Origin of the sequence: Sorangium sp. So ce327 (assembly GCF_051530205.1) — a bacterium.
GTDB lineage: Bacteria > Myxococcota_A > Polyangia > Polyangiales > Polyangiaceae > Sorangium > Sorangium cellulosum_B.
Genome location: NZ_CP150330.1, coordinates 11,872,465 through 11,930,135, shown reverse-complemented (window position 1 = coordinate 11,930,135; position 57,671 = coordinate 11,872,465). Strand labels below are relative to the sequence as shown.

General features: G+C 68.7%; 37 protein-coding genes, 1 tRNA gene and 1 pseudogene (2 of these 39 only partly in view). 19 read left to right on the top strand and 20 right to left on the bottom strand.

From position 1 onward, the window contains the following. From WME95_RS44825 to WME95_RS44805, 5 genes and pseudogenes are all read right to left on the bottom strand, one after another. Nucleotides 1-370, bottom strand: partial view of an ExeA family protein gene (locus WME95_RS44825; RefSeq protein ID WP_437542216.1) — the beginning only. It extends 467 nt beyond the left edge of the window; only the first 370 of its 837 coding nucleotides appear in the window; the start codon lies at nucleotides 368-370; its stop codon lies off the left edge, out of view. A gap of 2 nt (nucleotides 371-372) precedes the next feature. Beyond that, nucleotides 373-1,812, bottom strand: a pseudogene (locus WME95_RS44820) (IS481 family transposase). Nucleotides 1,813-1,985: 173 nt separating this feature from the next. Further along, nucleotides 1,986-2,567 (bottom strand): hypothetical protein, encoded by a 582-nt coding sequence (locus WME95_RS44815; protein WP_437905324.1) that lies wholly within the window; start codon nucleotides 2,565-2,567, stop codon nucleotides 1,986-1,988. 438 nt (nucleotides 2,568-3,005) lie between these two features. Beyond that, nucleotides 3,006-3,102, bottom strand: a tRNA-Ser gene (locus WME95_RS44810). 628 nt (nucleotides 3,103-3,730) lie between these two features. Beyond that, the gene (locus tag WME95_RS44805) at nucleotides 3,731-4,633 is read right to left on the bottom strand and encodes a GIY-YIG nuclease family protein (RefSeq protein ID WP_437905322.1); all 903 of its coding nucleotides are present in this window, start codon (nucleotides 4,631-4,633) and stop codon (nucleotides 3,731-3,733) included. Between the two features lie 491 nt (nucleotides 4,634-5,124). Between WME95_RS44805 and WME95_RS44800 the strand changes: the two genes are divergently transcribed. Both WME95_RS44800 and WME95_RS44795 read left to right on the top strand, forming a co-directional pair. Beyond that, on the top strand, nucleotides 5,125-7,725 hold the full coding sequence (locus WME95_RS44800; protein ID WP_437905321.1) for a helicase-related protein: 2,601 nt from the start codon (nucleotides 5,125-5,127) through the stop codon (nucleotides 7,723-7,725). Then, complete coding sequence (locus WME95_RS44795; protein WP_437905320.1) at nucleotides 7,688-8,308, top strand: phospholipase D-like domain-containing protein; 621 nt, start codon at nucleotides 7,688-7,690, stop codon at nucleotides 8,306-8,308. Before WME95_RS44800 ends, WME95_RS44795 begins: the two co-directional genes overlap by 38 nt. 15 nt (nucleotides 8,309-8,323) lie before the next feature. On the opposite strand, the gene WME95_RS44790 is transcribed toward WME95_RS44795, so the two are convergent. From WME95_RS44790 to WME95_RS44735, 12 genes are all read right to left on the bottom strand, one after another. Then, the gene (locus WME95_RS44790) at nucleotides 8,324-8,536 is read right to left on the bottom strand and encodes a hypothetical protein (protein ID WP_437905318.1); all 213 of its coding nucleotides are present in this window, start codon (nucleotides 8,534-8,536) and stop codon (nucleotides 8,324-8,326) included. A 674-nt stretch (nucleotides 8,537-9,210) separates the two neighbouring features. Next, complete coding sequence (locus tag WME95_RS44785; RefSeq protein ID WP_437905316.1) at nucleotides 9,211-10,923, bottom strand: hypothetical protein; 1,713 nt, start codon at nucleotides 10,921-10,923, stop codon at nucleotides 9,211-9,213. Further along, complete coding sequence (locus WME95_RS44780) at nucleotides 10,920-12,383, bottom strand: ATP-binding cassette domain-containing protein (protein WP_437905314.1); 1,464 nt, start codon at nucleotides 12,381-12,383, stop codon at nucleotides 10,920-10,922. Before WME95_RS44780 ends, WME95_RS44785 begins: the two co-directional genes overlap by 4 nt. Nucleotides 12,384-12,598: 215 nt before the next feature. Beyond that, a complete protein-coding gene (locus tag WME95_RS44775) occupies nucleotides 12,599-15,346 on the bottom strand; it encodes a helicase-related protein (protein ID WP_437905312.1) in 2,748 nt (915 codons plus the stop codon). Beyond that, nucleotides 15,343-17,784 carry a dynamin family protein gene (locus tag WME95_RS44770; protein ID WP_437905311.1) on the bottom strand — a complete coding sequence of 814 codons (2,442 nt, stop codon included), beginning with the start codon at nucleotides 17,782-17,784 and terminating at the stop codon, nucleotides 15,343-15,345. The genes WME95_RS44775 and WME95_RS44770 overlap by 4 nt, the downstream gene beginning before the upstream one ends. Nucleotides 17,785-18,140: 356 nt before the next feature. After that, the gene (locus WME95_RS44765) at nucleotides 18,141-20,273 is read right to left on the bottom strand and encodes a DEAD/DEAH box helicase (RefSeq protein WP_437905309.1); all 2,133 of its coding nucleotides are present in this window, start codon (nucleotides 20,271-20,273) and stop codon (nucleotides 18,141-18,143) included. Continuing rightward, entirely contained in the window at nucleotides 20,266-21,627 is a 1,362-nt protein-coding gene (gene brxD / locus WME95_RS44760) for a BREX system ATP-binding protein BrxD (RefSeq protein ID WP_437905307.1), read from the bottom strand. The genes WME95_RS44765 and brxD overlap by 8 nt, the downstream gene beginning before the upstream one ends. Further along, nucleotides 21,620-24,619, bottom strand: coding sequence for a BREX-2 system phosphatase PglZ (pglZ, locus tag WME95_RS44755; RefSeq protein WP_437905306.1), 3,000 nt, complete (start codon nucleotides 24,617-24,619; stop codon nucleotides 21,620-21,622). The genes brxD and pglZ overlap by 8 nt, the downstream gene beginning before the upstream one ends. Continuing rightward, nucleotides 24,616-28,422: a DUF6079 family protein gene (locus WME95_RS44750; protein ID WP_437905304.1), complete on the bottom strand. Its 3,807-nt coding sequence runs from the start codon at nucleotides 28,420-28,422 to the stop codon at nucleotides 24,616-24,618. The genes pglZ and WME95_RS44750 overlap by 4 nt, the downstream gene beginning before the upstream one ends. A gap of 218 nt (nucleotides 28,423-28,640) precedes the next feature. After that, the gene (gene pglX / locus WME95_RS44745; protein WP_437905303.1) at nucleotides 28,641-32,555 is read right to left on the bottom strand and encodes a BREX-2 system adenine-specific DNA-methyltransferase PglX; all 3,915 of its coding nucleotides are present in this window, start codon (nucleotides 32,553-32,555) and stop codon (nucleotides 28,641-28,643) included. Beyond that, nucleotides 32,552-37,420 (bottom strand): protein kinase domain-containing protein, encoded by a 4,869-nt coding sequence (locus WME95_RS44740; protein WP_437905302.1) that lies wholly within the window; start codon nucleotides 37,418-37,420, stop codon nucleotides 32,552-32,554. Before WME95_RS44740 ends, pglX begins: the two co-directional genes overlap by 4 nt. 11 nt (nucleotides 37,421-37,431) lie before the next feature. Further along, complete coding sequence (locus WME95_RS44735; protein WP_437905300.1) at nucleotides 37,432-38,187, bottom strand: hypothetical protein; 756 nt, start codon at nucleotides 38,185-38,187, stop codon at nucleotides 37,432-37,434. A gap of 580 nt (nucleotides 38,188-38,767) precedes the next feature. Between WME95_RS44735 and WME95_RS44730 the strand changes: the two genes are divergently transcribed. From WME95_RS44730 to recA, 14 genes are all read left to right on the top strand, one after another. After that, nucleotides 38,768-38,914 carry a hypothetical protein gene (locus tag WME95_RS44730; RefSeq protein ID WP_437905299.1) on the top strand — a complete coding sequence of 49 codons (147 nt, stop codon included), beginning with the start codon at nucleotides 38,768-38,770 and terminating at the stop codon, nucleotides 38,912-38,914. Continuing rightward, entirely contained in the window at nucleotides 38,911-39,261 is a 351-nt protein-coding gene (locus tag WME95_RS44725) for a hypothetical protein (protein ID WP_437905298.1), read from the top strand. The genes WME95_RS44730 and WME95_RS44725 overlap by 4 nt, the downstream gene beginning before the upstream one ends. 155 nt (nucleotides 39,262-39,416) lie before the next feature. Then, nucleotides 39,417-39,890, top strand: a complete 474-nt coding sequence (locus WME95_RS44720) for a JAB domain-containing protein (protein WP_437905297.1) — start codon at nucleotides 39,417-39,419, stop codon at nucleotides 39,888-39,890. Nucleotides 39,891-40,052: 162 nt separating this feature from the next. Continuing rightward, on the top strand, nucleotides 40,053-40,340 hold the full coding sequence (locus WME95_RS44715; protein WP_437905296.1) for a hypothetical protein: 288 nt from the start codon (nucleotides 40,053-40,055) through the stop codon (nucleotides 40,338-40,340). Next, nucleotides 40,324-41,067, top strand: a complete 744-nt coding sequence (locus tag WME95_RS44710; RefSeq protein WP_437905295.1) for a hypothetical protein — start codon at nucleotides 40,324-40,326, stop codon at nucleotides 41,065-41,067. The genes WME95_RS44715 and WME95_RS44710 overlap by 17 nt, the downstream gene beginning before the upstream one ends. A gap of 124 nt (nucleotides 41,068-41,191) precedes the next feature. Further along, a complete protein-coding gene (locus tag WME95_RS44705) occupies nucleotides 41,192-42,130 on the top strand; it encodes a hypothetical protein (RefSeq protein ID WP_437905294.1) in 939 nt (312 codons plus the stop codon). A gap of 128 nt (nucleotides 42,131-42,258) precedes the next feature. Beyond that, nucleotides 42,259-43,377, top strand: coding sequence for an AAA family ATPase (locus WME95_RS44700; protein ID WP_437905293.1), 1,119 nt, complete (start codon nucleotides 42,259-42,261; stop codon nucleotides 43,375-43,377). A 9-nt stretch (nucleotides 43,378-43,386) separates the two neighbouring features. After that, nucleotides 43,387-44,556, top strand: a complete 1,170-nt coding sequence (locus tag WME95_RS44695) for a vWA domain-containing protein (protein WP_437905292.1) — start codon at nucleotides 43,387-43,389, stop codon at nucleotides 44,554-44,556. 21 nt (nucleotides 44,557-44,577) lie between these two features. After that, entirely contained in the window at nucleotides 44,578-44,967 is a 390-nt protein-coding gene (locus WME95_RS44690) for a DUF6573 family protein (RefSeq protein ID WP_437905291.1), read from the top strand. A 584-nt stretch (nucleotides 44,968-45,551) separates the two neighbouring features. Next, nucleotides 45,552-46,052: an RNA polymerase sigma factor gene (locus WME95_RS44685; protein WP_437905290.1), complete on the top strand. Its 501-nt coding sequence runs from the start codon at nucleotides 45,552-45,554 to the stop codon at nucleotides 46,050-46,052. Nucleotides 46,053-46,075: 23 nt separating this feature from the next. After that, complete coding sequence (locus WME95_RS44680) at nucleotides 46,076-46,228, top strand: hypothetical protein (RefSeq protein WP_437905289.1); 153 nt, start codon at nucleotides 46,076-46,078, stop codon at nucleotides 46,226-46,228. A 42-nt stretch (nucleotides 46,229-46,270) separates the two neighbouring features. Continuing rightward, nucleotides 46,271-46,402 (top strand): hypothetical protein, encoded by a 132-nt coding sequence (locus tag WME95_RS44675; RefSeq protein ID WP_437905287.1) that lies wholly within the window; start codon nucleotides 46,271-46,273, stop codon nucleotides 46,400-46,402. A gap of 188 nt (nucleotides 46,403-46,590) precedes the next feature. Further along, nucleotides 46,591-46,872, top strand: coding sequence for a hypothetical protein (locus tag WME95_RS44670; RefSeq protein WP_437905285.1), 282 nt, complete (start codon nucleotides 46,591-46,593; stop codon nucleotides 46,870-46,872). Nucleotides 46,873-46,962: 90 nt separating this feature from the next. Further along, entirely contained in the window at nucleotides 46,963-47,994 is a 1,032-nt protein-coding gene (recA, locus tag WME95_RS44665) for a recombinase RecA (RefSeq protein WP_437905283.1), read from the top strand. Nucleotides 47,995-48,491: 497 nt separating this feature from the next. Here the strand turns inward: recA and WME95_RS44660 are convergent, their stop codons facing one another. Beyond that, nucleotides 48,492-49,043 carry a hypothetical protein gene (locus WME95_RS44660; RefSeq protein ID WP_437905282.1) on the bottom strand — a complete coding sequence of 184 codons (552 nt, stop codon included), beginning with the start codon at nucleotides 49,041-49,043 and terminating at the stop codon, nucleotides 48,492-48,494. Between the two features lie 296 nt (nucleotides 49,044-49,339). Here WME95_RS44660 and WME95_RS44655 point away from each other — a divergent pair, with 296 nt between their 5' ends. Together WME95_RS44655 and WME95_RS44650 are read left to right on the top strand one after the other, a co-directional pair. Continuing rightward, nucleotides 49,340-50,473 carry a helix-turn-helix transcriptional regulator gene (locus WME95_RS44655; protein WP_437905281.1) on the top strand — a complete coding sequence of 378 codons (1,134 nt, stop codon included), beginning with the start codon at nucleotides 49,340-49,342 and terminating at the stop codon, nucleotides 50,471-50,473. A gap of 218 nt (nucleotides 50,474-50,691) precedes the next feature. Then, nucleotides 50,692-51,462, top strand: coding sequence for a ceramidase domain-containing protein (locus tag WME95_RS44650; RefSeq protein ID WP_437905280.1), 771 nt, complete (start codon nucleotides 50,692-50,694; stop codon nucleotides 51,460-51,462). 384 nt (nucleotides 51,463-51,846) lie between these two features. On the opposite strand, the gene WME95_RS44645 is transcribed toward WME95_RS44650, so the two are convergent. Continuing rightward, nucleotides 51,847-53,436, bottom strand: coding sequence for an IS1182 family transposase (locus WME95_RS44645; protein ID WP_437905279.1), 1,590 nt, complete (start codon nucleotides 53,434-53,436; stop codon nucleotides 51,847-51,849). A 152-nt stretch (nucleotides 53,437-53,588) separates the two neighbouring features. Continuing rightward, a complete protein-coding gene (locus WME95_RS44640; protein ID WP_437905278.1) occupies nucleotides 53,589-54,455 on the bottom strand; it encodes a hypothetical protein in 867 nt (288 codons plus the stop codon). A 1,189-nt stretch (nucleotides 54,456-55,644) separates the two neighbouring features. On the opposite strand from WME95_RS44640, the gene tssI reads away from it, so the two are divergent. After that, on the top strand, nucleotides 55,645-57,671 hold the 5' portion of the coding sequence (gene tssI, locus WME95_RS44635) for a type VI secretion system tip protein TssI/VgrG (RefSeq protein WP_437905276.1). The gene runs 631 nt beyond the window's last position; 2,027 of the gene's 2,658 nt are visible here — the first part of the coding sequence; the start codon lies at nucleotides 55,645-55,647; its stop codon lies off the right edge, out of view.

The following is a 57,671-nucleotide window of genomic DNA, read 5'->3' as shown; positions in this document are numbered from 1 at the left end:
TGGCGAAGTGCTCGGCCCAGCGCGTGCGAAGCGCCTTGAAACCTGCCCAGCGGTTGCTGGTCGAGAGCGGGACCCCGAAGAGATCACCGAGCTCGCGGTAGAAGTCACCGGCCCTGCTCTGGGGATGCTCGATGGTGCCGACCACCACGTCGGTCAGGGCGCCGAGCCGCGCAGCGAGCAGGCGCAAGGCGATGCTCTTGCCCGTGCCGGGATCGCCGGTGAGCATGGCGAAGCCGCCGTGGGCCAAACCGAGCTCGACGCGACGAAGGAAGGCGTCGACGGGCGGCGAGACGTAGAGGGCCTCGGCGGGCACGTCGGCGCGAAAGGGAATGTACTTCAAACTGTAGAGAGACAGGAGTCGACTCATCATGGTCAATCGTCCTCCGTGTTCTTGGGCAGGTAGGCGGGCGGCAGGCCCGTGGCCGCGTACTCGGCCATCAGCTGGCGCAGCAGCGGCGCGATACCGGGAGGCTTCCTCGACGGAGCCAGCGGCGCGGTGATCTCGGTGAGCGCGCGACGCGCCCGGTCCGCGTTCCGCTCCTTGTCGAGCGGAAAGAGCGTGGCGAGGTGCTCGCCCGAGCGCGGGTCGACGAGCTCTGCGCTGGAGAGATCCCAGCGCGCGACACGAATCCGGGGACGTTCGAGCACGCGGTACGCCGAGGGGACCTCGAAGCGCACGCCCTCGATCGTGACCGTCCCGTCGCTCCGGCGCTGGTGGCGCGAGATCTCCATGCGGAAAGCCCGGCGCAGCGCCTCGGAGTCGGGGCTCGGGCGGCTCACGTCGGGGCCTTCGAGGTAGCGATCGAGCGGAGTCTTTTTGAGCTCGCTGTGGACGGTGCGGTGATACTCCTGCTCGACCCACGCCTGGGTCGCGGTGTTGAGCAAGTCGAGCGTGAGGTTCGGTTCGCCTTCGAGCATCGGCATGAGCCGCCCTTCGACGAGCGTCCAGAAGTGCTCTTGCTTGCCGTTCTGATGAGGGCTGTTCGGCAGCGTGAGATATTGCGCGATGCCGAGCCGCTCGAGCCCCTCCCGCATCTCGGCGGCCTTCACGGCACCTCCACGATCGCTGTAGGCGCCGCGCGGCAGCCCCCGCTTCTGGATCCCCTGGCTGAAGCCGTGCACGAGGTTCTCGGTGTTCTCGCAGTCGACGTACCACTGCGCGTGGCAGCACACGCGCGAGCAGTCGTCGAGCAGGCCGAAGAGATAGGGTGTCTTCAGCTCCCCGCTGGCCGTCACGACCTTTCGCTTACCCTCGTGGAAGTCGTAGTGCCAGAGCGCGTTGACATAGGCCAGCTCGTACGAGCGCGTCTAGCGCGGCACGATCTCCGATTCGACCGCCCTGCCTTGGCGCCTTCTCTGGATGCGATACATGCCGTGGGCCTTCATGAAGCGGCGCACTGTCGTGTAGCTCGGCACCGGGTCGAGCGCGGGGGTTGTCTTTGCGAGCGCGACGAGGTTGTCGTGGTGGAGCTGCCAGGTCCAGCGCGGGTGATCGCGATACTGACTCTCGATCGCGGACGCGACCGCTGTCGTGATTCTCGGCTGCGAGCCGGCGTGCTTCGGGACCTTGCGCGCGAGCACGCTGATCGGGTCATCCGCGCTGCGCGCCGCGTAGTACATGCGCTCGATCGTCTTGGGCGAGAGCCGGATCACCGAGCCCTTGGTCGGGTGTCGCCAGGACTTCGCGGCGAGCTCGGCGATCCGACTCGCGAGCTCGCCGGGCTCCGGCGGAGAGGCGAGCAGGTGGCTGATGATGGAGAAGCGCATCCGCGCCCAGCGCAGGCGCATGGGCGCCTGGTCGTCGTGGCTCATCGATTCCTCCTCCGGATCGAAAGACGCAGACGGGCCCTTGGCGGGCGCGCGCGCGTCCGGTGCTCGTGGCTCATGAGGTCTCCTGCGCGGTCGGCGAACGGACCTACCGGGCGGAGAAACCCTATCTCACCGCGGAATCCACGCCGAATGACATCTTCTGCGTGGCGCCGTGGTCATGCGATGTCCCTCAAAAAACATGATCCATCGAGGACCGAGCCCGTCGTGAGTGGCGCGAGCAGGTGGAGCATCGTGCGCATCTGCTCGTCAGCCGTACCGGGGAGCCGCTCGATGATTGACCTTGGGATCCTGCCGACATCGACGCCGACGAGCCGGGCGCGGATCGCGAGAAGGACCTCCGTCGCGAGGAAGGGGCCACGCCACCAGGTGAGCCATCGGCGCGTCGTCCTCCGCGGGACGCCGGTCGGCTGCGCGCTGGCGGCGTCGATCGCCTGCGCGGCAAGGCTCGCCACGATCACGACGACGGCGAGGTACACGCGCCGGCCGAGGAATCGCAGCGACGGAGGCGTCGCGCGCCGCCGGCACCCCTCGCGGCCGCAGCAGAAGCTGAAGCGGACGACGAACGCTTCGCCCTCCGGCGCGATGAGCGCGCCCCGCGGCTTGCGGGGGTAGTTGCCTGCGTGCAGCGGGCCCCCATACGCCGAGCACCGGCTCGCCGCCACCCGCCGCGCGATCGCCCGGTCCAGGGCCTCCAACGTCGCGAAGAACTCGCCCTTGAGCGTGAAATGGTCGAACATGGGCTCCTCCGTTTCTGGCAACTCGGAGGCGAGCCCCCTCGGAGGACTTCGACAAGTTTTCTGAGGGGGCTTCGTTTGTCGCCCCTCAAAGAACGCGCTCAGGATGGCGCCCGGGGGCCGCCATCTTCTTGGCGCTGCTCAGCCTGGAAGGAGCGGCTCCGAGAGCACCCGGCGGAGTACGCGAGGTGGCAGGACATGTACCAGCGCTACTACGCGGACTTCGCCAGGCGAGGTGCGCCCCCGCGGTGAACAGCAGCTCGCCGGCCACCTGCACATCTTCGCCACCCAGCGCTACGCGCACACCAACGACAACCTGAAGGAAGAACGCAGTGCAGGCCTTCACGCGGCGGTCGGCGTAGCCGTGTGAATAGCGTGTGAATGATCTCCGCTAGCCCGCTCGAGGACGCCCTCGCCCCTCGATGAAATTCTCAATGGTTCAGCGGAGGAGAAGGGATTCGAACCCCTGGTTGAGTTGCCCCAACGGCGGTTTTCAAAACCCGAAGGGGGCCTCGACGCCGTCGCGGGAGGCCTCCGCCCGAACCCTGCGGGATCAGGCAAAAAACCTAGCCTGATCGCGTGCTTGGGATAGCCCTGCGGGGTTCGGGTGGGGGGCTGGAACGCGACGGGACGCGACCCGGGGCGACCCCTCGCGACGGTGGGCGTGTGAATGGCGTGTGAATGGCTTGTGAATGGCGGTGGCCCTTCGGGCGGCTGTCTGCCGGGCGGATGCGACGGGTCTGAAGGCCAAGGGAAGCCCAGCGGAACTGGGGCTGCTGCGGGGCCTGGCGGGTCGCGTTCCCCTACGGGCTGCCGGATGGTCCTGACGACTCCGGGCCATCTGCGCCCGGTGGGCGGCGCTGCCTCTTCCACGGCCCGCCAAGCGCATGCTGGTCGCCGATCTCACTGACCAGCCTGCGTTCAACGGGAAGAAGCGAGTGACGAAGGCGTCGAAGTTCTCCCCCCGGAGCGCGTCAGGTCGCCCGGCCGCCACATGCCATGCGCCCGGATCCGCGGCGTCACACTCAGGACGGCGCGTAAGCGCCTCAGTCATGCCCCTGCGACACCGCCGGGCTCGGGCCGCCCCGCCCGGTACGTAAGACCCGAGAATCGATGAGCGGGGGACGTTCGCGCCCGATGTCTCCTGCGCGCGTCGCGGCGGCGCGTCAGTTCCGGTTGTAGCCAACGGTGCGTGTGCAGAGCCGCTCCTTCCAGCGCACTTCCAGCCGGTCGAGAAGTACCTTGGCGGACGCGCCCCTCGGCACGACGTCGAGGATCGACAGCACGGCGCTCTCCGGACGCAGCTCGTCCGCCTCGAACGCTAGGTCGACTGCGACATTCCCCGTGCGCTGATCGGCGTACGCCCTCCAACGGCCCCAAAAGCCCGTCTCGCCGCCGGCCTGCCCGACGTAGAGCCGGCCGCGAGCTCGGTCGGTCAGCAGATAGATGCCCCCGACGGCCGAGAGTTTGTCGCGCCACGACGGATTCGCGTCCTCGTGGCGGGTCAGGAACGCGAGCTTCGCGAGCGACAGGTCGATCTCGCGGTAGTCGGGGCAGGGCCCGAGGCTGTTCGGATCCCTGAGCTCCACGACGGGCTTGTCGAGGGCCCACTGGTGCCACGACAACGCGCCGGGGCCCCAGTCGACGACAACGCGCATCTCCAGCGCGGCGAGGCGAAGATCCCGGATGAAGTCGTAGTAGTAGCGCACCGCGTCGGGCTCATCACGGCGCGCGGCCTCGTACATCCCACGCAGGGCGACCGGCACGGTCGATGGATCGAGCACGGTCGCCCTTCTCGATCCTCGCACCTGGTACGCGCCAACGAAGAGCGCGCGACGGCCGGGCAGCCCGAGGAAAGAGAAGACGCCGTCGCAGGCGCCGAAGATGTCCTTGCCCTGCTCCGCCTGGTAGAACTCCAGCGCCTCGCGGTCGAGGTGGAAGAGCTCGACGAGATCGGGGACGCTGGGGCGGTTGTCGAGGTGGCGGACGGCCTTCCACTTGTGGATGCCCTCGAACGTGGGGCACACGCGTGCGATGAGATCGGCGAAGGTGAAGAGGGGCTCGGACATACGCTTCGGAACGCAGCAGCGCGCTGTGCGCTGCACGATGGTACTGCATCCCTGTCGGCCACGTAGTGTCATCCGGTCGGCTCCCGCTCCGTCAAGATCGACTTCTGCTGCGTCAGCGATGCGCCTGTGACGATGGCTGCCGGAGATAGAACGGCGTCACCTTGCGCCGACGTGCGTCCTCCCGCCTAGCCTGCGCTTGGGACGCGATCTTGTTCTTCAAGAACAACTGGGCGAAGTCGCCGCACGACTCCGTGGGGTGCGGCACGCCAACAAGGAGCCGCTCGGTGAGCAAGGGCCAGAGCGCGTCGACTGGCTCGCCCTGCCGCAGGCACAGGCCATGGCCTGAAGCACACGCCTCGTCGGTTGCCCAAGGTGCACGGCCTCCGTCGCTGACCCAGCCGAGCCGAATGTGATTTAAGTTACACTTCTCCGGTTCCCAGGCGCCGTATGGCTGTCGACGACTGCAGGCCACTAGACGTAAGCTGAGGCTCATGGCCACGGTCAAAGGGCGGGGGGCGCGAAGCTCAAAACCGGCGCTTCGAGCGCCGATTGTAGAGGTCACCAGGGCAATCAAGGAGCGCTTCGGTACCTTGATCGCCGATACGGCGGTTTGCCTGCGCACCCCGGTCCCCGAGACGGTACCCATCGTCGACATGAAGCTGCCGGCGGCGCTACGCGAGTTCGTCGTTCGATACGAACCCAAGGCGGAGCAGGTCGGCCTGTACTCGCATCAGGCGCGTATCCTTCAGGGGCTCGCGAAGGGGGCGCTACCGAATGTCGTGCTGACAACGGCGACAGGCTCCGGCAAAAGCCTCGCGTTCTGGGCGTGGGTGCTCGAAGCCCTACGCCGCGATTCCCGCGCAACGGCCATCGCATGTTTCCCCACACAGGCGCTCCTCTGGGGTCAAGCAGACCGGATGACCAGGCTCTCGCAGCCGGAATCTATCGTTCGGCGCGGAGAGCAAGCGTACTCCGGAACCATCGCGCTCGGCAAGGTCACCATGCCATGGACTGTCTGGCATGGGACAACGGAATCCACCGAGATGCGCGAGCACGAGGCGAGCGAGAGCTTCTACGAGTCGCGCTTGCGGATCACCACCCTTGATAAGGTCCACTGGAGTCTGTTTCACGGCAAGCACGCTGAATTCCTCCAGGGGCTGCGCGCCGTCGTGCTCGACGAGGCACACGTTTGGCATGGTCTCGCTGGGGCAAACGTCCGCGCGATGCTGGACCGGCTTCGCCTCTCGCTCGACATGCTGGACGCAATGCACCCCGCGTTTTTCCTCGCATCGGCCACGCTGAGCGCGCCCGCGGAGTTCGCCGCCAACCTCACGGGTTGCGAAGAAAGCTCGTTCCTCGCCGCGGACGATCATGGGAGTACCAAGCTGAGCCTGGTGCGCGCGGCGGATCTCCCCGACGTCCTCGCCGCCGACTGCGCGAAGCCCGACGGTTCGCCGAAGCGCTACGTACTTCTGCTCCAGCCGAACGAGGCCCCACTATCGGCGAGCGATCTGCTCGGCGACGAGACCCTTGTCGGCACGGAGGCGAACGCGCTCTGCTTCGTACAGAGCAAGTTCGCGGGGCACCGACTGCGCGACTGGCTGGAGAAGCAGGCGCCCGCCCGCGAAGCCATCGCGTACGACGGCGACATGACCGCGGAGGAGCGGCGTCGCACGGAAAGGCAGCTTTTCGGCGGCGGGCAGCGTGGAAAGACGATCGTCGCAACAAACGCGCTCGAGGTCGGGGTCGACCTTCCCGAGCTCGACCTCGTCGTGATGGACGAGTTACCCACCCGTCGCGCGGATCTGTTGCAGCGCCTTGGCCGCGTCGGCAGGACCGCTGGACGGCCAGGCCTCGCCGTCCTTTGCCTGGGGTATTCCCCGCTCGATGCGCGGCTGCTGGAGGCGCCTGACAAGGCTTTGTCGACGGACGGCGCGAAACCGCTGCCGCTGCCGCTCCATCTCGACGGCCTCCGCCTTCGGGCAATGCGCGCGGCCTTCCATGAATGGATGCCACGACTTCGGAAGAAAGAAGCCACCTGGGACGACTTCAACGCAGCGCTGGAGCGCTACTGGGGAGAACGCGTCACATACAGAGAGCTCGATACCATGGTACAAGAGCAGCTCTCCGACCTCGTCGACCTCGACGACGGCTCTTGGTATTACCGCGGATTCCGCGCAAGCGCCTCGCAGGGGAAACGCAAACTCGTGCTCCGAGGGAGCGATCGAGCCGTAGCTCAGGTCGAGGACATTGCGGTCTTTCGCGATGCGCACCCGGAGGGTGTTTATCTCGGACACCGTGGGCAGCGGTTCCGGGTCGTGGGCTACCGCGGTCGCTTCAAGGTCGGCCAATGGACGGATCCACGCAGCGATGTCGTCCTCGGGAAGTTCATGCATGCGCTCGACGCGATCGAGGTCGTAGAAGAGCGGCGTCGAACCGCCACGCGCGGACGCTGGAAGGACAACTTCGATCTGTACCTCGAAAAGGATCTACCGGCCGACTGCGAGACGCCCGAGGCCGGGGCGATCGAGTACGGCATCTGGAACTTCCTCCGCCGCTTCGACGGGTATACCGAGATCGATCTGTCGGGGAGTCGCAAACCGAAGAACGTGATGCTCGGCGAGGTGTCCGAAAGGTTCAAGGCGGCGCTCGCGGCGGGTGAAGAATTCCCCTTCCTCCACGGCTTCAGTTACCGGACGCTCGGGTGGCGCTGGAAGATCGCGCGGGTCATACGGAATGCCGAGCAGCGGAAGCTGATCGCGCCGGCCCTCGAAGGTCTCCTCCATGCTTACCTGTGCGATGCGGTGGAGTGCGCGCGCGGCGACTTGACAGCGAAGTTCGAACCAGCGGCCGGCGAGCTACGCGTACTCGACGGCACGCCGGGAGGCAACGGGCTGAGCGCAGCGCTGCTCCAGCAGGGGCGTGCCGCCGGCGCGCTCATCTCCGCGGCTGGAGCGGCACGGTCGTTCGCGCGACGCCCGGCAGCCGCCTTCGAGCGCTTCCTCGCCGAGGATTGTCATGTGGAGGCGCAAGTCTCCGCAAAGGAGGTCGCCGATGCCGTCGACGCGATGGCGCGCGCTTGGGCCGGGTAGTATTCTGGGTACGCTCCGCGCCGATATGAGGAAAGCGACCCGCGAGGTCATGGTCGTGGGGCCCTTCATCGACGATTACTTCGCGGAGGCGACCGTAGCGTCATGTCCGAGTGGGGCGCTACTCCGTGTGCTGACGCGATCGCCGGCCTCGGTGGCGCCCACATTCGAAGAGCACATGGAGGCGGCGCTCGCGCGGTTTCGACATCGTCCGGTGACGGAGGTGCGCACGCTGGATCGCCTGCATGCGAAGCTCATGCTCGTCGATGAGACCATCGTGTTCTGCGGCAGCGCGAACTGGTACCGGTATAGCCTCGAAGAAAGCCTGGAGGTAGTCCTACGCGGCCCGGTAAGCGACGCGCCGACACTCCTGGACGAGGTTGCCTCTTTATGGGATCAGGCAGAGGTCTGGAAAGGAGAGCGTTCGTCTTCACGAGCCCACGTCCCGACGCCAGCCGCTCGCTCGCCCATCAGCGATGGTTTCCGAGCGGAGGTGCTCGACCCGATTGCAGCAGCGAAGCTCGCCAGTGTACGTGGCGCCTTCGTGCTGGGGACCAAGACAACGAGCAGAAAGGCGCGCCGATGAATGCAGCGACGTTCCTTACGGCCCCGGCTCCAAGAAGAAGGTCAGCTGACCTACGTCCGCGAGCAAACTTGTGAACCCGCCGAACTTGAACCCGGAGCACAGGCCGGTCCGGTGCAGCGAGGTCCCGTAGCTCGCGCGCGCTCTGGAGGCCACGACGACGTGGCGGCTACGGATCTCGATGTCGATGCCCGCCGAGGTCAGATCACGGGTCGTGACAGAGACGCCCATGGTCGCATGATCGCTGTGAGCGCAGGCGTCTGCGAGAGGAACACAGGTCCACGTCCCGGTGCTCGCCGGACGGAGACAGACGTCGGCGCTGCGGAGGGCCGAACTGCAGCCTGACCGGAAGCGCGCTCCGTCCCGCTCCCAGATGGCGGAGACATGCAGGGTCCACCGCTCGTCGTCGGCGAGACGTGATTCGCAGGAGCCAGGGATACAGGTAAACCCGGAGGGGCATCGCTTGCTGCCCGCCGATGAGCACGCGGCTCCCCCACAGCACGGTGCCTCACAGGTCACCCCGTCGAGCAGACTCGTCCATGAGGGAGATTCTACCGGCGGCTGGGCGCTCGCGGTCGCCGCGGGTATAGTTATGGAGGCGGGGGCCCTCGGGGGAGATTCCTCCGGATCGCGGGACGGCAGGAGCGACATGACCGCGCCGAGGGTCCCCGCGCCCGCGACGAACCCGAGTGCGAACATCCCTGCCAGGGGGCCAGCCTTGGGCCTCGCTGCCGGCTGCGGCGGGGGCGAGGCGGCCGGAGGTGCCGAGTGCGACGAGGGCTCTGCACCTCGGGGCTCGCCGGTCGCACCGGACGTCGCACCGAAACCCGCCACTTGCGATGCCGGTGGTGCGTCACTCGCCGGCTCCCGCAGCCGAAGGGGCTCGAGTCGCCGCCGCCCGTCGCTCATGGCGCCTCGATGCTCGCTTGCACCCTGAGCTGGACCTGCACGGGGGAACCAGACGTCTCGACGCGCAGCTGGGATATCTGGAGAGCCATCCCCTGGAAACTCAGACGCGGCAGCTTGGCGAGCACATCACCGCCTGGGAGTGCGAGGTGGATGGGCTTCATGGCAGATTCGCGCGCCAGGGGAAGGATGTCGCTCAGGCATGGCGTGAGGAGGGCGCCACGGGGAGCAGGCTCGATGCAGTTCACCCGGAGATCGGCGATCTCTGCCGACAGCTGGATTGCATCGTCCTGCTGGAGCATCCGGAGCCCGAGCGTCCCGTGAGCGAGCACGCGTCGGCGGCCGATCGTGCCCGCCTCGACGTTGGCGAGCGTGAACGACAGCTTATCAGCGGTCGAGATCGAAGGCGCGATTATCGGCGGCAGCTGGGCATCCAGGCCGGTGAAGTCGAAAGCGGCCATCCGGACCTCTTCTGCCAGGTTACCGAGGACCGCGCTCGAGCGCCCGAGATCACGGAGCTTGCCCGCCTGCCAGACGTAGTGGATCACCTGCTCAAGCGCGTCCGCGTTCATGGTGAGCCCGATTGTCGACGAGCCCTCGTGATCCGCATCGAGCTCGGGAAACGGGGCATCCCACCGGACCGGGCCCGGGATGGCTGGATCCACCTTGGGTGAGCCGATGACCGCGCTGGCACAGAGTTGGAGCGCGATCCCCTGGGAGGAGATGTGGGGAGCGCCACCGAGCCGTAGTCGGATGCTATCGTGAGGCCGCGTGGGGTCCGGCGACCAGGGCTGGCGGAGCCGTTCCATGCCGAGGGCAAGGTGGTCCAGCGCTTCGTCGATCTTCTCAGTGACGATGTGGCTGGCCTGGACGGGAATCTCTTTCTCAGCCGTCCGGGTGCCTTCTGCCTCGCCGATGTCGGAGCCAGCCAAGGCTCCGAGGACGCACCCGGCTGGCCCGAGGAGGCACCCTCCCAAACCAATGAGCCCGCCGTGCGTAGCACCCATCTCGCTGGCCTGCCGCACGATCTCGTCGCGACTCGGTCCCGTGAACTGCACCTTCGGCTCAAACTCCCGGATTCGCTCCACGGCCGGCGTGCCGTTGCGCGATACGAGTCGGACCGGAAAGCGGGCGGATAGGACAGTTGCGTCGACCAAGTAGACCGCAACATAAACCCACGCACGGCCGCCTTCGAACGTGATCGTAAAATCACTGGATGAAAGCCGGGGAAGCGTGACGCGAATCCCCTCCTTGAGCTCCTGCGAGTAGGGAAACAGCTCCGCCAGCCGGCGTTCTACCGCGTCCTTCAAGCCGCGGCCGGCGGCAGTCGTATCGAACAGTCCGGCGCCGAGCTGAAGCCTGTACCCGCAGACATCCGACCCCTCCTCCGCAAACGGTCCGGCCAGTGACGGCCATGTGACCTCCCGATGCCAGGCGTCCCCGTAGTCCGCGCGCCATGTGATCAGCTCCAGGCCGGGCGAGGCGACCCCGACCGGAGGATCGACGCGGATTCGCTCCCGATCCGGTCCCACATCGACCTCAGCCGGCGGCACGGCGCCCCGTAGAGACGAGCGGCCTGGGTTGAGCTCGTATGCCGAAGGCACGCGAGCAACAAGATCGGGCCGGCTGGCCGTTGCGCCGAGCAGGATGGGGAAGGCGGCCATGCCAACAGCCACCAGGACGAGCCCCAGGACGGTTCTGGGCGAACTCATCGAGGTGCCTCCCACAGGCGCACGGCCATCACCGTCACGAGCTCCATCACCACCACGAAAAGCGTCGCCCGCATGACCGAGGAAGTCATCGCGTTGGTTACGTCCTCGGAGCGGGACTTCCCTTCGCCCCCTTTCGCCACGACGATCGATGCAATCGCTACGGTGTAGGCGGCGACAAGCCAGAGAGCGCGGACGAGGTAGGGAACCCGGCTCGGGGGAGGGTCGACGAAGTCGGCAGTGAGGAGCGCGAGCGGGCTGCGGACGTCATTCAACGCGTAGAGCACCCAGCCGCCCGCAACCATCGACAGCGTGAACAGCGCGAACGTGCTCGCGTACGCGACCGCGAGGGCGAACCAGCTCGGTGACCAGAGGTAACGCGCCGGCGGTACACCGAGGCCCTCGAGGGCGGTGACCTGCCCGTGAAGCCGAAGCCCGCCGAGCCAGGCGCTCATGGCGCTGCCGCTCGTCGCCGCGAAGACGATCGCGGAGAGGGGCGGTGCGAGGGCCAGGATGTACGTGCCCTTGATCAACTCGAAGACGGCGGCAGGACGCAGGTCCGCGCTGATGTTCGCGATAACGTAAGGGACGGTGAAGCCCAGGAGCGCCCCGACAATGCCGTAGAACAGGAACGGCCTGGCGAAGCCCTGCACCATGCCCCGGCGGAAGACGACCCCGGCCTCGCGGAACAGGTGGGGATCCAGCGCGCAGAGGATCGCATCGCCGGCCATGCGAACAGGGGCAATCGGGTCCAGGGTGGCGGCTCTCGCGCGCCCGCCGCCGGACAGACGGGGTCGCTCGCGCAGGAGCTGGTCCTCCGTGGCAGCCTCCACCTCGGCAAGCTTGCGTTGCCGGATCTCGATCCCATCGAGCTCCGCCGGGCCGGTCCAACTTGTCACGAGCGGGACGATCTGCCGCTGCGCGGGGTCGAGGAAGAGCAGCCGGTCGGAGGCGCCCGCAGCCAGCGCGAGGTCGTGGGTGATGACGAGGATGGCCGCGCGATGCTTCCGCGCCTGCGTGACCAGGAGGCGTGCGAGCATCCGCACGCCGAGGGGATCGAGCCCCACCGAGGGCTCGTCCATGACGATGATCCGCCTGCCCGCCGCAAGCACGCGGGCGACCGCAACTCGCTGCGCCTGGCCGCCGCTTAGGGCCGAGCTGCTCGTCCCCGGCGCCATGAGCGATTCGTCCAGCTCGACCGCCTTGAGCCAGGAGGCCGCGTCGGCGGGGAGCCCACTGCCAGCCTGGGCCAGCGTAACGTTGCCGGCCACGTCCAGGTGATCGAGCAACGCTCCCCGCTGCGGGACGAAGCCGGGGGACGCTCTTAAATCCCGCTCCGACCAGGTGATCCGGTAGCCAGTGCTGCGGAGCTCCTCCGGCGTGAGGATCGCGCGGATCAGCGTCGTTTTCCCTGCACCCGAGGGGCCTAGGATTGAGACGACCGAGCCTTCGCGCACGAGCATGTGAGCTGCCTCGACGATCGCCGACCCGTCAGGGAGCACCACGGTGAGGTCATGGACCCGGACAAGAGTCTCCAAAGGAACTCCGGTTGTCTCAAGCGGTCTGTCGCCAGCTCTCAGCCCGGCGAAGAGCCGGCGGGCGGAGATGCGCCGGGCGCGCGCGTGCACCGTTGTTCATGGTCCGCATGCCCTCCTCACCTCGCCCGGCTCCTGCTCCCTCACGAAACCACCGCCGCAAGGAGCGGCGTCACCGCGTGCATCACCCGCGCCTCCCGGTCCGCGTCTGTCGGCCGGCGCAGCTCGTTCCACAGGTCCGCCTCGGCCTTGTGCATTGCCGCCAGGAGCGCGGGCGCGTCCACTGCCTCGCGCCGTACTGTCGCTCGCACCAGCGCGCGCACGAGCGCCCCTCTTGCGGACCCGTCCGCATGCGCCGCTTGCCCGTCGGCGAGCACCGTGCAGGTATGCAGCGTCGTTGCGTGCTCTGCATACGATCCTTGCTCCCAGCGAACGGACTGCCGCGCGAGGACCAGTACCCCAAACAGGCCTTCGTGCGGCCGCTGCGCTCCTTCCGGCCAGCGCACGTGCGCCGCGCCCGCCAGCGCGGCTGGTAGGCCCTGCGCCCGCAGCGCGCGGGCAAAGAGCGGTAAGTTTGTGCCCAGCTGCTCGGCCTTCACGCCGTCGTCGCGCACGACCGGCATGCCGCCGTAATCACCGGCAACCCAGGGCAAGCCATCGATCGTCAGCACGCGCGCGGCATTCGACGCCTCCATGACCTCGCCGTTCTGCTCCAGAAACCGCAGCGCCGAGAAGCCTTCAGCCGGCTTTGCGCCGAGGTGGTCCTCGGCGAACGCCGCCAGATCGGCCCACGTCGCCTGCCCAGGGTCAAGGGCGCGGATCTGCTTCTGCTGCTTGGCGTAGCGATCGTGGAAGCCCTTCCACTGGTCGAAGCCGCGCGTCACCAGATCGGAGATCTTCTCACGATCTTCTGGGCTCAGCGGCCCCACCGGACCCTTGCCGAGGATGTCTGAAAGCTCCTCGGGCGGCACCAGCGACATCACCCGACCGAAGAGCGACTCGAAGCGCTCCTCCGGGACGAGGGTGCTCGCGATCGTCGCCAGCTTCTCTCGGGCATAGGCGTAGGTGTCCACCTCGCGGCTGTCCTTGACAACTATCGTGTCCACCAGGATCGTCTGCTTCGAGAGAAAGCGGTGTACGCGGCCGATGCGCTGCTCCAGCTCCATCGGGTTCCACGGGACGTCGAGGTGCACCAGCCGGCGGGCGATCTGGAGGTTGATGCCCTCGCCGCCGGCTCGCGACGACACCAGAAAGCGCGGGCCGCGCGGGTCCCAGAAGCGCTGGATCTGTTCGGCCCGCTCTTCCTCGGACTGTCCGCCGAGAATCAGCGCAGGCCGCTGCCCCGTCTTCCGCGCGAGCCACCCGGCCACCGCCGTGACCGTCTCAATCGGCTGCGCGAAGAGCACCACCTTCTCGTCGCCCGCGGGTCGAAGTACGCGCTCGAAGACGAAGTCCCACTTGGCATCACCCGAAGCGCGGTGGATAGCCACGCCGTCGCGCAGGAGCTGCGAGAGCAACGCTCGGTCCGGGCGCCAGCGGCCGTCGTCGTCATCCATCTCCTCGATGTCTTCGACATCGGCCTGATCGATCTGCTGATTCACCTCGTCGGCAATGCGCGCGAAGAGTCTGTCGATCGCCTCGTCGGGTGCACCGCGCCGGTAAGGGCGCATCGCAGCGAGCGCGTCGCGCAGCCCTGGCAACGAGTCCAGCTTGCAGCCCGCGCGGATTGCCTGCCGCACCAGGTATCCGAGGCCTGCCTGCACGCTCGACGTGGCCCATTGAAGCGCCTGCCCGGCTCTCCAGCCCGCGGCGCGGCGCTGTGCGGATCGATCCGCTGCGGCGCGGCTGCCCGGCTCGAACAGCTCGTGGATGTCGGCGAGCCACTTGCGGTGCTCGGGGCCGAGATCGAGCACCAGCGGCGGGTTCACGCGGCGGCCCGGGAAAAGCGGCTGGTCGTCCCAGTCACGCACGTCCTCCTTGGTACGGTAGATGACGCGGCCTGCGAGCTGCGACTCGGGCTCGCCCTTCGCCTGCAGAAGCCGCAGGAGGTTGCGGAAGCGGTCCGGGTTCCCCTGATGTGGCGTGCCGCTCATAAGCAGAAGGCGGCCGTCCTCGCTGAGCCGCTCCGCGAGCTTCTGCACCAGCTTGTACTGCGCCACGGGGCTACCGCCACCGGGGGCCCAGTCCGACAGGTGGTGACACTCGTCGACCACGATCATGTCCCAGGGCGGCGCTGCCAGAACTTCGTCTATCCGGCCCTTGTGGCAGGCCCGGTGGATGCTCGCGACCACGCGCGCATCGTCGAGCGTGGCATCACGATCACCGGTCGATACCCAGGAGCGGAACTGCAGATCCAGCTTCGCCAATTCGCTGCGGACGTTACGCACGAGGCGGGCAGGGGCGAGGTAGAGCACCCGCGCGCCCGGCCGCTGCGTGACCAGCACCTTGATCAGGAGCGCGGCCTCCACCGTCTTGCCCAGGCCGACCTCATCGGCGAGCAGCACGCGGCGGAGCGAGGGCTGCTCGCGGATGTGTTGCACCACGCTCGCCTGATGCGCGAGCGTGACGATCGGCTGCGCCTCCAGCCGCCGCTGCGGATCCTCGACAACGAGAAACCAGGCCGCCAGGCGGGCGAGGCTCCGGCGCGTCAGCGCCGACCAGCTCTCGCCGGGGGGTGTGGCGAGCAGCTCGGCGGGCGACGGACAGGACTGCACGCGGCGGGCGTCGACGTTCATCTCGACGCCGGAGGGCGCCATCTCGCTCGGCGCCCAGAAGCGGCGCGGGGGACGGAGCAGATCCAGCTCCTCGATCCCGAAGTTGTCGTAGCGCCGGAGTAGTGCGTAGGTCTGGGACTCGTCCGGCTTGCGGAAGAGCATGCGCGCGGCGCTCACGCCTGCACCTTGCTTGTCGCGCCCCTCGGCATCGCGTCGAGGATGGCGTCAACCTCCTCGAGGACGCGCTTGCGGCGCTGGGCGTCGCTGCGGCGCACGCTGTCCTCGTGGGAGCGCACGATGGCGTCGCGCGCGCTCTCCAGCGGGTTGCGGTACGCGTTGAAGCGGTCGGATATCTCCCGTTCCACCTCGCGGTAGTTGCCGAGGAGGATGCCTGTAGCGATCGGCTGGGCGACCTTGACGACCTCGTCCGCGAGCTCGCCGTAGAGCTCGAGGATGCGCCGCTTCACGCCGAACCCACGGTTACCGCCGTCTGCCACGAACTTCTCGCACCGCCGGCGAACCTTCTTCACGAGCTCCTCGTACAGCTGCGTCCGGACCTTGCCCTTGAGCTCCTCGACGGCCTCCTTGCCGACCGACGAGAGATCCTTCGTCTGCGCCGCGAGGTTGTCACGCATCGCCTCGACAACGCGCGGCTGCACGCGGGCGTGCTGGCCGCGTGCCCACTCAACCACCTCCCCTACCATGGCCACATAGTCCTGGCCGAGCGCCGAGGTGCGCCTGCGCAGCGCCGCGAGGATCTGCTTCGACCAGATCACGGCGACGGGCTCCTCGAAGCGGAGCGCCAGCTCGTTGGGCAGGTCGATCCGGGTGCCTTTCGAGCTGACATGTGCGCCTCCCTTGCGCACGGTCGCGGCCAGCGTACCCCAGTTGAGCTCGCCGAGCCGGCGGAGGTAGCGGTTGATCTCTTCTCGCGCGACGTGCGACGCCGACTGCACCTGGCTGTCGATCAGGGTCGGGATGCTCTCGCGAAGAAACTCCCGAAAGGCCCCCTGGCGAGAGTCGAGCTCGCGCTGCCGGGGAGCGAGAAAGGTCTCGAGCTCCGCGCGCAACGCCTGCGCTTCGCGCTCGGCACGCTCGTCGGCCTCCCACTGCGCCCGCACCAGCGTGAGGGCAGCGTGGATGCGGCTCCGGAAGTCGCTGGCGGCCCCCTCCGCGCGATCGATGAGCCGCCCGCGGTGCGCCACGGCGAGATCGTGAAGCGCCGCGCGGAGCGCGGGGATCCCCGACTCTTCCGCACTGCCGACGCGCGGTGGAGCTTCCTTCTTCTGGGCCTGGAATGCCCGGAACTGGGGCGCCGAGACGGCGTGCGCCTGCATCGTCTCAAGGACCCGGGTGAGCACGGCGGCGCGGTCCGAGCGAAGCGTCTCGTGGCCGGCGGCCGCGAGCTTGTCGAGCTCTTGCCGCATCTGCGCGCGCATGAGCTCGAGAGCGCGGGTTCGGATCTCGCGGAAGTGGTCGCTCCACGGCCGCGCCCCCATCTCGTCGAAGTCGGCCTCGTCCTGCCAGGCGCTGTCCGCGGACTGGTCGACCTTGACCATGATCGCCGAGAGCGACACGGGGGCAGCGTTCAGATCGTCCCCGTCAAGGAGCAGCCGGTTGAGGAAGCCAGTCGATCGGAGCAGCTCCGCGCTCGCCTCCGTGATGCCGGCACGATCCACGACGAGCGCGATGGCCCGCGCTCGAACGCGGACCCATTCGGCGGTGACGCGGCGGTACTCGTCGTTGGCGACACCGACGCCGGGCAGGTCGACGAGCACAAGCCCGTCCTGGAGGATATCGGCGTTCCATCCGACCTCGAGCCGCTGGATGAGCGGGGCCAGAAAGCCGGAGGCGTGATCGCGAAGATCCACGAGGAGCTCGCGCATCTCGCCCTCGGCGCGGCGCTCGCGGTGAGTGCCCTCGCTCCGCGCGAGCTGGACGCACTCGCGGATGCGCTCGATGCGGCGGGCATCCTCGATAGATGGCGTCCGCCCCCAGCGCGCGGGCAAGCCGAGCACGGCGCGGAGTGCGTCCATCAGGTACGGCAGATCGACCTCGCCCTCCTGGCGTCCCTGGACCATCAGGCGCACCTGGTGCTGGTACGCATCGATCTTGTCGCGGGGCCCCTCCACGTGACCGCTCTCGTCCGCGACCGGCACGGCCGCCTCGGCCTCGCGCCGATCCTCTTCGTCGAGCTGCCTCGCGACATCCTCGGCACCCCCGGGGGCGATCTTCGACGCGCGCTCGTGGGCGCGCTCCAGCGCGAAGAGCACTTTGTTCAGGACCTTGGCCGGGAAATAGCTTGCCCGGAAGTACGGAGACTCGGCGTACCGGACGACGGTCGCCTGCGCCGTGAGCGGCCCAACGCCACCATGCGGCAGGATGTTGTAGCGGTCGGAAACCAGCGCGTTGAGGAGCGTGCTCTTGCCGACACCGGCGTTGCCGAGGAAGCAGACGGCGACTTCCTCGTCGGCCGTCTTCAGCAGCTGCTCGACGCGGCCCGCCTGCTGATCGATGGCCGGGAGATCCTGGGCGGCGTGCTGCTCCAGAAACGGGCGCGCGCGCTGCGCGTACCAGTCGAGGAGCTTCGATCCATGAGCGCGGGAAACCGACATGCGGTGGTCCTCCTGGGCGTGTGCACGCGGGACGCGTACGCGTGATCCCCGACGTTACCGAGGTGGTAAGCCTAGGTATAGATGCCTGACGACGCGCCGGCGCACCTGGGGCGGAGATGTAGGCAAGTCGCGCCCACGTAATCACAGAGTAACCAGTGTGGCCGGCGCGTGTCCCTGCGCCATTCTCCAGGCGTGGACCCACCCAGTGCCGCCACGATCGCCGCCCCCGGTGTCCCGTCCCCTATGATCCGCTGGGCACGCTGGTTGGCAGCTCAGCGAGCTTATGCGGCAGTTCGATCTTACCGGAAGGCGCGCCGCGAGGTGACCGCCAGAGATACAACGGCGAAGTGCTCCCCTCAGGGCACCTCCACGACCCTCCGCGCCAGGAACCGGAGCTCTAGCTCCTCCGGCAGGCATGGCTGGAACTTCGATAACATCCCTCTCGCGCACCCAGCCGCGTGCCGCCGCGCGTCCGCCTCCGTGATCGCCCCCGCAGCCGACAGCGCGCGCGTCGCCTCGCGCACCGCCACCACCGACTGCGCCGCCCCGCCACGAAGCTTGATCGCGCGATTCCCGGGAATCACCTGCTCGCCTAGTCGCTCCTCGAGCAGCCGCGCCAGCAGATTGTTCGCTCTCCCACCGAGGAACGTGTGCCACACGATCTCGCTCGGCCCCTCCACGATCGGCATCGGCGCGTCCTCGAGGAACCCATGGCTCGCACGCTCGGCGCGCATTACCTCGCGGGCACGCTTCGTCCACCATGGGTCCTCGGCTGCATCGAGCAGCGTCCGGCGGAGCTCTTCGCAGAGACGCCGCGCGAGGAGCCTCGGCTTCCCCAGCCAGTTCAGATGCTTGCCGTCCGGAGCAGGGACGACGTCGCAGATCCCTTTCTTCCAGTCGACGTGCGAGAGCTGCCACGGGCGTCCCCCCAGCACGAAGCAGCTCGCGGGCGGCAACGCCTGAAGGAACACGGCATCCACAGAGCCGACGTCACGAGGACCCCACCTCACCTGCAACAAGGGCGGCGCCTCGAAGACGGCGTAGAGCGCTTGGAAGTTTTTCCGGCCGTAGAGCGCCTCGCCCCTGGACCCCAGGATGAGCCGGCCATCCGCTGCGACGACGATCCCAGCCGAGAGCATCTGCCCGAGGAGCATCTCACGCTCGCGCGCGGTCACCTCCGCGAAGCACGCCGCGCCCGCAACCCAGGCCCAGACGTCCGCCAGCGGGACGCCCCCTTCCTGGAGGCACAGGGCGAGGACCTGCTGCGCGAGCACGTGGAAGGCCGCGCGTTCCGGCTGCACGGGTTCGACGTACCCGCTCGCCCAGAGCCGAAGCAGCGCTGCCGTCAGCACGAGCTCGCTCTCCTTAGTGCACAGGAGCGTGGCGCGCGGCCTGGTCCCTGGTCGCCGACCGGTGCGGCCCATCCGTTGGAGGAAGCTCGCCACGGAGGGCGGCGCGTCGACCTGATACACCGCGTCGAGATCGCCGACGTCGATGCCGAGCTCCATCGTCGATGTCGCGACGATCACGCAGTTCTGGCCCGACTCGAACGCGCGCTCCGACGCCCGGCGCTCATCGGCCGACAGGGACGAGTGCATGAGAAAGGTGGTCACGCCTGCGGCCTGGAGCGCCTCGCCGAGCTGCTCCACGCGGCGCCGGCTGTCCACGAAGGCGAGCCGCTTTTTCCCCGGATCGAGCTGGGCGATCACCTTGGCGGCGTTGGGGAGGCTGGCTACCCAGTCAAGGTGCACCTCGGGCGACGTCGAGGGCTTCGGGGGATCGACGAGCCGCGCCGGGCGGCGGCTCGTGCCCCCCAGCCAGGCGAGGATCTCCGCAGGGTTGCCCACCGTGGCCGAGAGGCCGATACGCTGGATATCCCGCCCGGCGTGGCGCTGGAGCCGTTCGAGCAGCGCGACGAGGTGGGAGCCGCGATCATCGGCGGCAAAGGCGTGCACCTCGTCGATCACGACCGCTTCGAGGCTGCGAAAGAGCCTGCGGCTCGGGACGCGGCGGCTCACCAGCATCACCTCGAGCGACTCGGGCGTCGTCATGAGGATGTCCGCGGGGTCCTCGATGAACCGCGCGCGCACGCTCGGGCTGACGTCGCCGTGCCACTTGAACACGCGCCGCGACACCATGCCCGCAATCTGCGTGAGCCGTGCCTCCTGGTTGTTGAGCAGCGCCTTGATCGGGCAGAGATACAGGACGCTCGGTGCGCTCCAGTCCTCGGCATGCATCCGCGAGAGCAGCGGCAAGAACGAAGCCTCGGTCTTGCCGCCGGCCGTCGGCGCCAGCACGACGCAGTTATCGCCGTCGAGGATGGCGTGCGCCGTGAGCTCCTGCACCGGCCGTAGCCCCGAGAAGCCGAGCGTGTGGACGATGTGGTAGCGGACGGCTGGGGAGAGGCGGTCGAAGGCACTCCGGTTCGGCGGCTGGGCAGCGTCCAGCGCTGCCGGACCCTGCCCCGCCCCCGGGACCTCCTCAGCCATCGTCGTCCCCGTCTGCGCGCGCGCCGCCCATCTCTAGGACGATGTCGTCCGGGCTCCTCGCGATCCCGGCGGCGGCCGCCTCTTCCGCCGTCATCTCTGCCGCCGATATCTTCAGATCGAGGTGCTCCGTGGGCTCGAAGTCCTCGAACTGGTCCACGCGATCGAGCACGCGATCCACGAGCTTCTTCAGGAACAGGCGCGGGGCAATGCCCGTCTTCTGGCCGAGCTTGCCGGTGACCTGGCGAGCGACCGCGCGCAGGACCTCATCGGTCACCTTCGCCTGGATGCGCTCGGGATGGTCGGCCGGGTATAGGCTCCGGACCCGCTTCGCCACCTCGACGAGGCGCTCCTCGTCGAACGGGAGCAGGCGCACCTGCACCGCCTTCGGGTTGTCGAAGTGCGTGTCTTCGTCGAAGTCGGTATGAAGCCGTTCAGCGAGCGCCGGGGCGCGCCGCACGCCCTGGGGGCCGTCGAAGAACGCCGGCGTGCCGGTGATGAGCAGGTAGAGCCCTGGGTACTCGCGATGCCCGATCGCGTCGATGAGCTGGCGCAGCGCGTTCAGGCTCTTCTCGCGGCTGTCCCCGCGCACCCGCTGGATCGTCTCGACCTCGTCGAGCACGAACATGAGCCCGGGGCGCCCGGTCTGCTTAAGCAGGAGAAGCAGCCCGCGAAGGAATGCGAGGGCACCGGTGTGATCCAGATCGGCCTTGAGGTTGGCCTTGCGCTTGATTGAGGCCGCGACGTGCGGCTGCCCCATCAGCCAGGCGATGAGCCCCTCGAACGTCGCCTCGTCCTCCGCGAGGCGCGCCCGGTGCGCGGCCCGCAGCGCCGACGAGAAAGCCGGCTGATCCGCGGCGACCTCGACCAGCCGCTCCTCGAGGCGCTCGGCCACACGCTCGTGGAAGCGCGCCGGATCCGACGAGAGCTCGGCCTCGGCCGCGAGGACCTCCTCCTCGAGATCGAAGAACCACTTCTCGATGAGCTGCCGGAAAGCCCCCCGATCGCGCTCCTTGGTCCGCAGGTGCTCGAGCGCACGCCGGTAGACCGTCTCCAGCCGGTAGAGCGGCGTGTCGACCTCGCTCACCTGCACCTCGGTGACGGCCATATCGAGGGCGAGCGCGCGGGCCGCGAAGTACCGTGAGAAGAACGTCTTGCCCGCGCCGTAGTCGCCGCGCACCGCCTTGAAGCGGCTGCGGCCCGCGGTGCACTCGCGCAGCTCCTCGACGATTACCTTCTCGAAGCGATCGAGCCCGACGGCAAGGTACTCCAGGCCCTTCTCGGGGACCGTACCGGTCCGGAGCGTGTGGAGAATGTCCTTGCGGCGGGCCTTCGACGGGAGCTCGAGATCAGCCATCGCCCTCCTCCAGGAAGATGGCGCGGAGCAGGTGCTCGTCGAGTAGAATGTTCTGGCCCTTGCGATCCATCGAGATCACGAGCTCCTGGTCGACGTTGAGCACCCGCTCCAGGCGGGTCAGGAAGCCCGGCACACGCACGCCCTTGCCCGCCGTGTCGATCTTCAGCTCCACGGCGAAACGGTCCCGCGTCATGCGCCCGCCATGGCGCAGGAGCAGGGCGATCGCCCGTTTCACGTCATCGCGGTAGGCCTCCTCGGTCTCGCGGATCTGCTGGCGGAAGAGCTGAGACTTGAAGAGCGCCTCACTGAGCTCTGGCCGCGCGGTGGATTCGGGGCCTGGCCCCGCGGCCACGCCTTGAGGCTCCGCAGGCGGCCCGAACGGCAGGAGCGCCTGTGCCGGAGGCGCAGACCGCGGCGGAGGAGCCGGGGGCGCAGGCCGCGGCAGAGGAGCCATGGCCGGCGCAGGCGGCTGCGGGGCCGCAGACGCCTCGCGCTCGTCGAGGTCAGCGCTCGCGCTCGGGGCGCGCTCACGGCTCCAGAACGGCGGCGGCTCGAGGGGCGCCTCGACGACGTCGAGCGCCGCGAGCTCGGGCAGGAGCCCTCTCGGTGCGAGCAGCACCGCAGGCGCGACCGCCTCCGACAGGCTCGCCCCGCCGTGCTCGCCGGCGTGGAGCACCGACGTGTAGCGCACCGTCTCGTGCACGGCGACCGCCACGCGATCCACGCCTGCCGGCGTCACGAGGGCGCCGGCCGGCAGCTCGATCTCGTCCGGCATCGCGGACTCCGAGGGACCGAGGGTGCGGTAGCGCGCCCCGGACTCGCTCTCCTCCCCTGCCCTCCCCGCGCTCCGGACCGCGGCGCCGACGAAGCGCTGCGAGCTGATATTGCCGTGATCGCTCACGAGGAGCACGAGGCGCCCGGTGCTCTCAGCCGCGTCGAGGAGGGCTCGGAGCGGCCGGATGGTCGCGGTCGAGAGCGCCACGCGGAGCTGTGCCGAGCCTTTGAGCTGGTCGTCGATCGCGTTCACCACCACGGCCACGATGCGCTGGTCTCCGCGCACGATCTGCGAGGCATCGTCCGAGAGCCCACCGCCTGCGCCCAGGATGTCGCTCCGGAGCAGGACGCTGGGGGACTCTCCCATCCGCACGACAGCCGGGTGGTGCGCGAGGCGATCCCCGTCCCGCCCCGTATCGAGGCTCTCGCCCATCGTCATCGCGCGCCCCGCAAAGAGCGCGCTTCGGCTCAGCTTCGTGAGCGTCGGTACGTGGGCCAGCACCGGCAGGCGGCGCCCGCGCGACACCGGCACGAAGGACGTGCGCGCGACGGAGCGCCAGAGCTCCGTGAGGTTCGCGGCGCTCATACCGTCCATGCAGAGGACGAGCAGCCGCAGATCCTCCTGCTGCTCCAGCAGGGAGAGCCCCACGCGCGCGAGCACGTCCTCGATGAGCAACAGCTCCGCGCTGCGCCCATCGAGGAGCGCGGCGCCGCGCAGCACCCCACGATCTCCCTTCTTGCCGACGAGCTGCGCGTAAGCGCGCGCGAACCGCGCGTCGAGCGCATCGCGCACCTGATCCACCCGCTGGACGAGCGGCGCGAGGCCCTTGCCGAACGGCCCTGCGCCGTCGGAGCGCACGATCTGGCGCGCCCAGTCGACGTACCTGCCGACCGTGGCCTGGAACGTGGCGAGGCCAATCACCTCGGCGTGCGGCGAGGCGGCGCTTTGCGGCTCGGGCTCGCCGAGGAACGCGGCCAGGCGCGCGGCCATCTCGACCTGCTCTTCGAGCCGCTCGTCGCCGTGCGCGGCATCGTGCGCGAGGAGCTGCGCAGCTGCATCGTCGACGGCCTCGATCGCTCGCCTCGCGGACGCGACGTCCGCAGCGCCGGCACAGGCCGCGACCGCCTCGACGAACGCCTTGCACCGGTGCTCGAACACGAACGGCAGGCGGTTCGACCCGAGCGCGAGCGGCCGCACCTGCTCTGCGCCCAGGATGCTCTCCGCCTCTCCCAGGATTGCGCGCCGCAGCGGGTCGTGGCCGTCGCCCGCCAGCCGCTGCCATACGAGCGGGACCAGGTAGCCGAGATCCACGAGCACCCTCGAGAGCCCAGAGATGCGTTCTTTGCCGAGGACGGACCGGAGCGGATGCCCCTGCGTCTGCAGCACGCGCATCTCGAGCACCGTGGTGAGGAGCGTGAAGCTCGGCCCCTTCGCCTCGTTGAGCACCGCGCGCGTTGCCTCGCCGACGATCGCCATCGCCGCGAGCTCCACGGCGGCGTCCTCGAGCCAGGCCGCGAGGATGAGCGGCGCGCTGGGCCCCATCCGGCGCCCGAGCACGTCGGTGACCTCCTCCCGTGCGCCCTTGACCGCCGCGAGCAGGGCACCCAGCGCATTGCCGCGGCGATCGCGATCGAGCAGTGTCGCCGCGAAGAGCTGCGCCTCCGTCTCGAGCCCCTCGAGCCCTAGCCGGTCGCGCAGGAAGACGAGCCACGCGTCGTCGAGATCGATGCTCGGGGCGTCCCCGCGCCCGTACACGCGCGTCCCCTCGCGCTGCGCCACGCCGCGAAGCTTGCTGCTGGTGAGGCGCGGCGTCCCGCTCCTTGCCCCGAACCGCCGCGGGAGCAGCCACTCGATCTGCGGCCACCAGAGCCGGCCCCCGGCGATCATCGCCTCGAGGTCGCGCGGAAGCTGGCGCGAGAACGGCACGATGTAGGCGACGGGATCGTCCCCCTCGCGCTCGCGCGCGAGCTTTCGCCGGAGATCGAGCTCCCCCGAGGTGGCGACCACGCGGAATCGCTGCTCCTCGCCGTTCACCTTCGCCGAGACCGTGGCGCCGTCGTCTGAAGGCTCGGCGAGGCGCGCGTAGATCGCCGAGCGCAGCGTGCGGTGCTGGCGCTGGTGGAGCTGCTCCAGCTCCCTCCGGATCGGATCGCGCGAGAGCGCCGGTGCCTCCGGCGATCCGATCTCCGCCGGTGCTGCCGGGCGCGCGGCCGTCATCCGCCCTCTCCGTCGAGGATCTCGATGGTCACGCGGACCCGCTTACCGCTCTCGAGCTTCGCGCGGAGCTCCGCCATCAGCCCTTCCACCTCACGCGCTTCGCAGAGCATTACCTCCGAGATCGCACGCGCGGGCGGCGGCGCCACGACCTGCGGCGACACGCCCCTCGGCTGCGGCGCCACGTGCGGCTCGGGCGGTGGAGGGTTCACCGTCACGACAAACCCGGGTTCCGGCTCGGGCGGCGGCGAAGGTGGCGAGAAGCCCACGAGGATCTGTGTGATCTCCGCGGCCGCCCTCTCGAGCGCCGGCCGGAGCGCCTCGACGTTCTCGTCGCGCACGAGGACTGCCCGCACGCGGTCCATCACCTGCACGACCGCCCCCCTGCGGGCCGGATCCGCCTCGAGCCTGCGCCCAGCCTCGATCGGTGCCCTCAGGTTCTGCGCGCGCAGCGTCTCCAGGAGCGTATCGACGCGCCGCGGGCCAGCCATGTGCGTGATGGCCGTCGTGCGCGCCGGATCCCACGAGAAGCGCGCGACCGCCTCGACGACATCCTTCGCGCTGGCAGTCGCCGACACCGCGCTCGCGAGCTCGTGTAGCTTGCGCAGCACCTCACCTCGCTGGGTCGCCTCGATGTCGCTGGCGACGCCCGCCATGCGCTGCCACTCCCCCAGCGCGGCCACAGCCTCCGCGAGGCGCTTCGTGTCGAGGCTCACGGCCTTCTGCTTCACCGCGCTCGCGAGCTCGTCGACACGCTGCGGCGTCAGCGCCTTGCCGCCGAGCGTGACCCCGAGCAGCTCGGCCGCGCCGAGCGCGCGCTGCCAGACCTGCTGCCCTGGCAGCTCCACGGGCACGAGGGCCGTGTCGTCCGTCAGCTTGCCGATGAGCCCGGGGACGGCGTTCCCGTGGGCGAAGAGCCTGAGCGGCCGGGTCGCGGCCTTCGCGTAGGCGAGCACGAGGAAGTCCTCCACCTCGGGGGAGAGCTCCATCAGCTCGTCCGGATCGAGCGCCGCGCGCACCGCGCCCACCGAGAGCGGGCCCTTGTGGTTCGCGAGGTTCCTCGTCACCTGGTCGAGGAGGCCACCCGCGTAGCTCACGTCCTCCTCGATGATCCGCACGATGCCGAGGTGCTCGGCCGCGGCGATGGCGCGCAGCTCCTCGACCTGGGCCTTGTCGAACCTCGCCTTCCGGTCGGGGTTATCGAGCAGCCGGTCGAGCAGCTCCAGCACGGCCTCGAGCCGCGCCTTCGTCGGTTGCTTGCCGAACACCGGGTGGCGCGGCGCCCGTGTCTCGAGTGCCTGATCGAGCACGGCCTTCAGCGCCTTGTCGAAGAGCCTATCGGCCGGCACCGAGAGCTTCGTGTCGCGCCGGAGCAGGTGCACCTGCCGCTCGGGCGCGAGGCCCGACGCGAGGTGCGCGTCGAACGCGTGGTCCACGCCGTACGCGCTCGCAAGGGCGTTCTCCACCTGCGTAAGCTTGAGGTCACGCTGCTGCTCCAGGGTCGAGCGCACCCGACCGAGCTCGTCCATGCTCACCCACGGGATGCGGCTCGCGAGGTCGTGATCTCCCCGGAGCTCGTAGAGCCCGTCCAGCGTCGCGAGATCCGCGAGCGCCTGCCGGGTGTCCTCGTCCAGGAACGCGGGCAGCCACACCACGGTGGGGAGCCCCCGGGCCGCATCCTTGTCGGGGAGCTCCTCGATGACCTGCATGACGCGTCGCTCGTCGTCGCGCGGGCTGTAGCCCATCTCGTCGAACGGGTAGTCGATGACCACGCGCAGGTCCTCGTCCTCCCCGGGGCGGAAGACATTGTCGTTCGCGAGGCGCGTGTTGTCGTAGACGAACCCGACGCGCCACTTGCGCCCGCGCCACTCGTGGGAGCGCGTGCCCATCTGGTCCTTGCGCGCGACGCCCATCTTCTCGAAGAGGATGTCGCGCACCCGGACGCGGCGGCGGTGCTCGTTGCCGAGGTCGCGGCAGTAGTCGAGGATGCGCCGCACGTCGATGGTGTCGAGCACGCCGCGCACCTCGGGGTTGCCCACGCCCTTGGCGTGCACCGCGGGCGTCACGCTCTCCCACTCGCGCACGAGCTTCGCCGCTATCGAGGTTTCCTCGTTTGGCACCTTCGACTTGAGCGTGCCGCTGTTCAGATACACCAGGCTCGCCGCGGTCAGGTTCTTGAGCACCGGCGTGTTCGGCACGATGCCCTGGAGCAGCACCGTCTTGGCGATGCGTGTCTGCGTCCGGCACGCCTTCTCCGCGCAGCCCGCGCAGCCGAGGCGTGCGTCGAAGTCCTCCCGCAGGAGCTGACACCGCTCGGGCGTGTCGGTCTTGTTCTTCTTGCGGATGTGCGGGAGCAGGTCCCCCTCGTAGATGCGCCGCGCCTGCTCGTAGAGCCGCTGGATCGCGGGCAGATCGCTCGTCTGCCCGTGCGCCACCACATCGAAGAGGTCGCCCACCGGCACGATCTTGCCGAGCTCGAAGTCCGGCAGGTAGCGCACGAGCAGGTGCGTGAGCTCGCGCAGCGCGGTACGGTCGCGCTGGAGCGTCGCGCTTAGCGCGACCATCACCTCCACGAGCGCGGGCGTGAACGGGTACACGCGGCGGAAGTCGTCGGCGTCGCCCTGATTGCCGTTGAGCTGGCGGAAGTCCTGCGCAAACGTGCGCTTGTACGTCTCGAACGCCGCGTCGAGCTCGATCTTGGCATGGGGGCCTGTGGTCCGGAGCACGCGCTTCTCGATGATGCGCGGCAGGTCCTTGTCCTCGAGCGAGATCGTCTCGAACCGGTCCTTCCAGAACGAGAGCTGGTCCTTGAACACGACCTCGTCGCGCCCCACCGCGAGCTTGCCCACCATCTCCGAGAGGTCGCGCTGCCGGGCGGCGAAGGTCAGGAACGGCAGCGCGGGCGGGTAGTCGCCGTGCTCGACCAGCGTCGAGACCTTCGGCGTCTCCAGCGCGAGCTTCTTGGGGTCCTGGAACGCGGAGAGCCAGAGGACGAGCTCGTCAAGGAACAGGACCACGCCCTCGTAGCCGAGGCCCTGGAGGTGCTCGGCGAGGATCTGCAGGCCCGGACCCAGCTTCACGAACGCGGAGCTCGCCACCACGCCCTCGAACCACGGCGTCTTGGCGAGCTCGCCGGCGAGGTCCCGCGCCTCCTTTGACTGGGGCGCGGCGATGACCCGCTCGAAGCGCGCCCGGTCCCACCCGCCGATGTCCCCCCACTCGCCGGCCTCCGCGGCGCCTTGGTTCGAGGGGAACGCCCCGAAGAACTTCGCGTCGCCGAGGTCGTCGAGCAGCCGCCGCGCGCTCTCGAAGAGCTTCTGCGATTCGAAGAGCGCCGGCGCCGGGGCGCCCGGGTGGAGCCGCGAGAGCTCCTCCACCGCCGCGCCGAAGACGATCTCCTCCAGCGTCGTCGCCCCGCGGCTGATGCACTGCACGTGCAGACGGAAGAGCTTCTTTCCGATCACCCCGGGCGAGAACTTCTTCCGGTGCGCCTGCAGCTCGGGGTGGACCGAGTACACGGCCATGTCGTCCGCGAGCAGCAGGCTGAGCACGTTCATGAAGTGCGACTTGCCGCTGCCGAAGCTGCCGTGAACCCAGGTGAACACGCTGCGGTGGTCCCCGAGGCCCCGGCGGACGTTGTCGAGAGCGCGCTCCAGGTTGCGGGCGATGGACGGGGTGACCACGTACGCGCCGAGGACCGCCTCGTTGCGCTCGGTCGACGCGGTGCGGTCAATCTGGTGGACGAAGTCCACCGTCTTGACGTCCTCGGGGATCTGGAAATACCGACGGAGGGGTGCTTCGGACATGGTTCCGGGGGGCTCTCAGGGGGTGCGGTGTGCCTCGGCGGTGCTGAAAACAGGGACGGCCACGCTTCGGCAGGCTCGGGCCTCGCCCTGCCCGAGGGGCTGAGGATAGGCGACGCGGCCGCTCTGGCTCAATTCGAGAGCGTCATGCGTGCCGGAGGGGCGGCGGTGAACGACATCGCAGGAAAGGCTGTTGTGCCAGCGCCGGGCCGGCCTGAGCGTCACGCCTCGCCCTCTCCCACCGACACTAGCCGCGGCCGCTTCTTCCGCTCCACGAGGCGACCGGACTCGACGAGGGCGTCGATCGTCTTCTTGAGCGCGGCCGCGGACAGCCCGAGCCGCTCGCCGAGCGTGGCCGGGGCGACGCCCGAACCCTGGTCGAGCGCGCGCACGGCGTCCACCGCTGCGTCGAGCGAGGCCTCGCCGTTCTTCTTGCCGCGGCCCGCGGGCGGGTGCTCCAGGGAGAGCTGCTCGTCGCCGCTCGCCGCGGCCTTCGGCGCGCTACTCGCCGCCTTGCGCCCGCGCCCGCCCGAGCGCGCCGGCCGGCGGTAGGCGCGCGCCTCCTCGATCGACACCTCGATCCGCCGGGCCTGCTCGGACACGTAGGCATCGAAGGCGTCCGCGGTCTCGCTGTCCTCGTTGTGCCACTGGCGCACCCAGGGGAGCAGGTCGACCATGGTCTGGAGGAGCGGCATGAGCTTGTCGCGCACGGCCGTGTCGCGGCGGAGCTTTTCGTCGGTCGCGGCCGCGGGCGCGCCGAGCTCCTCGTCGCGGGCCTGCCGGGTGGCTCGCGGGATGAGCTCGTGGCCGTGGAGGCCGATCTCCTCTTGCCAGAGCTCGATGGCGGCCTGGAGCTGCTCGATGTGCGTCCAGCCGGCCCAGCCATAAACGAGGCCGGCCTTGCCCGTGGCGCCGGGCGGCGGGGTGGCCGTCGGATAGGCGATGAAGCGTTCCTTGGGGACGTCGAGCTTGCCGCGAACGCGCCAGACGGTGGCGGCGTTCTCGAAGTCTTTCTGGTCGTACTTGGGAGGAACGTCGATGGAAATCTTGTCGCCGGCGTCCTCGCGGCGCTGGCGATCCCAGGTCTTTTCCCAGAGGGCGCGCTTCTCGAGGCCGGACTCGGTATAGCGTTGGCACTTGGCGGCGGCGACGGCCTCTTTGGCGAGGAGGTCGGCGAGGATGGCTTCGAGGTCGTAGTTGCTGGAGCCGGTGAGGACCTCGGCGACGGCGCGGACTTTGGGGTCCTGGTGGAGGGTGTGGGCGAGGGCGCGGACAGGGAGTGGGCGGGGATCAGGGCGGTCGCGGAGGGCGCCTTCGGCACAGTCGAAGAGCCAACCATATAGGTCCTCGATCTGGCGCTCGCGAAACGATGCGGTATTGTGCCCGAAAACGCCCTGCATGCCCAGCCATGGCCGCTTGTAGACCGCAGTCTCGATCTGACGAATAGATGGAATCTTTTCGATCAGGAGTCGACGAGCACGGTACCGAATTGCGACCCTCATCGGGAGATCACTGGGCGGGTCGCCGGACCAGGCAAAGGGACGCTGCTGCGGGGAAACGGCGACCCCCACATCATCCACGACATTCGCTTCCGCAAGGCTACATAAACCGAACGCCTGGTAGACGTCCCAGTCTAGCTCTTCCTGCGCGGCCACCATTAGATTCGTAAGTCGGCCGTAGTTGACAACGAGCTCATCGATGGCTGCACGCAACGTCGATGCCGCAACAGACTCGGTAATACATCGCCGAATGCTGAGCGCGGCTCGCTCTGCACCGAGTGCATCGAGTCGTCGGCCCCACTCGGCCATCAAGCGACATGGAAGCGGCATGCTCTTAAGGCCCGTGCTTGCGAACGCATATCGATTCTTCTCGGGCCTGCCTTTCTCCACGTCAACGTCATGAACCGAGGTAGCCTTGGGATAGAAGACCTGCTTCATCCAGAAGCACGCCGTCGAACTATTAAGGTATCCTAACAGCGCTAGATGCTCCTCCTCGCTCGAACTTTCCGACAGTTTCACGATGGGCGCCGTCCGATTAAAGACCTTTCTACCCCGATCGAGGATGAAATGATTATGCGTAGCAATCTCAGCAAAGGCAATGGAGAGCGGTGTACGAAGCTTGCTGGCCGTAAGCCGTCCGAACTCAAACCAGGCCAGGCCTCCCTGAACCTTTGTCTTGCCTCCGAAAAGCAGATTGCTTGCCAGGTTGCTCCTCCAGGGCCATAGGTATCGGCATTGAGCTGCACTCAGCGAAGGACGAAAGTTCTCGTCGTAAGGAAACACCACCGAGGCAGGCTCGGCAGAACTCCAATCGCGAAGAATATCCCCATCGACCACTAATCGGAGATCGTTCTCGCATAGACCTCTGGCGACATGTGAGTAGCGCGGCGCCATATAAACGTCGTCTTCGAGCGTAAACGAAGATATACCCGCGCTCTCGACGACGTCCGCAAGACGCTTCTCTGCGCGCTCTTCCAGCAACACTTTGAGCTCCGCTGCCCCCCCACCGCCCAAGCTCCACGGGTGCTGAGCCAGCTTGTCGCGTCCCACGTCGGTCACCGAGATGTAGTCGTCCTCGTAGCCTGCATTTCCGTGGTGCGCAGCAATCGACGACCAGACCTTCCCTTCCGCGGGCACTTCGGGTGCCGTCGGCTCACCACGGCTACCCATGATGGCGCGCACCTGCGAGGCCACGGGGCGTCGCGCGCGGCCGAAGAGGATCACCGTGGCAGTGTCGTGATCTGGGATATAAGCCCCGGAGGTATCGACAACCTCGGTAAGATCGACTTCGGGAAGCACTTCTGCGATTAACGCTTTCCCGAACTCGCGCTTCATGAATGAGTTGGCCGTGATCTGCCCGGTATATGCCCCGTCGTTCCCGAGCTGAAAGATTCGCTCGACGAATGGTGCAGACAAAGCATACTTGCCTGCGGCAGCCTTATATCGCGCCCGGATCAGCTCCCGCTTTGTCGCGTCCTTCTCGTTGATATAAGGCGGATTCGCCACGACCACGTCGAAGCGGGTCTTGTTCAGAAGCCGATCCGCGTCCGGCTCGAAGAACGAAAACGCACTCCGCTTAAGCCCGTAACTATTTGTGACTTGTTGGGCAAACAAGTCTCCGATCTCCGTCTGCAACCCCTCAAGTCCCGCCAGCAACGAGTCCCCAATATACACCTGAGCCGCTATATCCGTCGGCACCTGATCCAGCTTCGGAATTCTTGCCTTGTCCAGGTAACTGAGCAGCAATCGGAAGCGCGCCACCGCTGCGGCATAAGGATTCAGGTCAATGCCATAGATCTGGCTCAGCGCCTTCCGTGCGCTCTCTTCAGGCGATACGCCCGGCTCGACCCGCCGCCGCGCCTCGAACAGCCGGTCATAGGCCCCCAACAGCAGATGCCCCGACCCGCACGCCGGATCCAGCACGGTCACCGCGATCCCCCGCTCCCGGATCGCCGGATCCAGCGCGTTGTCCAGAATGAACCGCTCCACGAACTCCGGCGTTTGCAGCAGCGCATACCGCTTGCGCACGTCCTCGTTCAGGTTTTGGTACAGATCCCCCAGATACCGCGTCGACGCCCCGCCGCGCTCCTCCTCCTGCTCCCCCACGGGCCGCCCGAAAGAGAAGCGCAGCTTGCCGCCCTCCGTCGCGCGCAGCTCATCGAGCAGATCGCCGAGCGCCCGCGACGTGGGCCCGAGCCGCCAGAGCGGCGCATGCCCCGGCCCGAACACCTCGCGCCCGCCCGGAACCTGGGAGATGGCGTCGAAGATGTGCAGCAGATAATCGCGCTCGCCCAGGTACTTGAACTGCGCCCGGAACTGCGAGAGCCGGTCCGAGGCGCCGGGCCCCGCGAGGCGGTGCGGGAGGTAGCCGCGGTCCTCCAGCGTGCGGGCGAAGACCGTGCAGAGCACCCAGCTCGCCGCGACCTGGTCGCAGAACGCGTCGCGGTAGGACTCGAAGGGCTCGCCGGTGCGGTTGTTCGCGCGGTCCGCCGCGTGCGCGTCGCGCAGCGAGGGCTCCACGCGCGGGTCGGCCGCGCGCGCGCGGAGGTCCTCGGCGAGGCGGCGGTGCGCCTTGGACATGGCGCGGACGAGCGCGTCGGGGTCGGCGAGCGGCGGGAGGGAGGCAGGGGTGTTCATGCGCGCTGGGCAGGGAGGCTCGTGGAGCTGATCGTGCGGCGCTCGGCATGGCGTTCCAGCCACGCGGCGGGCACGTCGAGGATCTCGTGCGGCAGCAGGCCGGGCACGGGGACGAGGAAGGTGCCGGGCGAGGCGCCGACATGCGGGGCGACGTCGGCGGCGACCTCGACGACGGCGCCCTCGCCGGCGTACACGGGCAGGACGACGAACGTCGCGGCGCGCGCGGGCATAGACGCCGGGGCGCGATGGCCCGCGGCGAGCTCGGCGACCGCGGAGAGCAGGTCGTAGCGCGCGAGCAGGCCGAGGCGGGTGAGCACGAGCAGGCGCGGCCAGGCGAGGACCGCCTCGACCGTGCTCGCCGCGGCGAGGCGCATGAGCTCGAGTAGGCGCGGCCACGCCGGGCCGTCGGGGCCACGGTCGTCCGCGGCGATGGCCGGCACGAGGCCGCTCTTGAGCTTCTTTTCCGTCGCGACGGCCTCGGCGGCGTCGATGAGCAGGGCGTCGGCGAAGCGCATGTCGCCGCCCAGACGCCGGGCCACGGCGCGGGCGACGACATCGGCGTTGGGGGCGCCGCGCGCGAGGGGTCGGCCGTCGCCGGCGCGCTCGCCGCGCCAGAGGAGCACGCGGAAGGCGCCCTCGCGTCGCGCGCGCTGGATCTCCTCGTCGAAGACGCGCACGGCCGTGGCGCCGGCGATGTCGCCCTCGGCGCGCTCGCGGCGCGGCTGGAAGGGGATCTCGGCCGCGGTCGCGGCAGGCGCCGCGACGACGCGCGGCGGCGAGGGGGCAGGCTCCGCGACCGCGCTGCTGGTCGAGCGAAGGGTGCCGAGCTCGGTCGAACCGTGGAGCAGCGTGCGCTCCCGCGGGATGAGCGCGCCCTCCTGGGCGTCGAAGCGCAGGCCGAGCTTGGCGGCGAGCACCTCGATCAGCGCCGGATCTCTGGGGAGCTCGGCGCACTCGGGGTAGCGGGCGCGCACGCGGCGCTGGAGCTCGTCGGGATCGATCTTGCCCGCGATCGCCGCGGCGCTGAGGAGGAGCGCACGCTCGGCGGACAGGCCCACGGGGTAGAGCTCGCCGCGCACGGAGAGGCGCGCGCGCTCGGCGGTGGCGGCCGCGAGCGCGACGAGGGCGCGATCCGGCAGCGCGCGGGCTTGCTCGGCGCGCGGGGCGTCGACGCGGGCCGTCTCGCCGAGCGCCTCGCGCAGGCGCGCGGCGGCCGTGGCCTCGGCCACCACGTTGCCGCCGTCGACGAGCGCGTCGGCCTCCTTGCCCAGCGCCTCGGCGAGCTCGAAGCCGCCGCGGTCCCAGGCGACGAGCGCCTCGCCCGCGCGCAGCGCGGCGGCGCCCTTGCCGACGCGGCGGAGGCGGAGGCGCGCGTCCTCAGGCCCGCCGAGGCGCGACGCGTCGATCTCGGTGACGGTGCGAACCAGCGCCTCCGCGGCGCGCTGCGCGGCGTCCAGGGAGAGGTCCAGCTCGAGCGGGAATGCTTCCATGACCGCAGCGGCGGCGCGCCCGAGGGGGGCAACGCCCGCGCTCGCCGCGAGGGCGCCCTGGACCGCGGCGAAGACGCGCTCGAGCACGGCGAACTCGCGCGGCTTGATCGGAGGCGCGCCGGCCGGGAGCGCAGCCAGGACCTCGCCGAGCCAGCGCTCGCGCGCTTTGCCGAGGTCGATGGAGACCAGCGCCCGTGTCTTGCCCGCAACCTTCGCGAGCTCGAGCATTGACCCGTGGCGGGGGAAACCGGCGACGTCCTCCAGCCCGAGGTACTGCCGCACCCGCCGCAGCGACGCGGACCCGCCCTTGCCGTGGCTCGGGGCGATGAGCTCGATGGCCGCGCCGAGCGTGGTGGGCGGCCGCTCCGCGTCGACGAGGCCTTCGAGCCACGCAGTGAGATCCCTCGGGGCCTCGGGCGCGCCCTCCTTCCGCGCGCGATTGACGAGATTCCTCACCTGCTTCTCGGGCGCGGAGGCGACGGTGACCGAGTCGACGAGGCCGGCCTCGAGGAGGCGCCGCGAGAGGGCCGGGCTCAACCGGCGCGCCGGACGGCCCGCGGGAGCGGAGCCCCGACCCGCGTCCGCCGGGCCCGCGGAGGGAGCGTCCTCCCCCGTGGCCGCCGGGCCAACAGAGACGTGGCTGCCGCCCGTGTCCTCCAGGTCCTCGTCGACGCGACGGCGCGCGCCGGTGAAGCCGCGGAAGAACGGCGGCGGGACGTCGCTCACGCTGATCTCGAGGTGCTTGCGCACGAGCTCGGCGAGATCCACGAGCGAGCGCGCCGTCTTCGCCCCCACGCCGCGCACGCCGCCGAGGCGGTTGCTCGAGAGCTGCGCGAGATCGTGGAGGGAGTAGATGCCCATGCGATCGAGCGCGTTGCGCTGGCGCGTGGAGAGGGGGAGCGCGTCGACGCGCGCCTCGGCGCCGAGGCCCGTGAGGTCGGCGGCCTGGAGCACAGGCTCGTCCGCGCCGCGGCTGTCGTGCTCCGGCACCTTGTGCAGGGCCTTGATGAAGGCGTCCCGCATGTCGTCCGCCGTCGGGAAGCGCTCGCTCGCGGTCAGCCGGAAGGCGCGCTCGAAGAAGCGCACCAGCCCGTCGCGTACGTCGGCGTCGAGGCGGTCGGACTCGACGCGGACGGCGGTCTGGCCGGGTCGCGCGCCGAGAAGGGGCGCCGGGCGGACGCCGGTGAACATCTCGTGGAGCGTGACCGCAGCGGCCCAGCGGTCTGCCGCGTCATCCCAGCGGCCGCGGGCAGCGAGCTCCGGGTCCTTGTAGGCCGGGGTGCCGATGGCGAGGTCGTCGGCAGCGCGCTGGGAGAGCGAGAAGTCGAAGAGGAGGAGTCGTTTCTTGCCCTTCTCGGTGCCCGACGTCAGGCCGATGTTGGCGGGCTTGATATCGCGGTGCTGCACGCCCGCCTCCTCGAGGCTGCGCAGGGCGGTGAGCAGGTCCTCACCCCAGCGGCGTGCGTAATCGAGCGAGAGCGCGCCCTCGGCGCGGATCTCGTCGGCAAGCGTGCGCTCGCCCGCGAACTGCACGAGGAGGCAGGTGCGGCCGGCGAGGGTGCGCGTGTCGACGAGGTGCGCGATGCGGTCGACGCCCGGGATGCGGCGGAGGCGCGCCAGTACCTCGCCCTCGCGGGCGATGCGCGTGTCATGCGCGTCGGAGAGCGGCACCTTGAGGGCGACCTCACCCTCGGTCGGGTGCTTCACCTTGAAGACACGCGCGGTGGCGCCGCTGCCGAGCTCGCCTAGGACCTCGAGGTCGCCGCCGAGGAGAGTGCCTTTGCCGGCGTCGAGTGGGTCGATCTCGGGCGCGGGCTGCGCCGCGACGGGCGGCGGCGCCGCGATGGGCGGCATCTCCGGCGCCGTGAGCGCTTCCTCGAGGAGGTACACGAAGTCGAGCGGCGTTGGGAAGTCGTGGACGCGCTCGGTCGGGTCGAGCGACGTGGCGCTCCGGAGGACGAGGTCGAGGTTCTTCGCGCCCGCCGGGAACAGGTCGTCACGGACCGCGGAGATGACGAGGCCGCCGTCGCGGGCGAGGCGCTGCGCGAGCTCGGCCGAGGTCGCGGCGGGGGGCTCTTCGGCAAGGAGATAGTAGGCGAGCGCGCCGAGCGAGAAGACGTCGCTCGCGGCGGTGGCCGGCGAGCCGAGCGCGATCTCGGGCGCCTCGTAGAGGCTCGCCGAGGCGCCGGCGAGGCGTGTGAAGAGGCGGGGGCTCTCGCTGGCCGGGTCGCCTCCGGCGGCGAGCGCGAAGCGGGTGAGCTTCACCTCGAGCGCCGCCTTGCCACGGTGGACGAGGACAGCCTCCGGCGAGAGCGCGCCGTGCACGATGTCGTTGCGATGGCAGAACGCGAGCGCGTCGGCGACGCGGCGAAGAATGGCGAGCTTGTCGTCGACGACCAGGTCGGAGCGGCCATCGCTCTGGCGGTGCTCCTTGACGAAGGCCTCCAGCGTCTTGCCCGGGAAGCCGCGGAAGACGAGCGCGGGACCGAGCGGGCCCCTTGGCTCGAACTGCTCGAGGGCGAGGATGTCCGGGTGGTCGCTGAGGTCGAGCAAGAGCTTCGCCTCGCGCTCGACGCGGTGGTCGAGCCGCTGCGCGAGGGCGCGGTCGCCCCGGGGCACGAGGTACGAGCGCACGCGGCAGCGGGGCCCGAGGCCGTGCGGCTCGGCCCAGTGGTCCTGGTAATCGGGCCCTTCCTCGACGAGCGCCTTGAGATCGAAGCGGCCGTCGAGCACGGTGAGGGGCTTGTCGATCTTCCCGAGCCCGAACTCGCTGCTCGTGAGCACGCGGCGGAGGGCCTTGAGCGTGTCGTGGGTGTTGGCGCGACGAGGGAGATCGTCCCGCGCCCCGGGGAACCTCGCCTGACGGAGGGCGTCGCCGAGCTCCTGCCGGCCGACGACGACGTGCGTGCGCGCGGCGTCGTGCTCCCCCAGCTTGATCCCCTCGGCGTGGGTGAGCCAGACGAGCGACTCGAACCACAGGCCGCCGAGCTTGTCGGCGACATCCCGCCCGAGGCGCCGCGCGCCCCCCCTTACGCGGGCCATCAGGGCATTCTTCTTGGTTTCGAGCAGCGGCAGCGGGTGATCGACCACCTCGCGCCCGCGCTGGGCAGACCACGTGACGAGGTGCCGCGCGTCGCCCTCGATCACCTCGCCGCGCCACGACTTCATCTCGATGATGTAGAGGCAGTGCGCCGTCATCGCGATGGCGTCGATCTCGTAGCGGCGCCCGTCGTCGGTCTGGAACGAGAAGAGCGCATAGCCGCCGTGCGGCCCGTAGGTGGGCAGCGCCGTGGCGAGCCAGTCGAGGCCCTCCTGCTCGTGCCGGTGCGGCGTCGTGCCGATGAGCTCGAAGTGCGAAGATCGGATCGTTGTCACGGACGCTCCCGCTACGCTCCCGCGAGGTCCAGGGTCTCCTCCACACCGAGCGCCGCCGCGAGCGCCTGCGCCGCCTCGACCTCGCTGGTGTCCGCGTCCGGCGAGCGCAAGAGCAGGCGCGCCCGGGCGATGCCGAGCCGCTGCTTCTCCCGCTCGGCCCACGCTGTGGCCGTTTCGTCCGGCCGGCGAGGCGAAACGAGGAGCGGCACGCCCTTGTCGAGCTGGAGCGCGCAGGTGATGCCGAGGATGTGCCGGCTCTCCGGCCCGTCGCCCACCGCGATCACCTGCGTGCGCACCGAGAGCCGCTCGCCGCGCAGGAACGCGCGTGCCACCTCGGCCACGGCACGCGGCCCGACGACGACGACGTTCGTCGACGGCGAGAGACGTTCCGGGAGGCGCGGATCCACGGCGTCCGCGCCTCCGCCGATCCCCCACGCCGCGAGGGCTTGCGCGAGCGCCTCGGCCGCGCTCGGTGGGGCGGTGCGGGCAGCGAACAGCCCCTCGATGACCTTTGCGGGCGGCCGCTCGAACCCGGCTCCCCACGGGTCGTCGTCGTACCAGCCCGGGAGGCGGAACACCGGGCCGGGGGCGAACGCTGCCGGGTAGAGCATCGCGAAGTTGCGAAGGACGAGGTCACAGCGGACCGCGGTCGGCAGGTCGCTGCCGTAGGCCCGCCATGCTGCGTCCGCATCGGCGTCCAGCACCCGATGGTCGTTCTCTCCGTCGATCAGCCGAGCCGCCGCGAGCGCGGCTCGGTAGAAGCACATGGCCTGGTCTTGCGTGGGCAGGGTGTGGGTCATGAGCAGGCGGGAGGGGCAGGATAGAGCGGATCCAGGGGGCGCGGAAAGAGTGTGGGCGCGAGGCCGGGCGCGCGGGATGGGGCGTACGGGGCACGCCGCGTCATCCTGGGCGAGCATGCGCTGACACGCGCGGGCGGGCATGTCTCCAGGATCCGGGCGGCACGTGGAATTACTCCCGCTGCGCGGGGTGCCTGACGGCATGCGGGAGCACGCTCCTTCCTTTGAGCGCAGGAGCATGCCCTTCGACGAGCAGTGATGTCACGGTGCGATACGCACCATGGTGCACTCAAACTCCGTCCATTCGCGGAGATAAGAACGGTGAAGGAGAACTCCGCTACGCGAGATCGCACCCGATGAGCAATTCCAAGCTTTTCGTCAAGATCCTGCGCATTGCGGCGGCCGTCCTCACAATGGTCGCCCAGATCATCCTGGCCTGCATGGGCTGATCGCCCAGGCGACGCCTGCCCAACATGACCTTCGCTTGGGTCGCCCGCTTCGATCCCCGTCCACCTCGAACCGCGCCGTCAACGGCGCTCAGGAGAAATCCATGTCCGAGATCACCGAGAACACTCCCTCCCCTGTCCCCTACGTCCTCCGCGTGTTCACGAACGAGTCCGTGAAGAAGGGCGCCGCCGCCGCGGTCGCCGGCCTCCTGGTCGCGGCCGTGTCGGAGGCGATCTGGCCGTCGCGGTGAGCGAGCTGATCGGCGAGGCCCTGCTGGAGCTGCTCCGGCACGGTCTGCCCCGGCGCGTGCCAAAGGCCGCGGAGATGCTCGACTGGCTTCGGGAGGCGGCAATACCACCCCAGGGCGTCGAGCTCTTCAGCGCCGACGGCGCAGCGTTCACCGGTGTCGTGATCGTCGACCGGAACCGGCCGATCTTCATGCTCGCCGCACGACAAAGCCCGGCGCCACGCATCCACATGGGCCCGTCCGTGCCGCCCGGCACACCGCGCTACGGTTCGCCGTACGGCCAGCGGTCCCTGTTCGACGAGGACGACGAGCCCCACTGGCGCGACGGCCATGCCGGCTGGCCGCGGTGAGGCCGACCTCGGGGGCGCAGCGCCCAGGCGTGCAGCTCGGGGGCGCCCTGGCCGCGCCTGAGGACGAGCTGCTCCGCACCGTCCTGCGGAGCCGGCGCATCGCGGACCGGCTCGCCCGCGCTCCAGGCGGGTGGAGAGACGTGAGCGAGCACGAGATGGAGCGGCTCGGGCTCACGAGTGTCCAGCGCAGCGCCGTCCTGGCGTTGCAGCAGCTCGTCCGCAGCGGCTACCCCTCGCTGCCGAAGCACAAGTTCTCGTGCTCGGCGGACATTGCCCGCATCTACGCCGACCGGCTGGGCGGGCTCGTTCACGAGGTGATGCTCGGCATCGCGCTCAACGGTCGCAACGAGTTCATGGCCGAGCTCGAAGTGGCACGGGGCGGGAGGCACGGCGCCGCGCTCACCGTCGCCGACGCGCTGCGGCCGGTCATCCGTACCGGCGCCAGCGCGTTCGTTCTCGTTCACAACCACCCGGGCGGGGATCCGATGCCCAGCCCGGAGGACATCGCGCTCACGACGGCGATGAAGAGGGCTGCTGACCTCGTGAGCATTCCTCTGGTCGACCACATCATCATTGGCGGTCGCGGCGGAGGATTCAGCTCCATGCTCGACCTCTGCATCATCCAGTAAGAAGACTGCCGACAGACCGTACCGACTGCATCGTCGAGCCGTGCTCGGTCTACAGCGGCGCTGACGATTCACCACATTACAAGGTCACATTCCTCAGGGCGCCCGCTGGCACGAGCTCTCGTGCTTCGGGCGCCTTTCCGTTTTCGGAGAAAGGAACATCTCATGCGCGTCAACGGTCGTACGCTCCGCCCCTCGACCCTGGCCGAGCGCCGTCTGCTCTTGTCGCTCGGCACCGCCTCCCTGCGCGTGCCGCGCCGCATGAATCCGTTCGCCGTCGCCCGGCGGCTTCGCCGCGCCGCGCTGGGCAACAGCCCCGATCACGAGTTCGCCCGCGACCTGGTGAAGGCGAAGAAGCGGCTCGACCAACTGCCGGTCCCCTCGCCGGATCTGGATCTTCCGGAGCCCACGAACCCCGACGAGGGCATGATCGTCCATGGCCGGGCGGCGTAGCGGCCTGGCAGGGCTCGATCGCGTTCTTCGCGCGCTCGAGCCCGGGTCGCACAACATCGGGGATTACGTCGCCGAGCACGACGAGGAGCTCGCGGTGCTGCTCGACGTCGGCGCCAGCGAGCTCCGGGCGCTGGCCGGCCAGCCTGACGAGGAGGCGGCTACACGGGTTCGCGTGCTCCTCCAGCACCGAGCTGAAGCCCGCACGCTGCGTCATCAGGCTGCCTGTCGCGATGCCGTCTTGGCGGCAGCGCAGCGGCTTGCCATGACGGCAGTCTGGCGGGAAACCACGGCGCTGCTGGAGTCGAACGTCCTCCTCGGCGACCTGCTCGCCGATGTGACGATCCAGCACATCAGTCTGGTGAGCCGTGTCTTCGCGGTACACCTGCCCCGCAAGAAGCTGGTCGAGGTCGCGGAGGTCCTTCCAAGGCAGTTCGCTGATCTGGTGAGCTGGGTGGACCGGACCGGACTCCACTTTCGATGGCGCCAGGGGCGTGGCGGGCTGAGCCTCTACTCGCAGGTGGTGCCTGCCAGCGAGTCCGCCCACGTCCTCAACGTCAGCATCCCGGCTCCTGCCATCAGGAAGCACCGGCCATCTCCGGCTTCAGCTACCCCGCGGCATAGCAGCCAAGATGCCCCACGCCCGAACCCCGCCAATGCAGCGCCAGCTGCCCCTCGCAACGCGGGATGGCTCGCCGAAGCCCTCACCGAAGCTGCGTTCTCGGCCTAGCAGTCACCGCGGTCCATCGTCTTCTGGTGGACCGCTGCTCTGGGCAGCGTGCGGGTCGATCCGCGCAGCGCCCGCTTCTTCTCCACCACCACACACACTCTCTCCATGACAAGGAGTCCATACCATGAACAGCGCACCGGCGACGCTCGAGCGCGCCCAGCGGCGGCTCGCTGCCGCGGGAGGTCGCCACATCGGCGATCTCATCTCGTGGAACACCGACCGCATCGATGTGACGCGCGAGGCCGCTCGCCGCGTCTTCGCGACCGAGGAGCTCGGCCACCTCATCTCGGACATGGAGCCGGCCACCGCCCTCTCGCGGGCCGCAGCCGAGGTGAAGCGCCCGTCCGGCATCCTCGTCCGGCCCTTCGCGCGGCCCAAGGGCGACACGAGCGCCGCGGTGGGCATCTACGTGCAGAAGACCCGCGAGGGCGAGGCCGGCGACGAGTACGTCTGCGGTGCGCGCTGCCGGGTCGACCGGCACACAGGCACCATCGTGGGCCTGCCGCCCGACGGCGCACCATCGATCGCCGAGGCCCTCGCGCACGCCGAGGCCATGGCCGCACACGGAAACCACCTCGTCGCGCATGCCGAGACGCGGGACATCTCGTTCGCCATGGTGGCGACGGCCAAGGCGCTCTCCGGCGTGCCGCTGCGGGACCGAGGCGGGTTCTACCTGCTGCCGCCGTCCACCTGCGGTGCCTGGCTCCGGCTCCGGCCGGGGCTCGAGCAGCTCGGCGTGAAGCCGATCCGGATTGAGATGCACGACGCGCCCGACAACGTCGCGGTCGCCAGGGCGGCGGCGCAGGGTGCGCTGGAGGCGGATGTCGCGGAGCTCATCGCCGACCTCGACAAGGCGGCGTCCGAGGGCATGCGCCAGAACGCGCTCGCGCGGCGGGTAGAGCTCTGCAAGGAGCTCACGGCCAAGGCCGAGCTCTACCGCGGCGTCCTGGCCGGAGTCGCCGACCGGATCACCGCGCGAGTCAAGGAGCTCCAGCACAGCTTCCAGCTCCAGCTCGACGGCGGTGATGGCGTGTCGTTCACCATCCCCGTGGTCAACGACTGAGAAGGCCGGGCCTGTCGAACGGGAGACGCCTCGCCGTGGGTGACACCGCGGCGAGGCACCGGCGCAGCATGCCCGCTGCGCAGATACGCGAGGTGATGATGAAGTCGACAACCAACAATTCGGTGGATATGAGCTCTGTGAGGCACAGGTTCCGGACCGTGCGCGACAGCTTGCTTGCCGCTTTCCGGGAGCGCGAGAACGCCATCGAGTGCATCCTGCTCGCTGCCCTCTCGGGCAATCACGCGCTTCTGGTGGGACCTCCGGGCACGGCGAAGAGCGCCTTGTTCTTCGGATTCCTGTCGTGCTTCCCGGACGCGCGGAAGTTCCAGACGCTGGTGACCAAGTTCGGGACCGAGGACGAGTATTTCGGCCCGGTGAAGCTCAGCGCCCTGAAGAATGATCTCTGGGAGCGCAACCTCGACGGCCGGCTCGCCGGCGTCGAGTGCGCCTTCCTCGACGAGGTGTTCAAGGGGTCCGACTCGGTGCTGAACGCCTTCCTGTCAGCGATGAACGAGCGGCTCTACAAGGGCCGGCCGATCCCGCTGCGGATGCTGGTTGGAGCCTCGAATGAGCTCCCCGAGGAGGAGAACCTGGCGGCGGTGTACGACCGGTTCTTGCTGCGGGACTTGGTCGAGTACGTGCAGGCGGACGCGACCTGGATGCAGCTCGTCGCGGCGCCGCCGGCCTACACGGCCTCGGCCCAGATCAAGCTCGCGGAGTGGGACGCGGCGCGGGCGGACGTCGACGGGGTGACGCTGCCCGAGCGCATCGTGCAGGAGCTCCTCCGGATCCGGAACGAGCTCAAGGCCAACGGGATCGTCGTCTCCGACCGGCGCTGGATCGCGCTCACCCGCGTGCTCCGCGCCGCCGCCTGGCTCGATGATTGCGCCGAGGTCGAGCTGGACCACCTCGCCGTGCTCCGGTACGGCCTCTGGCAGAAGCCTGACGATCGCGCTCGTGTCGTCGCCGTGCTCGACACGGTGGACCGGAGCGCGGTGGCGAAGGCGATCACCGTTGTCGACGAGGCCCTGCGCGCCTACGTTCACCGGCCCACGGAGGTGGCGGCCTATCTGGAGGCGCTCCCCAAGCTCGCCGCCGACGTCACCGATTCGGCGAAGCGGGTCCAGGAGCAGCTCAAGGAGGGCGTGTCCCGCCGGGCGCAGACGCGTATCCAGCCGAAGCTCGACGAGCTGAAGAAGGTCCACGACGCGCTCAAGGCCGACCTGGCGAAGCGCTACGCCCTGTAGGAGGTCACGATGGGGACCTTCCTCCAGGCTCGGCGCGCACACCGCGCCGTGGCGATCGCAGCGGACCAGGACGCCGCAAGCGCCGGGGACCTCTGGAACGCGATTGTCGGGGCAGGGAGCCAGCCGCTCGCGGGCTCCTTCGCCGAGGCGGTGCAGGACACCGCGCCGGTGGAGCACGCCGCGCTGCTCGCGTCCGACGACGTGGCGGCGGCATACGCCTTCGAGCGGCTGTGGGGCTGCCTCCCTGCCCTGCCTCCCAGGGCGTCGCCCTTCGAACTGCGCGGTGTCGCCCGAGAGGCGTGGGCAGCTTTCGATGCGCAGGCCCGGCGCACCGAGCATCTTGCCGACGGGTTTGGCTGGGACGTCAGCTCGGCGTGGACCCACGCGCGCGATGTCGAGCTCGCCCACGGGGACCTCCACCAGGTCGAGCGCATCGCTCGCCTCGCTGGCCGCATGTATGCGGCGCTGCGGGGGGCCCGCGCCAACCGGGTCCAGGGCGTGCCCGCCGAGGTCTACTCGGTCGAGCAGGGCAACGACGTGTCCCGTCTGCTGCCGGCCGAGCAGGTGCTGCTCATGGAGCCCGTCCTGGAGACGGTGGTCCTGGAGCGGATCGCCTCCCGGCGGGCAGCCCAGTATGCCGTGCGCGGCGAGGCGATGAAGTCGAAGGGGCCGCTGGTGATCGCACTCGACGAGTCCGGGAGCATGCACGCGGCGCGGAACGAGTGGGCGAAAGCCGCAACCGTCGCGCTCTGCCGCGTCGCCTTCGACGAGAAGCGGCCGGTCGCCGTGGTCCACTACTCGACCTCCACCGCGGTCCAGGCCATCGTGCCCGGCGACACGGAGGCGGTACTGCGAATGGTGCGTCACTTCCTCGGCGGGGGAACGGCCATCGGCCTCGCGCTCGGCATGGCCGTGCAGCAGGTCCGGCAGCTCGCCCGGCGGGGCCATCAAGGTGCCGACATCATCCTCGTCACCGACGGCGTGGACGGGGACCAAGCGGCTCAGGAAGCGGCCCTCCGCGAGGGTCTGGCGCTCGGGGTGCGGCTCTGGACGGTGGCGATCGAGTGCGAGGTGCCCGAGACCTCACCGCTCCGGGCCAAGGCCGCGCACTACATGCGCCTCGGCGGCGCAGAGCTCGCGAAAGGCGAGAGCGTCTCTCTCCTGGCCGGCGCCACGTAATCCTAACCAGAGGGAAACAAGATGCCGGAAAACGACGAGCTCGAGTTCGAGGTCATCGAGGCGTACACGCGCGCCCAGGCCATCGCGGATGGCACGCTGAGGGACGTGACGTCAACGGCCCGGGAGATGGGGATCAAGCTTCCCGTCGCCGTGACGCACTCCGTCTGGGAGCGCTACGTGATGCTGACTCCAGCTGCGCAGCGGGCCCACAACGACGAGCGAAGGCTCTGGGATGTCCTCTGGATGTTCCGCGCGGCGGCCCAGCGCGCACCGGAAGCAAACGAGATCACATTCTCGTTGTACGTGGTCACCGACTCCACCAAGCCGTCGCTTGTGGAGCTCAAGGCGGTCTGCGGTCCCGGCGATGACGCCGAGCCTGTGATCACCATCATGCTGCCGGAAGAGGATTGAAAAGAGCACAGCTGCGCGCCGGTACCGGCGCTGCATCTCTGTCTCTCTTACAGCTCTCCCGTGCTGCACACTCTCCCTGTGATGCAGGGATGTCACCATCTCAGCTTGAAGTAGTGCAGCCCGCGGCGACGCTAATCGCCCGGGCTGCGTGGCCGAAACCTCGGCGAAGGAGGTTCCGACATGCTGATTGTAGTCCGCCCGCCGTCCGCGGGCCAAGGGGGCCGTGCGCCTTCGCGCCGGCGCCCTCGTTCCCATCCGCCTTCCCTGCCCGACACCGAAGCGCTCCGGCTCACTGCCGCGCTCCGTGACCCGCCAGCGCTGTGCGGCTCCCGGTCCTGCCCCGCAGGAGGCATGCGCGCCTGCGCGCAACGCCGCCGGCACACCGCCGCCGACCCGCGTCGCTTGCCGCCAGCCATGGCCAGGCGCGCCGCCCCGGCGGTCGGCACCATGGCACACTGCCGGTTGAGCGCTCCAGGAACGGCGGACCGCACCTCCGAGAGGGATGGGTGAGCCGTGAGCGCAAGGGGGCCCGCCGCCCACCCACCGCGCCACATCCCCCGGCCCGACCGAGCATCGCGGCCGTCATGACGGAGCGGGACTTCATCGTGGCCACGCTCATCTCCTGCGGCGTTCCTGCGCGCGACAGCGCCGACGTCGCGCAAGCGGTCTTCCTGGGCGCTTGGAAGGCCATCGAGGCGGGCCGGTATCGTCCCGACCCGGCCGCGAACGCTCGGCAAGTGCTCCGTCGGTGGCTCCGCGGTGTCGCGTGGCGTCAGGCGACGCACTACCTCGAGAGCGCGTACGTGCGTCATGAGGTCCTGCACCACGAGCCGCTCGGTCTTGTGCGCCCCGTCGTGGGCCTGAATCTCGAGGCGCAACTTCAGGCGCGCGCCGAGATGGAGGCGCTCCTCGCGCTCTGGCAGATGCCATTCTGGGCGCGCGAAGTGCTCGCCCTGGCGGCTCTGGGCCATGCGGGCACCGAGATCGCGGATGTGCTGCACCTGCACCACGGAACCGCCGTCAGCCGGCTCCGCCGGGCTCGCAAGCTGCTCGCTCGCATGCGCAAGCGAAAGGGGAGCCGATGAATGTCCGAGATCCCAAGCACCGCATGAGTGTCATGTTCCCCGGCAAGCCAGTCGCACGGTGCGTATCTCCACACGATATCGAGACCTACCTGGAGTCGAAGGGCTACCAGTCGGCTCTCTCGGTAGAGCGCGACTGGCCCAGGGACAGCCCCTACGCCTGGCTCCCGCCCAGGTGACCGGATCCGCGTACCCCGCCGATCCACATCCAGCCACACATCGTGAGCGGACTGCGGCTGTGCTCGCAGCCGCTGGAAAAGGTCATCGAGGCCATCGCGCACAACGAGGGGCGTACGCCCGGCGAGGCGCTGCGCGAGATCGCCGTGTACACCCAGCTAGAGAATGGCGAGTAGCTTCCTCCGCCCCGCCATCACGGCGCACAGCGCGCCCTTCCTTTCAAGCCTCGGTCACTCGTGCCGAGACCAGAAGAACCGGAAACGCTCTGCCCATCAACCACCCACATCTTCGGATTCGGCCTAGGCGCACAGGAGTCCTGTGCGCCGCCCTCAGCTCACGTAGGCCGAACTGGAGGCAAACCACCATGACGGAGACTCGCCAGTACCCGGCGGACGACGATACGTGGGACGGCCGTACCGAACGACCTCCACCGAACCACGCCATCCGATTCGATGACGCCAGCTACATGCGCAAGTGGATCACCACTCTTCGGGAGCAGGTGGACCAGGGCCTCAGCCCGGCCGAAGACGCCACGCGCCCCGTCCAGGAGCGCGTTCTCTCACGGCACGAGGCGCGCCGCCGCATCGAGAAGGCGACGGAGACCATCTACAACCTCCTCGACGCTGCGGAGCGCGGCCTCCCCTGACGGCCCTTCGCGCAAGGCGCCAGCGCAGGCCTTCCCTGCTGCGGCGCTCTTCTGCCTCCACACCGCCCTCACCAGCAAAGGACCTTCCCCATGAACGCTCACGTCAGCAAGGCCCGCGCCGTCCAGTCCGTGGTCGGCGCCATCGAGAAGCAATTCGGAAAGGGAGCTCTCATGTCCCTCGGCAGTGGTGACAGCATTCCCGAAGTCCGGGTCATCCGCACCGGCTCGCTCGCTCTCGACGCGGCCCTCGGCGTCGGCGGGTACCCCCGCGGCCGCGTCGTAGAGATCTACGGCCCGGAGTCGTCCGGCAAGACCACCCTCACGCTGCACGCCATCCGCGAGGCCCAGCGGACGGGTGGCGTCGCGGCGTTCATCGACGCCGAGCACGCGTTCGACGTCGCCTATGCGCGCGCGATCGGCGTGGACACCGATCGGCTCCTCGTTTCCCAGCCGGACAGCGGCGAGCAGGCGCTCGAGATTGCGGAGATGCTCACCCGCTCCGCGGCCGTCGACATCATCGTCATCGACTCGGTCGCCGCGCTCACGCCGAGGGCCGAGATCGAGGGGGACATGGGCGACCCGCACCTCGGGCTGCAGGCGCGGCTGATGAGCCAGGCCCTCCGGAAGCTCACGGGCATCGCGCACCGGACCGAGACCACCCTGATCTTCATCAACCAGCTCCGCCACAAGATCGGCGTCGTCTTCGGCAGCTCCGAGACGACCACGGGCGGCAACGCGCTCAAGTTCTATGCGAGCGTGCGCCTCGACGTGCGCCGGATCGGGACCGTGAAGGCGGGCGAGGACACGGTCGGGGCCCGCACGCGGGTCAAGATCGTCAAGAACAAGCTGGCGCCGCCCTTCAAGGAGGCGGAGTTCGACATTCGCTGGGGCAGGGGGATCGACGCCGCCGGCGACCTCGTCGACCATGGTCTCGCGATCGGGGTCATCCAGAAGAACGGCGCGCACCTCGCCTTCCGCGGCGAGCACATCGGCCACGGGCGCGATCGAGCTCGTGAGGCGCTGCTCGCGAACGGGACACTGGCCGCCGCTGTGCGCGCCGGCGTTGAGGCGGCTGGGCACGAGCCCCAGGCGCGCCAGCGGGTCGAAGCCGCGGGGACCTGAGCCGTCGGCAGCGACGATCAAGAACCGGTGGACGGCCCACTGCGCTCGGCAGCGGGCCGTCTCCCTTCCTCCACAGATGCGCCCTAGGTCCCACAGACTTCACGACCGTCGCGTAGCCCATCCGTCTGATATCTCCGACGGGAATTGGGCTTAGGCGCCGGAGGCTGGCTCACCCGGTACAGACGCCTCACGGCGTTTCGCTTTCGCTCGATACGGTCGTGCACCTACAGCTTCCACCAGACGCCCCCTCGCGGGATTATTCCCGTGCAACCGGCGCCATTGCCTCCTCGGTGTCGGGTTCCGTCTGTCAGGCCTCCGGCTTGACTTCGCACCTCCTGTCTGTGGGTCATGCCGGCCGCACCTCGTCGCGCTGCTGCAGCAGCGCTCCTCGCCGGGGCCAGTACTGCACTCGACACCCGCTGCCAGGCTCGTTCCGATCTGTTCGGCGGTCTGATGCTTATCTCGTCTGCAAATGTGGTGACGAGGGCTCGCGGTCCTCAGAAGAACTTCGCCGCTGCCGCGACCATGCTCAACACCTCCGGAAGATGATCACGAAGCCCTGTGAAAATCCGCTCGAGGACCCGGAACGTCGGGTCGTGAAACTGGAGCAGTGCAATGCCGCGCACGCTGGATCCGATGCGAGCCCATTCATCGGCAGGCACAGACGCCGTCCAAGTTACATAGCGCTTCCTCGGGCACCTGATGCCGCAAGCGTCGAGGCCCCACCGGTCGATACGCACGTGCGCGAGCGGTTGCTTCTGATCATCAACGAGAACAACGATCAACCCACCGGTAAAACCCCAGACGGACCTGCTGTTCCTCAGCTCCGTAAGCCCCGTCAGCGAGCCGTCACTGCGCAGCGTGGCTTCGGTCGTCATGTGCCAGCCCTCGCCGACCCTCGTCTCCAGCTCGATGGTGCCCACGACGGGCGAGGACTGCTCCGCCGCGATCACGTCTTCGACCTCCGTCGCGTCGACGCTGCAACCAGGCACGACCGACGTGATTGCCATGGTAGCCATCATATGAGTGATATACTTCTTCGTGCTCATGGATGCCTCCCGCTGCCTCGTCCGGCTGTGCTCGAGCTTTGCGAGGCTGCTCTTGATTGGGATCATAACCGGGTTCGACGGTCGCGCGACCTGCAGAAACCCATGCGTGGTAACCCCCTGGGCGCCACGTGTGAACAGGCGCGCCAATGTAGCCTGTGTCTTTTTGGCACATAGCAGTGGTCGTCATGAGGTGATGCTCTCGTCGCTTGCCCCATGTGAGCCAAGGCCGTAGAGTTTTGTGGTACGTGGTGCTCGGTAAGAGGAGCGATGTATATTGACATCGCAGAGGGGGCGCGATGGCCGCTGTGCTCAGGAAAGGCGGGAGCATCCTGAACCTCAAGGCATTCGTGGAGGAATGCTTTGGTGTCGATGCCTGGAGTCGACTCGTCGCGGCGCAGTTGGAGCCGGATAAGTCCGTGCTTTCCTCGGTGCTACCGGACTGCTGGTATGAGATCGGCCTCCATTCGCGGATCAATCGCGCTTTTTGCGACATGTTCTACGATGGCAACCTTGCGGCACTGGAGACGCTTGGTCGTTTTTCTGCCGAGCGTGACATGGTTGCCAGGGGCCGCTGGATGCTCCAGTACATGCGTCCGTCCTTTATCATCCAATTCATGAACCTGTATTGGCGGCAGGACGAGAGCTGCGGGCACTGGAGCACGAGGTTGGTCGGCGGTGAGTTCGTCGCAACGCTGTCGGGCTGGGAGGTGGCCGATTCGGTGCTGTGCCGCAGGCTCCTCGGGTACATCGGTCGAATGCTCGAGTTGTGCGGCTCGGTCGTGTGTGCGACGCACCAAGAGTGTCGCGCTTTGGGTGGGAATTCGTGTGTCTTTCGGTTCCGCTGGCAGCACGAGAGCGCGCCTATTCTGGTCAGTGAGCTCGTCGATGGACTCTCGCGGCTCCCGGAGCTCGATCCGCTGGTCGATACCATTCTCGACCTGGTTCACTTTCGCCTGTTCTTCCCGTATGTCGAGATCTGGCTCCAGGGGGAGAGCTCAGGTGAGCTCGCCTCTTATCGAAGTGTCGGAGCGAGGGGATCCGCTACCGTGCGCCGGTTCCTTCTCCAGGTTGGAAACAGTCCAGTAGGTCGGCTGGATGTCGAAGCCCAAGGTGACTCTCGGCAGGACGTGCTGGACGAGTTGATCCCGTGGCTTGCTCAGATGCTGAACGATGCGCGGCTTTCGTCGGTGAGGGCCAGCCCGTTGCATGCGTTTCAGCTGAAGCTGGCGCTGGCGCGACGTGCATGGGGGCTCACTCCGAAGGAGACTGAAGTGCTGGAACTGGTCTTGCGCGGCCACACCAACCAGGGAATCTCCCGGAAGCTTCGCCTTCGGATCAGTACGATCGAGCAGCATGTGAGCCGTATTCTTGGGAAGTCGGAGGCCACAAGCCGAGCGACGCTGTGCTGGGCCTTTTGGATGAACCTCTGACTCGAGGAGCTCACGAGCAGCACGCCGTTGTGAATGGGTTTGTCGTTGGCACCCGCGGCGGAGATCGCCATTGGAGGAGCGGTCGTCGTGCACGGCCGATCGGCGGTGCGCCCGGGACAGAACACTTGCTCGCCTTGGTCCTTTCTGGCGCGGAAAGGGGCACCGGTCCGTCTGGCGTACGCGCCTCACCGGGGTTGATGCGGTGATATAGTGCGCTCATGTCCAGTTCCATCTCGACGGTCGATCCGCAGGGCTGTCCCTGGCAGGGGCTTGCCGAGCACGGCCTGCCCAACGTCAAGTGGTGCGAGGAGCGGATGTGCGCATGGATCAACGAGCCGGCGAATGCCTGGTCCAACCTCGCCTACCTCGTCGTCGCTTGCTGGATCTGGCTTTTGCAGCGCAGTCACGGGACCGCAGGCAAGTCCGCCCTGCGCTGGTTTGCTCCTACCTTGGCAATCGTGGGCATGTGCTCGTTTGTGTATCACGCCAGTAATGTGTACGTGACGCAGATCCTCGACTTCCTCGGCATGTACCTTTTCTGCCTTCTTCTGCTCTTGCTCAATCTACTGCGGCTCGGCGCCTTGCCACTCTCGCGGTTTTCGGTGGTGTTCGTCGGCTGTGTGACGGCGTTCACCGCACTCACGGCGGTGGTGGCGCGCTATGAGGTCCCGATCCAGGGCTTCATCTTGCTGCTCACTCTGGCCATTGTCGGGACCGAGCTGTTCATCTATCGACGCAGCCGTGACGCGTCCGCTTACTCCTTGAACGCTTTCGCCCTATCGCTCGCGCTCCTCCTGGTGGCAGCCGCGTTTTCGGCGCTCGACGTGTCAAGAGCCTGGTGCAATCCCAAGAGCCACGTTCTTCAAGGGCACGCGGTGTGGCATGTTCTCTCGGCGCTCAGCCTGGGGGTCGTCTTCTATCATTACAGGCAGTTTGATGGCGAAACGCAGGGAGCTGGTGCTGGTTCTGCTGTCTTATCCGGAACATGACCATTGTGTTAGCATCAGCACCCGCGAATATTGCGTCGTATCTGGAGTCAAGCACCTCGACGGCCTCGCTCGTACGAAGTTCGGATCCGCGCCACAGATACCGCGACACGGCGGCGGCTGTTCCACCGGTCCAATGTGATCGTGCCCCTGGTCTCGCGCTTCATCCGCCGCGCCGTCAAGTCCATGAAGGCCACCGCCAAGCGCGCATGACGCCCGGTAAGGCCGTGGTCGCCCGCGCCGAGCGCCGAGGCCTGCGTCGTTCAGGTCGCGCCAGTGTCGCCGGCAGTCGGAGCAGCGAGCGATGAGCTCGCCCACTGCGGTTACGGCGCGATCGAGGCACCACTAGAGTGACAAACATATTGAAAACCATTTAATTCCGGCAGCTTACGCTGCCTGCTGCAGCAGGCGTTGGGCTGCCTCGAGATTCTGGATCGCTGCTGCGCGCCGGAGGTCGAACAGATTTCTCCTGGCGCCGATGTAGCGTGCAGTGTGGCCCTTCCGTGCCGCGATGTGGGCGAGCGCATGCTCTACAGCCACCCGCTGGCGGAGCACGGCGCGACCTGCCCCCGTCTGCTGCAGCTTCCGGAATTTGCGCTGCAGAGCCTCGTCCTCCGCAATGGACACGGTCCGCCCCCGTCCCGAGGCGGCTTGGGTGCACCTGGCTCGGAGGGGGCACGCGCCGCAATCCTCAGGATCAAACTCGACCGTGTCGCCGGGCTCGAATACCTCGACCTGTCCTGCCGGACAGGTGATCGTCTTGGCGCGCAGGTCGATCTTGAAGTCGCGCTTGCTGAACAGGTTGGGGCTGCGAGCACGCTGTCCCCAAGGCTTCGAGAACACCTGGCCACCGTCGCGGATCACGTCGTCAACGACGGGACTGTTCACATAGGCGCGATCGATGTGGAGCTCGCCGAGGCGCAGCCGTTGACGTTGGATGTCCTTGGCGATCGGTGCGGCCCCCTCTTCTTCGGGGCGATTCGCTGGCGTGACCGCACAGGCGACGATGACGGGAAGGTCCAGGTCGCGTGCGATGTGTTCCTTGTAGCCATCAAACCTCTTCGAGCGGCTCTTTCTTCCGTGGCGCATCTCAGCGTCCTCAATGGAGACACGGCGGTCAGGTGCAACACCTTGACGGATGCGAACGGTCCCATCCTCAGCCGTTTCCAGGTCTTGGTCCCGAACCTGTGTGACCGCATCCATATAGAAGCGGAGCGGCTGCTCGACGACGTCGTCCAGATGGCGGTCCACCCACTGCTGCAGGGACGAGACCTGCCGTTCCAGGATCTGAATCGCCGCCGCCTTCTGTTTCGGGTCGCTCCAATCGAGGTCGAGCCCGGCCTTGATGCTGGGAGCCAGAAGTAGCGGGATGCCCGCCTTGCGACAGATCTCCTCGGGCGGGCGCTCCGTGATCTTCGACACGACGCGGACGATGGTGCGTGCTGCATGGCCGAGCAGGTTGATCGTGTCCTCAACCCGCCCGGCTCCCGCTAAAGGGCGGCTATCGATGGCCACGCGCAGCGCTTTGGACACCGCACGCCTCTCGCTCTCCGTCATCGCGCCCGACCGAACGAGCGCCACGGTCCGCTCCAGCAGCACCCGGTCCATCTCATGCTCGACCATCCGCTCTCGGAACGCCTGCAGCGCGCCCTGCGAAAACGCGGGCGTGGCCGCCCCCAGGCAGCCGAGCACCATCTGCCAGCGAAGGTCGACGATCGACAGCTCCACCGCCTCGGCATCCGATGCGCCGACGTATCCCTGGAGCAGCGTGACCATGCACATCAGCGCCGGCGGATGCGGCGGCTCACCTGCTCCCGTGGTCCGGTACATGCTCTCCAGCTGCTCCTGGAACGTCTCGTCGAATAGCTCGTGCCGGTGCAGCCTGAGAAAGCCGAACAGGGCTCGCACCCGGGTCAACCGTTTCATGAGCGCCTGTTCCTGCCGCGACAGCTCCACCGGCGGCGACCATCGTTCCATCCGTGCACCTCCGGGCGCGGACGAGATCATGGCTCGGCGAGACCGTCGAGCCTTCCATCGAAACGCTCGGGATTATCACAAAATCAAACTGATCGGTCCTCTAGAGTGCGCATAAGTGGCGTCGTGTCAACTGGCGCCCATTCACTCGGCTTTCAGGCGCTCGCAGGTACGCGCGCCGCGAGCTCGATTAGTGCGTAGTCAAGAAGGTCCACGGCGTAGAAACCGAAGATCACCCCCGCATACTTCGGGAGCTCGTCGAGCTCTGGCAGTGGGGCACGCCGTGGATACCGTAACAACCAGTGTTCGATCTGGATCACTGCTTTCTTTAGCGCAACGATCGGTACAACGCGTTGCACTTGTGCCTCCTCGAACGCGTCGAACGGCCCCGTGTACCAGCCAGGAGGATGCGCGACGAACGGCTTCCCAGCAGCGTCCGGATATCCAATGCCGCGCGGATAGTAGCTGAGGACTCTGAACTCGGGCTCATGCGTTTCGTTAAACCGGATGGCGAACACGCTAGAGCAGGACTCCGGTGCAAACGATTCAAGGTCAGTCGGCAGAGCGGCATGACGGAAGACGTGCATGACGAGCGTGGCTACGGTGTCACCGTCATACCGTAGCTCACTAGAACGCCGACAAGTCTGTCGTACCCAGCGCCGAAGCACGCGCTGATCCGCCCAGTGGATGGTCCATCCGGCTTCCTCTAGAGCACGGAAGTCAACGGCTTCAACACGAGCCACCCCGTCGCGGACCGCTTCGCCGGCCAGATTCTCGCAGGTCTTGGCGAGGGCGTCGGCCGAGACGCTCGGAAGCCAGCGGCGAAACTGATCGCGTCTGCCCTTCGCGGCGGTGAAGTGTGGCTTTAGGATACTATCGCCGAAAAACAGGCTGAGGTGCGGCCTTAATGGACGTCCGAGGAAGACCGGGAAGATCTTCTGGATGGAGTATGTCCCATCGTCGTTGCAACCGAGGCCGATCTCGACCAGGACCAGATCAAAAAAGCGGATGGAAAACTTCATGGCTAGAACCTCCTAAATGGCGCGCGAGCGCCGGCCGTGTACGGAGGACGGTTCTATACCTGGACATGATTCATGACCCAGATGTGCAGCGGTTGCAAGCCCTTCGAGCGCGCCGGGTCGGTGCAGGAGCACGTTAGCACCCGCATCGGAACCACCAGCAGCCGTCGCCAGGCCTCCTGGTGCGGCCGCAGGCCTCGCTCCTGGCCTCCTCGGCGAGCGCCCACGCATCCGGATGCTGCCCCACCCAGGCCGCTGAGCCGCGCGTGATGTCGTAGCTCACGCGCATCTCGGCCCGGAGCCGAAGCGCGTACCACGCCCACAGGTCGCCTCCCGCCTCAGCCTGGTCGAAAGGAACTGACGGGTCAGGTCGAGCCGAGCCGCGCGTTTCATCCTCCGGAGTCGGCGGTCCCGCTGGTGCGGCACTCGAACATCGCGGCCGCACGGCGCTCGCGCGCATCGACAGCGGCCCGGGTTTCGCCGAGGTCGAGCTGGCGTCCACGGAGCTTCGCAGCGGCGTCCTGCGGCTTCTTCGCCTGCTCGTCTGCGGCCAGTGCCCGGTCCGGTAGCTGCGCGCTCGGCGCGAAGGGGACCCCGACCAGGGCTCATCCGTCTCCGCGGCGGGTGATCTGGAGGCGGCCCGCGCCGGCGTACGTTGTCCGCGCCGAGCGGACGAGGGGCCGCTCCGGATTCGACACGGGTCGGTGCACGACGCACAAGACGCTGGTCGCCCCCTAAAACGAACCGCTCACCGCCGACGTTGGGCACGGATCGAACCACGGGAAGAGCTCGAAGCGGTCGGCGTTGCCGGTGAGGTCCCCAGTGTCGACCGTCTCGGCGGCGAGTCTCCGCTGTCGCGCCGCGATCGCCGCCTTCCGGCGGCAGCACCACGGTGGTGCTCTCGAGCAGCTCGCGCACGCAGCTCCAGACCGAGGCCAGCGAGCGGTGGGCACGGGCGCTGACACAGGCAACACGGATCATGCGCGCTCCCATATCGGCCAGGCGTCGTCGTCGGGCGCCCGATGCGGCGGCCGGAGCGGCCGAAGAGCGACCGACGCCGTAGAGGCCGGTCGGCCGTGGCGGCGGATGGCTGCGCCCCGGGCACGGGCACCACTGCACCGGCTCGGCTCACGCGTCACACGCCGCCCTCGCTCCTTGCAGACAGCATTGCGACTCCTGTTACATTGCGCCCGTGATCAGCGATCCCTTCGAGCTCCATGCCGGGCCGTTCACGCCCGCGGACGTGCGCGTTGTCTCGTTCCGCGGGCGTGAGGCGCTCTCCGCGCTGTTCTCGTTCCAGCTTGTCGTGCAGGCCGCCCCCGAGCTGGAGGGCCGTGACGCTGAGTTGCTCGGCAGCCTCGCCGCCTTCATCCTGCGCGACGGGCGCGGGGCCGAACGCCGCATCGAAGCCCTCGTCGACCAGGTGCGCGCGGACGCCGCGTTCGTCGCGCGGACTGGCCCGACCTGGCACCTGCGCCTCGTCCCCCCGCTCGCACTGCTCCGGCGCCGGACCACGAGCCGCATCTTCCAGGACGAGACCGTGCCGCAGATCCTCCAGCACGTCCTTGCCGCGGCCTCCCTCCCGGTCGAGCTTCGCCTCTCGCGGTCGTATGCGGTCCGCAGCTACTGTGTGCAGTACCGCGAGAGCGATCTCGCGTTCGTGCGGCGGCTCGCGGCCGAGGAGGGGATCGCGTTCTGCTTCGCAGACGCGCCGCCAGGTACCGTGGGGACCCGCGCCCCCGTGATCTTCCTCGACGACCCCGCACACTACCCCGCAGCGTTCAGCATCGAGTCCGGCGCCCTCGTCCTGCGTCCTGAGGAGGGCCTCATGCCGACAGGGCGCGAGATCATCTCCTTCGGTCTGCAGCGATCCATCAAGCCAAGCTCGGTACACCTCAGGGACTATGACTTCCGCCGCCCAAACCTGGTCCTGAGCGAGCGGGTCGGGCCCAGGGCAAGCGGGCCGCCTCCGCTGGAGGTGTACCAGCACCACGCCGACTACGACACGCCGGATGTCACGCCCGATCGCGCGCGGGTGTCCCTGGAGCAGGCCCAGCGCCGAGCGGTGGTGGGCAGCGGCGAGAGCTGGGTACGCGAGCTCGCGCCGGGACGTCGCTTCGAGCTCAGCGCCGAGGCCTCCCCGGGGATCGAGGGAGCCTACGCCGTGACCCGCGTCATCCACGAGGGCCATACACCTGAGCTGTCCGGGCGTCCCGCGGAACGCATCTACCGCAACCGCTTCGAGTGCATCCCCGCGACGACGCTGCTCCGACCGCGGACGCCCAACCGCAAGCCGCGGCAGGTCCTCGAAACGGCGGTGGTCACCGGGCCGGCAGGGCACGAGGTTCACACCGACGAGCACGCGCGCGTCAAGGTGCAGTTCCACTGGGATCTCGCGGGGCAGCGTAACGAAAAGAGCTCGGCCTGGCTGCGTGTCGCGCAGAGCTGGGCGGGCGCGTCGTTCGGCGCGCAGTTCGTGCCGCGCGTGGGCATGGAGGTGCTGGTCGGCTTCCTCGGCGGGGACACCGACTGCCCGGTCGTGCTCGGGTGCCTGTACAACGCCACGCATCCGCCGCCCTTCCAGCTCCCTGGGGAGAAGCTCAGGAGCGGCCTCCGAACCCAGAGCTCACCAGCTGCCGCCGGCTCCAACGAGCTCAGCTTCGACGACACCGCCGGCGACGAGCAGATCTACGTGCATGCGCAGCGCGACCTCGACGAGCGGATCGAGCGGCGCCGGACGACGTTCATCGGCGAGGACGAACAGACCGACGTGCGCGGCGACCAGCACAGTCACGTCGCTGGTGAGCGACGCGATCGTATCGGTGGAAGCCGGCGGGGCAGCGTCGGCGGCGATCACGAGGAACGGGTGCAAGGCCACCATACCGTGCGCGTGGACCGCGACCAGACGAACGAGATCGGAGGGAGTCGGCGGCTCGTCGTGGGCGGCGTATCCAAGGAAATTTTCATGGATGACGCAGCCACGCTCTGCCAGGACACCTACACGCTCCACGTGGAGCGTCAGGCGGCGGTGACCGTCGGCTCTCGCGGTGATTCGTCCCGGAGCGACTTCTACGTCTTCGGCGATCACACGACCGGAGCCGCGGGCAGCCTCGTACTCACGGCGAGCCGCTCGCTCACGCTACAATGTGGCGACAGCATCATCGCCCTCACGCCCGAGGGCGTGAAGATCGGCGGCAACGTGCTCGCCATCGCCGGAGC

Bases quoted from the DNA above. Each gene is read 5' to 3' on its own strand.
- WME95_RS44815 (WP_437905324.1), bottom strand. From the start codon at position 2,567: ATGTTCGACCATTTCACGCTCAAGGGCGAGTTCTTCGCGACGTTGGAG.
- WME95_RS44805 (WP_437905322.1), bottom strand. From the start codon at position 4,633: ATGTCCGAGCCCCTCTTCACCTTCGCCGATCTCATCGCACGCGTGTGC.
- WME95_RS44800 (WP_437905321.1), top strand. From the start codon at position 5,125: ATGGCCACGGTCAAAGGGCGGGGGGCGCGAAGCTCAAAACCGGCGCTT.
- WME95_RS44795 (WP_437905320.1), top strand. From the start codon at position 7,688: ATGCCGTCGACGCGATGGCGCGCGCTTGGGCCGGGTAGTATTCTGGGT.
- WME95_RS44790 (WP_437905318.1), bottom strand. From the start codon at position 8,536: ATGGGCGTCTCTGTCACGACCCGTGATCTGACCTCGGCGGGCATCGAC.
- WME95_RS44785 (WP_437905316.1), bottom strand. From the start codon at position 10,923: ATGAGTTCGCCCAGAACCGTCCTGGGGCTCGTCCTGGTGGCTGTTGGC.
- WME95_RS44780 (WP_437905314.1), bottom strand. From the start codon at position 12,383: ATGCTCGTGCGCGAAGGCTCGGTCGTCTCAATCCTAGGCCCCTCGGGT.
- WME95_RS44770 (WP_437905311.1), bottom strand. From the start codon at position 17,784: ATGTCGGTTTCCCGCGCTCATGGATCGAAGCTCCTCGACTGGTACGCG.
- WME95_RS44765 (WP_437905309.1), bottom strand. From the start codon at position 20,273: ATGGCTGAGGAGGTCCCGGGGGCGGGGCAGGGTCCGGCAGCGCTGGAC.
- brxD (WP_437905307.1), bottom strand. From the start codon at position 21,627: ATGGCTGATCTCGAGCTCCCGTCGAAGGCCCGCCGCAAGGACATTCTC.
- pglZ (WP_437905306.1), bottom strand. From the start codon at position 24,619: ATGACGGCCGCGCGCCCGGCAGCACCGGCGGAGATCGGATCGCCGGAG.
- WME95_RS44750 (WP_437905304.1), bottom strand. From the start codon at position 28,422: ATGTCCGAAGCACCCCTCCGTCGGTATTTCCAGATCCCCGAGGACGTC.
- pglX (WP_437905303.1), bottom strand. From the start codon at position 32,555: ATGAACACCCCTGCCTCCCTCCCGCCGCTCGCCGACCCCGACGCGCTC.
- WME95_RS44735 (WP_437905300.1), bottom strand. From the start codon at position 38,187: ATGTGCTTCTACCGAGCCGCGCTCGCGGCGGCTCGGCTGATCGACGGA.
- WME95_RS44730 (WP_437905299.1), top strand. From the start codon at position 38,768: ATGTCCGAGATCACCGAGAACACTCCCTCCCCTGTCCCCTACGTCCTC.
- WME95_RS44720 (WP_437905297.1), top strand. From the start codon at position 39,417: ATGGAGCGGCTCGGGCTCACGAGTGTCCAGCGCAGCGCCGTCCTGGCG.
- WME95_RS44715 (WP_437905296.1), top strand. From the start codon at position 40,053: ATGCGCGTCAACGGTCGTACGCTCCGCCCCTCGACCCTGGCCGAGCGC.
- WME95_RS44710 (WP_437905295.1), top strand. From the start codon at position 40,324: ATGGCCGGGCGGCGTAGCGGCCTGGCAGGGCTCGATCGCGTTCTTCGC.
- WME95_RS44705 (WP_437905294.1), top strand. From the start codon at position 41,192: ATGAACAGCGCACCGGCGACGCTCGAGCGCGCCCAGCGGCGGCTCGCT.
- WME95_RS44700 (WP_437905293.1), top strand. From the start codon at position 42,259: ATGAGCTCTGTGAGGCACAGGTTCCGGACCGTGCGCGACAGCTTGCTT.
- WME95_RS44695 (WP_437905292.1), top strand. From the start codon at position 43,387: ATGGGGACCTTCCTCCAGGCTCGGCGCGCACACCGCGCCGTGGCGATC.
- WME95_RS44690 (WP_437905291.1), top strand. From the start codon at position 44,578: ATGCCGGAAAACGACGAGCTCGAGTTCGAGGTCATCGAGGCGTACACG.
- WME95_RS44685 (WP_437905290.1), top strand. From the start codon at position 45,552: ATGACGGAGCGGGACTTCATCGTGGCCACGCTCATCTCCTGCGGCGTT.
- WME95_RS44680 (WP_437905289.1), top strand. From the start codon at position 46,076: ATGAGTGTCATGTTCCCCGGCAAGCCAGTCGCACGGTGCGTATCTCCA.
- WME95_RS44670 (WP_437905285.1), top strand. From the start codon at position 46,591: ATGACGGAGACTCGCCAGTACCCGGCGGACGACGATACGTGGGACGGC.
- recA (WP_437905283.1), top strand. From the start codon at position 46,963: ATGAACGCTCACGTCAGCAAGGCCCGCGCCGTCCAGTCCGTGGTCGGC.
- WME95_RS44660 (WP_437905282.1), bottom strand. From the start codon at position 49,043: ATGAGCACGAAGAAGTATATCACTCATATGATGGCTACCATGGCAATC.
- WME95_RS44655 (WP_437905281.1), top strand. From the start codon at position 49,340: ATGGCCGCTGTGCTCAGGAAAGGCGGGAGCATCCTGAACCTCAAGGCA.
- WME95_RS44650 (WP_437905280.1), top strand. From the start codon at position 50,692: ATGTCCAGTTCCATCTCGACGGTCGATCCGCAGGGCTGTCCCTGGCAG.
- WME95_RS44645 (WP_437905279.1), bottom strand. From the start codon at position 53,436: ATGGAACGATGGTCGCCGCCGGTGGAGCTGTCGCGGCAGGAACAGGCG.
- WME95_RS44640 (WP_437905278.1), bottom strand. From the start codon at position 54,455: ATGAAGTTTTCCATCCGCTTTTTTGATCTGGTCCTGGTCGAGATCGGC.